This window comes from Dyadobacter sp. SG02 (assembly GCF_900109045.1).
Classification (GTDB): domain Bacteria; phylum Bacteroidota; class Bacteroidia; order Cytophagales; family Spirosomataceae; genus Dyadobacter.
Genome location: NZ_FNYL01000003.1, coordinates 1 through 57,671 on the forward strand (window position 1 = coordinate 1; position 57,671 = coordinate 57,671).

Here is a 57,671-nt window from a genome sequence, read left to right on the forward strand (position 1 = left end):
GTTGTAGACTACGACGTTGATAGGCTGCAGGTATACGTGTCGAAATACACTCAGCTGAGCAGTACTAATTACCCAACAGCTTGCACAATCATTCTTTATCCTTCATCTCTTCTACTTCCAATATGACATGAAATCAATGACCGAATGTGACAATGACCGAATAAAGTATTATTCAATCATTCAAAATTCAATCATTCAATCATTGATAACTCAAAGAGCTTGTTGGTGACTATTGGCCGGGTGTTCACCTCTTCCCATCCCGAACAGAGAAGTTAAGCCCCGGACCGCCGATGATACTTGGTTCAAACCTGGTAAAGTAGGTAGTCGCCACAATTATTAAACTAAAAGCCTCCCCGCAAAGGAGGCTTTTTTGCGTTTTAGGCGGGTACCGGCCGATGTTATCACGGTTAAACCTCAATCCTTCCCAATACCCTTCCTCCGCGTGGACTCCCGCACAATTAGCTCCGTGGGCAAGGAAATCTCCTGTGTAGGATAGCTTTGCTTCTGAATATGCCTGATAAGCACTTCGCAGCTTTTTCGTCCGATTCCGTAGGCCGGCTCAGCAATGGTGGAGAGCGAAGGGGAAATGATTTTTGAAGTCGGGTCATTGGTAAAGCCTATTACACCGACTTCTTCTCCAACCCGAATACCGTGCTCCCGCAGCCACAAAATCACACCGAATGCTTTACGATCATTAACAGAGAAGATCGCATCCGGTTTTGAGGAGCTGTTGAACAACGCAGCCATGTCCTCCCGACCGTTTTCATCACTGAATCCGGAGTGAATGACGCCGTATGATTCGAGATTGTGCTTTTTTAATGTATCGAGATAGCCTTGAAGCCTTTGCTGGGTGAGGTTTAAGCCGCGAGGACCCGCGAGGTGGGCAATCTTAGAATAACCCTGAGCAATCAAATGCTCGGTGGCCGTGCAGGCACCGGTATAATCGTCCTGGACCACGACAGAAGTTCTGACAGATTCCGGAACACGGTCAAAAAACACCAATGGCATATCAGCTTCCACCAGTTCTTCAAAATGGCTGAAATCGGTAGTTTCGTAAGTAATGCAGGCAAGCAGGCCGTCGACACTGCTTAGGGAAAGTTCGCGAACCACTTTTGTTTCCCAATATGCCGAATCGTTCGTCAGATAAAGCATTACCTGATAGTTTTGTTCTAACGCATATTCCTGAATGCCCGTGATGACGGTCGAGAAGTAATAATTCGTTATTGCAGGAATGATGACGGCAATTTTGTGTGTTCCGCTTCTGACCAACCCCGTAGCATTGAAATTGGGGCGGTAATTCATTTTTGCCGCGGTATCGAGCACCATTTTCCTTGTTTCCGCACTTACATCATAAGTGTCACGCATCGCGCGCGAGACCGTTGCCACCGATATTCCGAGCGCTTTCGCTATGTCTTTGATCGTAGTTAATCTTTTTGTCATTGAACTAACCTATTCATGGCATGGCATGAAATTCTGGTTTCGATAACGTTCTCGCTACTATTTAAAGTAAATATCTGGAATGCCGCTATAAAACATTGTAAAATTGTACGATTGCAAACGTTTTTTTGGATTATACTCTTACTCAAAGCAGATGAAAAAGCGGGAATTTTTGAAAATGGCCGGTTTAGGCACGTTTGGAATGGTGGGCACCAACGTAAAGGTCGTCGGAGAGCCAGGTATTGCTGTTCCAAATGTCAAAAAGCAGCTCTTCAACATGAGTGGTTATGCTGCGCCGAAAATGGATGTTGTGCGTATAGGCTATATCGGTATGGGTAACCGTGGTGGGGGTGCTATTAAACGCATTGTGCACCTTGCGAGTGTGCAGGTGAAAGGCGTTGCCGACATCGTGCCTGAAAAAGCGAATAATGCCCGGAAATTTCTGACGGATGCCGGACATTCACCCGATGCTTATTCAGGCTCGGCAGATGCCTGGAAAAAAATGTGTGAGCGGGACGACGTCGACCTGATCTACATTTGCACACCCTGGAACCTGCACACGCCCATGGCATTGTACGCAATGGAGCATGGTAAGCACGTCGCGACGGAAATTCCGGCTGCAACGACCGTCGCGGATTGCTGGAAGCTGGTGGAAACATCCGAGCGCACTAAAAAGCATTGCATGATGCTGGAAAACTGCTGCTATGACTTTTTCGAACTACTCACATTGAATATGGCCCGGCAAGGCTATTTTGGTGAAATCGTGCACGTCGAAGGCGCTTATATCCACGATATTTTCGAATCACTCTTTCAAAAGGATAAGCGTTTCGAACTCTGGCGCTTGAAGGAAAACCAGCGGAATGGGAACTTGTACCCGATGCACGGACTGGGCCCGATAGCCCAGGTGCTGGACATTAACCGCGGCGACAAAATGGATTACCTGGTCTCCATGAGCAGCAACGATTATATGTTGCAGGCCAAAGCCAACGAGCTGGCCGCCAAAGACCCCGATTTTAAACAATTTGCCGGGAAATCGTATCGTGGTAATATGAATACCTCGGTCATCAAAACGAATAAGGGGAAAACGATCATGTTGCAACACGACGTATCTTCTCCCCGACCGTATTCACGTTTGCACCTGATCAGCGGTACCAAAGGTGCTGCCCAAAAGTATCCGTTACCGGATGATAGCACGCAGGGCCGCATTTCGCATGGACATGAATGGATCAAACCCGAAGAATTTAAAAAACTCGAACAGCAATATCAGCCCGAAATCGTGAAACGAGTGGGAGAACTGGCGAAAAAAGTAGGTGGGCACGGCGGAATGGATTTCCTGATGGACTGGCGGTTGATCGATTGCCTGCGTAACGGACTTCCGTTGGATCAGGACGTATATGATGCCGCGTCATGGAGTGTGATATCTCCTTTAACCGAATGGTCGGTGGCGAACAGGTCCAATTCCATAGATGTTCCGGACTTTACCAATGGTTCATGGAAGAAAAACAAGCCGGTCGACATTGCATTGAAGGAGGGCGGTACTACGGAGGTTAAATCATAAATAGTATGAAAGTTATTATTTCGGACACAAAAGAGGAGCTGGGACAGAGCGCCGGCGCATATGCGGCCATGATTATCAGGGATACAATCACCAGTCAGGGCTATGCGAATATTATCCTGGCTACGGGGACGAGCCAGTTTGAAACATTGAACCAATTGATTTTAGAAAAAGACATCGATTGGTCGAAAGTTACGATGTTTCATTTGGATGAATATATTGGCCTGCCGGTCACGCATCCGGCGAGTTTCCGGAAGTATTTGGTCGAACGTTTTTTATCGAAAGTACCTTCTTTGCTTGCGTCATACCTGATCAACGGCGAAGGTAATCTTGAAGAAGAGCTGGAATATCTGGCCAAAAATATCCAGGAGCATCCGATTGACGTGGCATTGGTAGGTATTGGCGAAAATGGCCATTTGGCTTTCAACGATCCGCCGGCTGATTTTGATACCGATTCTCCGTATCTGGTGGTAAATCTCGACGAGCCTTGCCGCCGCCAGCAAATGGGAGAGGGATGGTTTGGGTCGTTGGAAGAAGTGCCGTTGCAGGCGATCAGCATGTCGGTGCGGCAGATCATGAAATCTGCGCATATTATTTGCTCGGTTCCTGACGAACGGAAAGCAATAGCAGTTAAAAACAGCCTGGAAAACGAAATAAGCAATGCATTTCCGGCGAGTATTTTGCAGCTTCACCCGCATTGCACATTCTTTCTGGACAAGGAGTCGGCCAGCTTGCTGACGGCCATTGAAATTGCGGACAGAAACAATTGAAACGCCCAATATCACGCCTGGAGACGGGTAAAAAGTGGTGATATAGTAACTTCTATTCCAAATAGTTATCCTAAACCTATGGAAGCACCGTCTATTGTCGTTCCAAAAGAAGTGAAGCAATCCAATGCACCGGGCCGGCTGGCGTCGATTGATGCATTGAGGGGTTTCGATATGCTGATGATTGCCGGAGGCGGGCAGTTTATTGCCACGTTGGGCGGGAAAACGGGTATTCCGTTGATAGATGCTGTCGCGGCGCAGTTCGAGCATCCGGGCTGGAATGGTTTTACATTTTACGATTTTATATTTCCCCTGTTCCTGTTTTTGGCCGGTACCTCTCTTGCTTTCAGCATTACGGGCGGTTTAGCGAAAGGCATTCCTCCGTCAGTGATCCGAAACAAGGTATTCAAGCGAATGCTGATCCTGATCGCATTGGGTATCCTCGATAAGAATGCTCCGATGGATATTTTCGATCCCGCACACATACGCTACGGAAGCGTGCTCGGGCGGATTGGGCTCGCGACGTTCATTTCTGCTATTTTGTATATGAAATTCGGCACGAACCAGCGGTTGTACATTGCCGTGGGTATTCTCGTTGCCTACTATCTGACATTAATATTGATCCCTGTACCCGGTTTCGGCTCGGGCGACCTTTCTTTCGAAGGTAACCTCGTCGGCTGGGTCGACCGCAATTTTATGCCGGGCATATTGAAACAAGGTACTTATGACGAATTGGCGCTTCTGACGCAGTTTCCTGCGATATGCCTGACTATTTTCGGTACAGTGGCCGGTGATGTCTTATTGAAGGAAAACAATACGGGTGCAAAGCTTTGGAAGCTCTTTACACTCGCTTTGGCTGGTATTGTCATCGGGTTAGCCTGGGATTTTGTGTTTCCCGTTAACAAACATCTCTGGTCGAGCTCTTTCATTATGCTCACTTCCGGAATGGCCTTCGCGATGCTCGCATTGTTCTACTGGGTTATCGATGTAAAAAGTCACCACAATTGGGCGTTTTTCTTCCGCGTCATCGGGCTGAATTCACTGGTGATTTACCTCGCGGTGCGGTTTGTGGATTTCAATGAATCGTCGCGGTTGCTTTTTGCTGGCATTTATAAACATGCTCCCGAAAACTGGCACGAGGTTTACAATGCGCTCGGTGGATTTGTGTTGGTGTGGCTGTTCCTTTACTTTTTGTATCGCCAGAAAATATTTGTCAAAGTATAACTTATGAAAACTGTCGACGCGGATCGCCATGCCGGTGAAATATCAAGAAGATCTTTTATAAAAAACACCGCGGGTACGGTCGCGTTGTCAATGGCTGGTGGTGTTTCGGTAACCGCAGCGACGCCTGTTTTTAATCCTGATAATATCCATTCCTTTTCTATGGCATCAGAAAAAAGCCTTATCGGCGCTTATGGCCCCTGGGCGGCCTCATTGCTTCCCGCACAGCCTCCCCTTTCTTTTCGTAATAAGAAGTGGGATAGTATCGATGCCTGGCGAAAGGAGGCTCTGGACAAAACGAAAGAGCTCGTGTCGGCTCCGGCAAAACCGGGTTTGCCGAAGGTTACTGTCAAGAAAAAATATACCTACGACGGGCTGGAAATAGAAGAACTTTCGTGGCAATTGCCTTATGGTAGACCTACCGAAGCGGTTTTATTGAAACCAGCAGGCAGTACCAAGCCATTGCCGGGCATTCTGGGGCTGCACGACCATGCGGGAATGAAGTATTTCGGGTTGAGAAAAATTGTCAAAACTTCTGACGACCAACATCCGATATTAAAAGAACATCAGGAAACGGATTACGGCGGCCGGGCCTGGGCCAATGAGATCGCGAAGCAGGGCCATGTGGTGCTGGTGCACGATACCTACGCATTCGGCAGCCGAAGGGTTTATTATGAAGATACAAAAGGGCTGAACTGGGGTGCGGTGAGTACCGAAGGTAAATCGGATGCCGATCCTGAAAAGGCTGAGAATATCAGGACTTACAATGCTTGGTCGTCCGAGCATGAGCATGTGATGTCCAAATCGCTGTTTTCGGCGGGGACTACCTGGCCGGGCGTTTTTCTCATGGAGGATCAGGTGGCACTGGATATTCTGGCTGCCCGGAAAGAAGTAGATCCTAACCGCCTTGGTTGCGGCGGATTGTCGGGTGGCGGATTGCGTACGGTATACCTGGCCGGCCTCGATCCACGCATTAAATGTGCCGTTTGCGTTGGCTTTATGACAACCTGGAAGGATTTGATTTTGAATAAATCATTCAACCATACCTGGATGACCTATACGCCGCTGCTACCTAAATACCTCGATTTCCCGGAAATTCTTGGCCTCAGGGTGCCATTGCCCACATTGGTTTTGAACAACAACCAGGACGAGCTCTACACGCTTGCGGAAATGAAAAATGCGGACGTTATTCTGACCGAAGTTTTCAAAAAAGCCGGTGCTTCCGACAAATACAAGGCCGGTTTCTACGACGGCCCGCACAAGTTCGACGCCGATATGCAGAAAGAAGCCTTTGAATGGTTTAAGAAGTGGCTTTGAGGTAAATCTCCGCCCAGCGAAGGTCTTCGGGAGTGGTGATTTTAATATTTTCGTAAGCACCGTCGATAAGGCGGATATGATAACCCCACGCTTCGAGCACGCTCGCACAATCCGTGAACGATTCGTGGTAATCGGCAGTGAATGCAGCCCGCATCCAGCTTGACCTGAATGTCTGGGGCGTCTGGATCAGCCGGAACAATGTACGGTCCATGGCTTTGTTCCCCTCGTTCTGGCCCACAATCCGTATCGAATCTTTCAACGGCACGCTTACTACCGCAGCGCCGTGCGAAGCGGCGGTAGTGAAGCTTTCTGCAATGATTTCGCGGGAAATCACCGGTCTTACCCCGTCGTGAACGGCCACAAGGAATTCTTCTTTCTCCACAATACAGTTCAACCCGTTTTTGACCGAGTGAAAACGGGTTTCACCGCCTGCTACCAGTTGATGCGGGATAGCGAAACTATGTTTTTTACACAATTCTTCCCAAAAGCCAAACTGCTCCGATGGCAGTACCACGATAATGCGCAGGTTTGGCGAATATTCTGCAAATGCGCGGATCGTGTGCATCAGTACCGGCAGGCCATTAACCACCAGAAACTGCTTCGGGATATCGCTTTTCATGCGGCTTCCGCTGCCGCCGGCCACGATGATGACGTATTCTTGCATTGGATTTAGTGTAATAAAAAAATGGTCATTTACGGCTCAGGGACAATGCGTCGCTGATCATAAATGACCATTGGATTTCAGGGTTGTATATTAAATGATCAGCATCGCGTCGCCGTAGGTGAAGAATTTATATTTCTCCTTGATGGCGATGTCGTAAGCTTTCATCACCAGATCAAAACCTCCGAAAGCGCATGCGGCCATCAAAAGGATCGATTCCGGCAATTGGAAATTCGATAGTAATGCATTAGCGATCTTGAAATCGTACGGAGGGAAGACGAATTTGTCTGTCCAGCCTTCTACCGGCTTCAAATGTCCGCTCGCCGATACCGAAGATTCGATAGCCCGCAACGAAGTGGTACCCACCGCGCAAATGCGTTTTTTTCCGTCGATCGCCTTGTTTACGATTTCGGAAGTACTTTGCGTAATGCGGTAGTTTTCCGAATCCGTTTTGTGTTTGGTCAAATCTTCCACGTCTACCGTACGGAATGTACCAAGACCTACGTGCAGCGTAACCGGGGCGAAGCTAACTCCTTTGATTTCAAGGCGCTTCATAATGGCTTTGGTAAAGTGCATACCCGCAGTAGGAGCGGCTACGGCACCTACGTGTTCCGCAAAAATGGTTTGAAAGCGCTCACGGTCGGCGCTCTCTACCTTGCGGCGTGAGATAATTTCGGGAGGAAGCGGCGTTTCGCCCAACTCGTCGACCAGCTTCATGAACGCGTCGTTATCACCATCATAAAGGAAACGGATCGTGCGGCCGCGGGAAGTGGTGTTGTCGATTACCTCGGCTACCAGGTCGCTGTCGCCGAAGTACAACTTGTTACCCACACGAATTTTACGTGCAGGGTCAACCAAAACGTCCCAGAGACGCATTTCACGGTTCAGTTCGCGTAATAGGAACACTTCGATCTTCGCGCCGGTTTTTTCTTTCTGGCCATAAAGGCGGGCAGGAAACACCTTCGTGTCGTTGATAGCCATTACGTCACCGTCATCAAAATAATTGATCACGTCGGCGAATGTTTTATGTTCAATTTCTCCTGTTTTCCGGTGAACGACCATCAGGCGGGACTCTCCGCGGTCGGAAGGATGAAGTGCGATTAAACTCTGGGGAAGATCAAACTTAAATTCGGATAGCTTCATAGCTGGATATTCTGTGAATTTCTTTGGTCGTAGATAATGTCAGGGAAAAGGGTAAATCCCGCTTTCCGCCGGATTCCGGCACTTGTGCAACTGAATTATACCAATTAATAACTGAAAAGCATTCTTCATTCAAAGAAAATTTGATGTCGGGAATACTTGCAGGCATTTCAAATTGCCAAAAAATTTGTATAATCAGCCCTTATCTAAAATAAGACCGCAAAAGTAGGAATTTTTTTAAAAAATTTCAAGAAATGCGCCGCTTTTAATGTGCTGCGAAGCGGCGCGCTTTCCATTTCGATGCGTTTGCGTACACTTCCTCATTCTGAACAGGTTTGCTTTCCGGTGAAGTGTCTTTCATCAGCACGGAGATCAGCGCTGCGAGGCCCGCGACTTCGCTATCGGTTTTTGTACTTAACACATCCGGGTCGAAATGCCGTCCCACGAAATTGGTATCGAAGCTGCCATTGACAAATGCCTCGTGCAGCATCACAAACCGGCAGAACGGAAGGGTTGTCTGTACACCGCTGATGTGGTACTCGTCGATCGCCCTGACCATCTTGCGAATCGCAGTTTCGCGGTCGTCGCCATAAGTGATCAGTTTGGCGATCATCGGGTCGTAATAGATCGGGATTTCCATGCCCTGTTCAAAACCATCGTCCACGCGGACACCATTTCCGTCGGGCTTCACGTACGTGTGCAATGTGCCTATGTCGGGCAGGAAATGGTTTGCCGCATCTTCCGCATACACCCTGATTTCAACCGCATGGCCGCGGATTTGCAAATCTTCCTGGGCAATCGCGAGCGGCTGGCCCTCCGCGATCCTGATCATTTCCTTCACCAGATCCACGCCGGTGATCATTTCAGTCACCGGATGCTCCACCTGCAAGCGGGTATTCATTTCCAGGAAGTAGAAATTCCGGTTTTCGTCCATGATAAACTCCACGGTCCCCGCACCATAATAGTTGCAGGAGCGAGCCACATCCACCGCGGATCGCCCCATTTCTTCCCGTATTTCGGGGGTAATGGAGATCGACGGCGCTTCTTCGACCACCTTCTGGTGCCGCCGCTGAATGGAGCATTCTCTCTCGAAAAGATGAATAATGTTGCCATGATGGTCGCCCAACACCTGGATTTCGATGTGTTTGGGCGAGGTAATGTATTTTTCGATAAAAACGGAGCCGTCGCCGAATGCCGATTGTGCTTCACTTACCGCCCGGTCCATTTGTTCGTCGAATTCCGCTTCGTTTTCAACAACGCGCATTCCTTTCCCGCCGCCGCCGGCACTGGCTTTGATCAGAATGGGGTAACCAATGTTATTGGCAATGCGTTTGGCCTCGTCGCGATCGTCGATCGCGTCCGGCGTGCCAGGTACCATCGGGATATTGTATTTGGAAGCCGCCTGCTTAGCAGCCAGTTTGCTACCCATTACCTCGATCGATTCCGGGGAAGGACCAATGAAGATGAGGCCTGCTTCTTTTACTTTTTTTGCAAAAGCTGCATTCTCCGAAAGGAACCCGTAGCCCGGATGGATCGCATCTACACCCAGATCCGCGCAGACTTTCAGGATTTTATCAATATTTAAATAGGACTCCGAGGACGGCGCTGCGCCTATGCACACGGCCTCGTCGGCATAGCGTACGTGCGGGGATGTGCGATCCGCCTCGCTGAACACCGCGACCGTCGCGATACCCATTTCCCGCGCGGTACGCATGATTCTCAATGCAATCTCGCCCCGGTTGGCGACTAGGATTTTTCGGATTTGGGGCATAAAAATGGTGGTAAGGTCTGGAATACGACGTGCCGATTAAAGGCACAGTTTTTATTAATTTACTAACTTACCATAGGTTGCGATGACAACGGTCTTTTTTAAGTTAAATGTAAATTTTTTATTTTTGCATTTATCTAACATTTAAATCATCAGTTACCCACATAAAAAAAGAGAGAGTGGATATTTTCGAGAAATTGCGCAACAACTCAGGTCCGATCGGAACACCGGCCAAAATGCTGAACAGCCACCATTATTTTTCGTTTCCGATGCTGGAAGGAGAGCTTGGGCCGCGCATGAGGTTTATGGGACGGGAAGTGCTGAACTGGAGTCTTAACAATTACCTGGGTCTGGCGAATCACCCGGAAGTCCGCAAAGCGGATGCCGACGCCGCTGCCAAATGGGGCCTCGCGTACCCGATGGGCGCCCGCATGATGTCAGGAAACTCCGTCCTGCATGAGACTTTTGAAAAGGAGCTCGCGCACTTTGTCGGTAAAACAGATGCATTCCTTCTTAATTATGGTTACCAGGGCGTCATGTCCGCGATCGAATGTCTTTGCGACCATCGTGATGTGATCGTGTACGACGCCGAATCACACGCCTGTCTGATCGACGGTATCCGTCTGCACAAGGCCAAGCTGGGCGAATATTACAAGTTCAACCATAACGACATGGTCAGCCTTGAAAAGAACCTGATCCGCGCTACCAAACTTGCAGAAGAGAAAGGCGGCGGCGTGTTGGTGATCACCGAAGGCGTTTTTGGTATGTCGGGCAAAGTAGGCGATTTGAAGGCCATTGCCGAACTGAAAAAGAAATACAACTTCCGTTTGCTCGTAGACGATGCACACGGCTTTGGAACCATGGGTGAAACCGGCGCCGGAGTAGGCGAGTTGCTGGGTGTTCAGGACGAAATTGACCTGTACTTCTCGACATTCGCGAAGTCCATGGCGGCTATCGGCGCATTCATCGCTTCGAGCGACCCCGAGATCATCATGTTCCTGAAATACAATATGCGTTCTCAAACCTACGCGAAGGCGCTTCCGATGCCTTACGTCGAAGGTTGCCGCAAACGTCTTGAGATGATCAAGCAAATGCCGGAACTGCGGACGAAGCTTTGGGAAAATGTGAAAGCCATGCAGGATGGGCTGCGCAGCCGCGGGTTCAATATCGGTGAAACCGAGTCGCCTGTAACCCCCGTGTTCCTTCACAGCGAAGGTGGCGTGCCCGAGGTTACCCGCATGGTGCGTGACCTGCGCGAGAACATGGGTGTTTTCTGCTCGATCGTAGTTTACCCGGTTGTACCGAAGGGCCAGATCATGCTTCGCATCATCCCGACCGCGTCGCATACACTCGAAGATGTTGAATATACGCTGAATGCATTCACGACGCTCGCCGAGAAACTCAAGAACAGAGTTTACCAGAGCGACGACGTGCAGGAGGTCGTGGAATAGTTATAAAACCGCTTTTTTTGCGTACAGAGGGCTTTTTTTCGAAGAGCCCTCTTTTTTATTTACGACCAGACAATAAAACTTTATTAATGTAACTTGTTGTTATTGAGATTGTTATGGTGATTGAGGGATTTAATTGCATTTTAGAAGTGTTTTTTTTTGTTTTTTGGGTTGCTTAAATGGTTTTAATTATTAAATTTCGGTCAAAACATGCGTTTTTAGCGTGTGAGAGGCATTTTTTAAAACTAAAAAACAAAGAAAACATGGCAAGATTCGATGAAGTAAAGGACTTGATTCTTTCACTGGAAGGCGATTTCGATAAGTTCTATAACAAGGGCAACCAGGCTGCCGGAACCCGTGTACGTAAAGGCATGCAGGATCTGAAAACGTTGGCTCAGGATATTCGCGCGGAAGTTCAGAACAAGAAGAACGAAGGCGAAAAATAACGAAGCACACGGAAGATTTTTCGAAGCCCCGGCGATCATCGCCGGGGCTTTTCCTTTTTTAGAATTTCTCCTCGTTCACCATCGTGGCAATGCCGCGGACGGTGATTTTTTTGGTGGTTGCATCGTAAATCTCGGTAGAGATTTCAGCGATATGCTTGGCGGGATTAATGGATACGATTTTGAAAACGGCGCGGTACTCCGTGTCGACGAACATTGGGCGCAGATATTCCACGGTTTGTTTCAGGTAAATGGAGCCGAAACCCGGGAATTGGGTACCCAGTACTTTCGTGAAAACCGTAATGCCCAGCATTCCGTGAATGATCGGTTTCTTGAACTGCGTCGTGGCCGCATATTCGGCATCGAGGTGGACGGGGTTGTTATCGCCGGTCAGATCGGCGAACGCCTGCACCTGCTCCTGGGTGAATTTGAAAAGATGGTCGAATGTGGAATCGACAACTGCTTCTATTTGCATAAATGGGTCATTTGCTGAATGGAATTTCAAAAATACATCTAAAACGCAAAAAGCCGCCTGGCGGTAGGCGGCTTCTTGCGTCAAGTTAAATCTGGCCTATTCCTCGATGTCCTCGGCCAGCACGACTACTCCGTTGTCTTCGGAGAGTCCGTCAAGGCTTTTCGGAGCCCTGGCATTGTTCCTTTTATTTTTAAATTTTTTAACCTGCATTTTCAGGGTATCTATTGCTAAATCCGTTGCTTCTTCAAAGGTGGTTCCCTGCTCCCTCACAAACATCGTCCCGCCGGGCACATAGAGCTTCACTTCAAGGAGTTTGGTATGCAACTTGGTATTATCATTCCTGTCGAGCTTAAGGAATACCTCTCCACTGGTGATCCGGTCATAGAACGTATCCAGTTTATCCAATTTTTGCTGAATGAAAGTCAGTAACTTGGGATCGGCATCAAAGTGAATTGCTTGCATCTGCAGTCTCATAAGCACACATCATTTTAAAGTAAAACATATTTCCAACCGCTTTCCAGATTGTCGGACCGGAGGTTTATTCATCTTCGGATAGTTATAAAAAACCATACTATCCGGGCTGATCTCCTGGTTAAATCTGCCTTAACGGTAGATTAAATAAAAGGAAATATTAAGTTAATGTCAAGTAATAACCGTGGTTTTTAAGGTACATTTATTTATCCCCAAAAACAGGTCGGAAGGCCTCAGGCCTCTTCCAGAAGTGTCCTGAAAGAAACATATTGTCCGTTAAAAAGCTCGTGGTGACGCTCCTGAAAGGTGGGTTGAAAATGGGTTTGATAGGCCAGGAAATCCTCCATCGTCCTGAATGTAAACTGGGTAGTGTAGGTCGAGCCCTCGTTCTCGATCTCGGTCAGGAGCCTGAGCAGCTTGCAATCCAGCGGCAGTTCCGTGGCATTGATTTCCGGGATATACACCGATTTCATATAATGCAGCCAATCTTTTTCGGCCTGATAGCTGATATTGACTGTGATGTTATAGACGATCATTTTATAAAAATTTATGTTTGCGAGTTACATTTGCATGCATATACTTATTCACCGTAACCAGTATTAACATGAATATTCTTCTACACGCCCATTCGGGCCTCCGTTATGTGGTGTTAGGACTTTTAATTGCAGCGGTTTTCACGGCATATTCCAAGTGGCAGCAAGGAAGCCAGGACGGTAGCAAGCTGTACCTTTTTACCCTCATTGCCACCCACACACAACTTCTCATCGGCCTGGTGCTGTATTTCATGAGCCCCAAAGTTAACTTCGATCTGATCAGCGAGAAAGTATTTCGTTTTTATTCGATAGAACACGTGTTTATGATGCTAATCGCCATCGTGCTCATTACGGTGGGAAGAGTACGGTCGAAAAAGCTCACCGGGCCGGATAAGCACCGGACGGTTCTTTACTTCTACGCTTTGGCGTTGATTATAATTTTGGCGGCTATTCCGTGGCCTTTCCGGAATCTGGGATCGGGCTGGTTCTGATATGACGGCCTACCGCCGATTGCATGTGTACGCACAAGTGATCGGCGGTAGGCCGTGGATCACCCAAACAGCTCACTCGACAAGTACCGGTCGCCGCGATCGCAGATGATGAAGACGATTACGCCTTCTTCCAGTTCCTTCGCCAGTTCTATGGCGGCCCAGGCAGCGCCTCCGCTGCTCATTCCGGCAAAAATAGCTTCTTCGTTGGCCAGGCGGCGGGTAGTGAGTGTGGCATCGTCCTGCGACACTTCGATCACGCGGTCTACGCGTTCTTTTTCAAATATTTTGGGAAGATATTCCACCGGCCATTTGCGGATGCCGGGGATGCTCGAACCGTCGTTAGGCTGGCAGCCGACGATCTGAATATTGCTGTTTTGTCCTTTCAAATAGCGCGAAACGCCCATAATTGTACCGGTAGTACCCATCGATGATACGAAATGGGTGATCTGCCGGTCGGTATCGCGGTAAATTTCGGGGCCGGTGGTGCGGTAATGCGCCTTCCAGTTATCGGGGTTTGCAAACTGGTTGAGCATGAAATAGTCGCCTGCGGTGGCCTTTTCTTCCGCCAGGTCGCGGGCGCTTTCCATGGTTTCGGTAAGGATCACCTTTGCGCCGAATGCTTCCATTGTGAGCACGCGCTCGCGGGTGGAGCTCTGCGGCATCAGCAGCTCTATTTCAAGGTCAAAAAGCCGCGCGATCATCGCGAGTGCGATGCCCGTATTGCCGCTCGTAGCTTCCACGAGCTTCATGCCGGGCTTAATTTCGCCGCGTTCGAGGGCGCCTTTGATCATGCTGTACGCCGCGCGGTCTTTCACGCTGCCGCCGGGATTGTTGCCTTCCAGCTTGCCGAATATGCGGACTTTGGGATTGGGATTAACTCTTCGTAATTCAACCAGGGGTGTATTGCCTACCAGATCCAGTAATGATGACATGGTGTAGATTCGTGATGTTGTGATTCAAAAAAGGTACGTGAATGAGAATTTACCGACCATGCGGATTCCTCTTAAATGCGTAAATCAACAACATCGAACGGCCCGAAAGAATGCCCGCCCGGTAGAAAATGTAGAAAACTTGACAGTTAAAAGCATATTTACCCTATGAAACTAATGGGATGCAAATATACCTGAATATTTACAGAGTCTCGGCAAAAAATGCCTGCGTACCCAGCAGGAACGGCAAGATCGAGCTGCTATGCGTACCGTCGTTAACTTTGATAAACGTCACATTGGTGGCGCCCAGCTTTTGCATGGCATTGTAAGCATTTTCGGAATTGAAGAAAAATACCAGCGGATCTTTCGTGCCGTGATAGAGCTGCGTAGGGGTTTTGGGCTTGAAATTGTAAACGTCGTTATCACCGATAGCGTCAATGAAACCTTTATCCGTCCCGTCGTTAAGCGCTTTTTTGAACGAGTCGTTCAATGCAAGATGGAAGCTTTCGGCGATGGAGACATTTCGGCCTGACGCAGCGATTTTCGAAGCATATTTTTCTGTGAAATAATAGGAAGCAGGTTTGTTGAGCTTGTAAATGCTGTCGTAGGTAAGCAACACCCAGAGATAAAGGGAATTATACCCTGCAACACCGTCGGTTTTTTCATTGATAATATGCTTCATGAATGCCGTCTTATCATAAGCCCCGGCCCCGCAGCTCGATGCCCGCAGGTTAAATTCCGACGAAGCTTCTTCTTCGATCTTCCGTTGCAGCGACATCGTCGCAAACCCGCCTTCCGAGTATCCTGCCACATATAGTTTTTCGTTCCATTTGACCTCCGTTTGTCCCCTCAGGTACTCTTTCGCAGCCCGCAGCATGTCCAGCGATGCCGACGCGAGGCTCGCGCGGTGCTCGTACGGGTGCGGGAGATTGTCGGAAGCCCCGTAACCAATGTAATCGGGATAAGCGATAATGTAGCCCATCGAACCAAATAGCGACCCGAAAGAGGAGCCCTCGGACCCGTCTTTGAAAAGAGACGGCGCCTGGCCGGGGTCGGTAATGGTGCCGTGCTGCACGCTGATCATCGAAACAGGACCGGCCACGACCGGTATAACCAACGCACCGGAAGCGGTAATTTCCGCCCCATCCGTGTTTTTGGTTTTATAGGTGATTTTATAAACCTTGACATCATTCTTGACATAAGGCGATACGAAAGGCGACAGCGTGCCTGCCTTCTGGATAATCTGCTCCTTGTTGAGCGAGACAATGGGGGAGCTTTCCTTTAAATAAACATTCTCCTCGGTAGGCGGTACGAGCTTGGTGTCATCATCCTTACAGGCGTTGAGGATCAGCAGGCTCCAAATGAGCAGGAAGCCAAGGTATCGAAATGAAAGGGCAGGGATAGATTTTTGCATAGCTAAAAGATAAACAGGCCATTAGTATATCATGGGTAACGCATAATGGCCTGTTTTTGATGATGATTTTGCTTTTAAATTTTGCTCATATACCAATTGATCATCCTCGCCGTCGCATCGGGGCGCTCCACCATGCCCATATGACCTGCTTCGGCGAAGATCAGCGGATAGCTTTTTTTCGGGTATTCGGCGAGTTCGATCACACTTTCGAAGGGTATCAGCTTATCCTGCATTCCAATAATGAATAAAACCGGGAACGGCAAGTCGGCCAATACTGCGGTGCGATCGGGGCGATTACGCATCGCCGTGATCCCGGCGATCAGCGCCTCGGCGGGAAGTTTGCCGAAATAGGCGATATGCTCTTTGATACGCTCGGGGTAAAGCTCTTTATAGCGGTCACCGAAAAGGTTTGCGGCGGTACTTTTGACAAACGACTCGGTTCCATAATTCCGTAACAGGTCGATCATCTGACCGCGCTGGTGCTTTTTTGAGTCGTCGTCGGCGTAGGCGGTGGAATGGAAAAGCCCGAATCCTTCGAGCATATCCACGTATTTCTCGGCGAATGCAAGTGAAATATAGCCACCCATCGAATGGCCGATCAGCGTGCATTTCTGGATGTTGGCGTTGGTCAGGAAGCGATGCAGCTCGTCGGCATATTCCTCTACCGACTGGCAGGAAGTGAACAACGAAATGTTCGGTCTCACTACCGTGTAAGTGTCATTGATCGCAGCGTCGAGGCTGTCCCAAATCGTGTCATCTATGCCATGACCATGTAGTAGTACCAAAGTTTTCCGGTGTAGATTCATATAGATTTGCATTCAAGGTTGAGAACTTGTTTGCCTAAATATACTAAACCTTCGCCCGTTTGCGGCCCTAGTGGCTAACTTTCGCCATTTCTTCTTCGCGCAATGCGCGTCGGAGGATCTTGCCGACATTGGTTTTCGGAAGCTCTTTCCGAAACTCGATCTGTCGCGGGCATTTGTAGCCGGTGAGGTTTTCTTTACAGAATGCTTTTACCTTTTCCTCAGTCAGTTCCGGATCTTTTTTGACGACAAATATCTTCACCATTTCGCCCGATTTCTCGTCGGGAATGCCCACACAGGCAACTTCCGCGACGCCGGGGCACTGGGCTACCACATCTTCTATTTCATTGGGGTATACATTAAAACCCGAAACGAGGATCATATCTTTTTTCCGGTCGACAATCTTGAAGAAGCCGTCCGGGTCTTCGATGCCAATGTCGCCTGTTCTAAACCAGCGGCCACTTTCGTCTTCCAGGATCACTTTGGCAGTTTCGTCGGGACGGTTGTAGTAGCCTAGCATGATCTGCGGTCCTTTCGCGCAGATTTCACCGCGTTCGCCGACCGGCAACCATTTGTCGTCCTCGCTCAGGATGCGCATTTCTGTACTCGGGAATGGCAGGCCGATGGTCCCTTGCTTGTGTTTGCCGTTCAACGGGTTCACCGAGAGTACCGGGGACGTCTCAGAAAGTCCGTACCCTTCCACCAGCGGGCAACCGGTAGCTTTTTCCCAACGCTCCGCCACAATCTTTTGCAGCGCCATTCCGCCAGCAATCGTGATTTTGAGGTTCGAAAAGTCAACCGAAGCAAATTCCGGATTATTCAGCAAACCATTGAATAGCGTATTCAGGCCCGGGAAAATATGGAAAGTGTTTTTCTTCAATTCTTTGATAAATGCAGGAATGTCCTTTGGATTGGTGATCAGGACATTCAATGCGCCCCATTTGATTCCGCATAAGCCATTGATAGTCATTGCAAACACGTGGTACAGCGGCAATGCGCCAATGAGCGTGAGCTGTCCGGTCGTTTCCGAGTTTCGCATCTTGGACATCAGCCATTCGTTAATACCTTCTACATTGGCTATCAGGTTCCTGTGCGTGAGCATGGCACCTTTGGATACGCCCGTAGTGCCGCCGGTATACTGGATAAATGCGAGGTCGAGCCCTGAAACGTTCGGTTTTTGATAGGTGATCCCCGAGCCGACGGACAATGCATGAGCAAGCGTTACCGTGTTTTTCAGATGATTGGCGGGTACCATTTTCTTCACATATTTCACCACCGCATTGACGATCAGCTTTTTGGGGAAGCCCAGCATATCGCCTATTTCGGTAATAATCACGTGCTCGATATTCGTATTGGCAATGATTTTTTCAAGGTTAACTGCGAAATTGGCCAGTATCACGATCGCTTTTGCCCCGGAGTCTTTGAACTGGTGCTGCATTTCGCGGGGCGTATAAAGCGGGTTTGTGTTCACGATCGTGAGACCCGCACGCAGCGAACCCATCATCACCACCGGATATTGCAGCAGGTTTGGCATTTGCAATGCAATGCGGTCGCCCTGTTTCAGGCCGATGCTTTGCAGGTACGCCGCGAAATTCTGGGAAAGTTCATCCAGTTGCCCGAAAGTCAGCTTCTTATCCATATTCGTGAAAGCTGCCTTGTCGGCATTTTCCCGGAAACTCGCCTCCATCAGTTCAAGCAGCGACGAATACGCATCCGGATTTATTTCATAGGGAATGCCCTCCGGGTAGTTTTTAAGCCATGGATAGGTATCCTTCGATATCGAGACCATAATTTCAGAGCAAAGGGTAAGAATGACTATTTGTGAATTAAGGTAATCAATTAAGCCAAAAAAATATCGAACCAATCCAATTTATTTTTGGCCTTAAAAACCTGCGAATTTGTATCAAATCGCAGACATTATGATTACCGGCGGCTAATTTCCCAACGCCAGAGCAGCCCTTCATCGGGGTCGTTGATATCCTCGGTCTGGGCAAAACCCAGCTTTTCCAGAATGTGCCCGGAAGCATTCTCTTCCGCCAGCGTGTGCGCGATCACCTTGCGCACGGAGGGATGCTGAAACGCATGATCCAGTAATCCTTTGGCTGTTTCGGTGCCCAGCCCTTTCTCGCGATAGGACGGAATGACCTCATAACCAATCTCTACCATTCCATCCGAATCGGGCTCCCCTTTGTAGCCGCAGGAGCCGATCAGCATGTTATCCTGGACGTGTATAATGAGGTAAACCCACCAGTCGCGCAGCGGCGGGTGGGCTTTCCAGCGGTGATAAGATGGTGTGAAAGTATCTCGGAATTCCGTCCACTTTTTAGGGACGTTTACGCCCATTACGCGGGCTAAGGTATTGTTTCCCATGCGGATAGCATCATAAAGTGTATCGTCGCACGAGATAATTCTTAAATGGGGGGTCAGAATCATAATAAAGGAAATGAGCCCCCCAATTTAAGAAACTATGAATTGTTTTCGTCAAAGCGGTCGGTAATTGCCTTGCGGATGGCCTGGTGCGGGCGCATTCCCGTGCTACGCGTACGAGGGACGGCGCGATCGGCCGAAGCATTCGATTTGGCGCGCAATGCGAGGTTCGAAACGGTCATATGGCTGTTGCGCCAGGCGTCGTATTCCTCTTCGTTCATTACATCCCGGGTTACCTGCCCGTGGGCATAACCATCGCCGAACGACTGCACACGGCTATCCGTCAATGCGGTTTTCCGCTCGTTTTCAAGTGTTTCAATTTCCGCTCTGATCTTCGCTTCCTCCGCTTTCAGCTCTTCCAGTTTAGGTAAAAGCTCGATGTCGTTTTCCAAAACGGTTTTCTGGGTCATATGCTGTGTTACCAGCAGTTGAAGTGGCTCCATCTGTTTCAGAATACGCTTTCTTCTTCTGCGTAGCCGCCATAGTTTGGGGTCGATTTGCAACCAACGGTACCAGAACCCTTGCAGCACCGGCAGCGCCATACCCAGCGACACCGCCCCCGCAATCGCGAACAGCACACCGCTCAGTACAAACGATAGCAATGCCCACGGGCTGTTTACAAGGTCGAGGTTGAGTTGGTCGGAGTTTTGAAGTGCCTGCTCGATTTTTTTAGTTAATGCAGGACTATCCACCGGCGCGCCCGTCAATGGGTCTACCGCATTCAGTTGCAGATTTTTAACCGATTTGTTAATCGCTTCTTTCAGCTTGTCGGTGCGGTAGGCTTCGTAACGGAACCAGCCGAGTACGATCAGCGTCACAATCGCGAAAATCGATAGCACGAGTTTAAAACCCGCGTACCGTGATCTCGCTTTCGGAGTTTCGTTTTTATGGTATGGTTCCTCCACCAAACGATCATACGCCGGTTTTAACAGCACAGAAAGCATCGCCAAGCCGATCGCAAATGCCCAGGCCTCGTTCGAGTTCCTGATATTCAATGCATAAGCCACGATTTCGTGGGAAATGATCAGGTCACCGGCAATGAATGAAATACCGGCGGCCAGGAAGATCAAACCGGCAATCAGCGAATAGGAAGGCGCCTTTTCGGCACGTTTCTCCCTCAACTCTTCGGTCTGTGCGTCGATTTCGTTGATCGAGCGCTCCATATCCTTCATTTGCGTAGCCGCATTGTTGAGGCCCATTACCTCATTTTGCAACCTGCCATATGCAGTTTTGTGCTCTGCCAGCGCCTGCTGGTTCCTTCCCCTTGTTTCGGAAAGCTCCTGTTTCTTCTCGCTGAGCCTGTCCTCTAACCAGCCGTGGTTTACATTGCTGGACAAATAATTTTCATATACTTCACGGTCGATACCTTCCATTCCACGCGTGTAGCCGTGTTGGTAATCTCCGTTTTCATTTGGATTTTGCTCGTTCATGATCCTATTTAGGGTTGATCGAATATCAATTGAGGTAAAAAATCGCGCCATCGGCGCATTTCCTGATCATTTTTTCGCCACTATTTGCCCTTCTGGATCAGGTTGAGCTGCCGGGTAGTGAGCTCATTTTTCATGCGGCGCGCGAGGTAGAATTCGCTCTCAAAAAGCTTGATTAGCATGTCTCTCTTGGCAAAAAGGCGGTCGCGTTCGGTCTCGGCGTGGCTCTGTTCGCGGAGTATTTGCCATTTCTTTACACGCAGGTCGTCTATCTCCTCCTGCAACGTCTGGCATTCCGACTCCCAGTTGTAGTTATTTTCAACAAAATCCTGGCGGTCGCGACGCATATTTAACCAAACTTGAAGGTCATTGCGCAGCACGGTAATGTTACTGAGCAGCAGTTTTCCAGCAAAAAGGAAGAGGAAAAAGACGAATACAAACAGCGCAAATGCCTGCCACCAGGTTTGATAAGTAATCACATTGGCAAACACGAACAATGCAGCCGCGAACGGCAGCCCTATTTCTTCCAGGAGCGATTTCCACGTCACTTTCGAATCGGTGTCATGGAAAAGCGAAATGCGGCCGAACAAACTGAACATCCCGGCGAGGAACACGCCCAGCGCGATCCACGAATTATCCGCAAATGCCGGTTTCAGCGACTCGCGGATTAAAAAGAAGTTGCCTACGCACATAGCCGCGCACAGCGTGATGCCTATGAGCGTGCGCGGTAGGTGGTGCTCGCCTTCCGTGCGTGCGCCCGGGGTTTTCAACCGTTCCTGCAATTCATCGATGCGGTTTTGTTTCTGACCGATGAAAAGGTTCAGCTCCTGAATGCGCTCATTATGTTCCTCGATACTGGCCATATGCGAGGCGGTCAGGTTCGAGAAGTATTTGTGGATAATATCGGTCTTCTCGTGCGGGTCCGATTCCGAAAGCCCGAATAGCACGCCTTCGTCGCGTAAGGTATCTTCGTCTTCGAGCCAGTACGGAATCTGAACTTCTACTTTGGGTAATTCCTGCGCTTCGGCTTGGAATTGCGGAAGTGCTGGCTGCGGTGGAGCGGGTTGGGGCGCTGTCGGCCGAGGTACTACCGGCTGAGCCGCTGCCTGCTGCGGTGCGGCAATTTGATACTGTGGCGCAGCAGCCATTAGGGGTTGCCTGGTGTCGGCAACAGGTGTCTGATTGATCGGTTTTTGTTCCACTGATTGGGGAGGGGTGTCGTTCGCCTGAATCGGCTCGTCATCGTAAAAATCGTTTTCGTCGCTCTCTCTCGGACGAAACCAGCCGGCAATTATTTCAGTCAGTTTGGCCATAGTTTTTCATGGGTTAGCCTGCGATTATCCATGAAAACAAACAAAATCACTATAATATTGTGATGACCGGCTACTAAAAAAGGTAAGGTGCTGGGGATTAGGACATTTCGAACATCTTCTGTAACGCTTGCCAGAGTTTTTTCTTAAGGTTCCGGTCCGCTTCGATCACGACTAACGGGTCAACCAGCAGGAACCAGATCCCTTCCACGTTTTTGGGCGTGTAAGGCACCAGCAGCAAGTCGAGGTGAAGCTTGATCAGCGGCACGCCAAAGGAGATAAAGAAGTTGGTTTTTTTGCCCGAAAGCACGGTACGCGCATCTTGTCCGGGCATAAAACTGAAATTCACGACATCGCTCGTTTCCAGGGAATGGCCCACCGCTTTGAGGATATTGTCGAGGAACAATGCCTCCGACATGAGCATTTCCTTTTGCTTCGGCTCGTCGGTGAGGACAAGTACCTTGTGTTTTAATGCCGGGAATGCTGGCGCAGGCGCCGAGGCAGGAATGTTTACAGGTGGTGTGGCTACTGCCGGCGTTTGAGGCAATGCGGGCGGAGTTACCACGGCTGGCGCAGGTGGCTGGGCGGAAACCGCCGGTGTCGTGGGTAATGTAGGCACGGGTGCCTGCACATGAGCGGGTTCGGGTACAGGCGGCTCGGGTTGCGCTTCCGCGGCGGCGGGGCGTTCGGTTAGCACATGATCTTCCAGCTGAAATAAAGTCTCATTCTGATAAAGGATCTGGAAAAGTGCTACCGACGAGTGCTCCATTGATTATTACAAATGCCCGAGTTCCATTCCGGGCTGGGTCCAGATGCCTAGTTTCTGTTTGTTAGCGGCTATTTCGAGTTTGGCATATTCCTGGTCGTGCGAATACTTTTTGAAATGCACGGCCAGTCCTTTTTTAACCAGTTCTTTATTCAAAACTTTACCATCGGGCAGCACTACTTCGCCAAGCAGACGGCCATATTTGTCAAATTCGCCTTTGTGACGGATGTTGACGATCTTCCGGAAGCATTTTTCGCTTGTAAACTGCTTCGCATTGTTGTAAAAAGGCATACCGCGCTCGGGGCAGTTGATATGCAAAAATCGTATCCGCACATTCTTGCCCATTCTGCGTCCTGCTTTTTTACCTGAATAGATAAATTTCAGTTCGATCGTATCTCCATCTTGGATGCCAATCACTTCGGCTTTGAGTGGATTGGGTAAATCGCTGTTGCTGCGTAGTTGCTGGCCTTCTTCCGATGTCAGCGCGCACGAGGCGAGCATGGTCGGGGCACTTGTGAGAACGAGGAACAGCAGACTGGAAAATGCAAATCGGGAAATCAGGAAACGGAAATCAGGCACGCGGATCATTCAATAAAGTTGGAATGCCAAAGATAGGTATTGTTTCCGATCAGTTCTGATCCAGTTTGTACCACTTGATGTCCTTCAATGGTGCTCTCCTTGCCACTGAGGCAGTTGGCGAATAATTTTTTTCGAGATAATCGAGTACCGGTTTCTCCGCATCGCCCAGCTCCCAAAGGTTATGGTTGGCCTGCATCCAGCGGATCTTCTGCTTCCAGCCATCACGTGTGAACCGGTTGGCGCTGATCAGCTTGGTAGAATGGCAGTTGGTGCATTGCGCTTTCACCATATACAGGTTTTCATCCACGATAAGGCCCGTTTCGGGGTCTTTTTTCGTGGTGTCGGCGGTTGCCGCTTTTACATTGTTATAGGTAGCCGTTGTTTCGGGCAGGGTTTGGAATACAATTCCTGCGCCGAGCATGGCAATCAAAAAGATCTTCATAAAATATCAGATTTACCCGGAAACATGATGGTGCGTTACCCTATTTTGACGGCGATTCTTTCGCAGGCATTGTTCAAATATCCGCCCGGGTTCCAGGCCGGTGTCAGCATCGGCTGTGCATTGCCTTTATCGTCGGTGGCTTTGACCCAAATCTCATAGTAACCATTCACAGGGAATTTAATATTGGTATTCCAATGCTGCCAGGCCAGACGGTTCACGGGAGCTTCGAGTTTGCATTCCTTCCAGGTAGCCCCGAAATCGATCGAAACCTCTACTTTTTTAACCGAATGGTCTCCCGCCCACGCATGTCCGCGCAATGCGAGCTCTTTACCCGGATCGAGCATTGCACCGGTTTTCGGATAGGTAATGAGCGATTTCACCGGCATGGATTCGATGATTTTGTAGTATTCGTCAGTTGCCGGAATCTCGGTACCAGGCGCTACCGGGTTACGGGGCAGTTTGTAGCTGTGCCCTTCCATTTTGGAGCCGTCGTGTACCTTGTTCCGTACCGAAATGCCGCTCAGCCATTTCCCCGAAACCGAAGCAGGCCAGCCGCCGATCACGAGCCGGAGCGGGTATCCGTGGAATTCGGGAATGTCTTTGCCATTCATTTGCCAGGCGATTAGCGTCTCGTCCTCCATAGCCTTGGCGATGGGTACACCGCGTGAAATGGATTCTTTCTTGGGATCACGGCTCAGGTGGAGGTCTTTGCCGTGGTAACCTATATATACGGCATCGTTTTTAATGCCCACATCATTCAGAATGTCTTTCAGCCGCACGCCCGTCCATTGCGCACAATGCACCGCGCCCTGGCCCCATTGGTTACCCGATGCCTGTGGTTGGTAACCCGAACGGCCGTTTCCGCCGCATTCAAGCACCAATTGGTAAGTATATTGTTTGAATTTCTTTTTGAGATCGGCCAATGTATAGGTTTTGGGCGCTTTCACCGACTCGCCGTCGATGGTCAGCGTCCAGTTGGCGAGATCTATTTTTTCAGGAATGAGGCCGTTGTTGCGGATAAACATGTTTTCAACGGGTGTCACACGGTCGTCGAGCAGGTGTACGGGCGTTTCCACATTCCAGGGTTTGTCGCCTTGCACGATCATTTCAGTGGCTTTACCTTTCAACGCATCCTTTTCATCGAGGAAAATGGGTCGGTAACCTTCGGGCATCCGGTTCGCGAAAACGATCTGGCTGCCCATAGCGGTGGCCAGCGCCGTGAGGCTTCCTTGACGGAGAAAATCTCTTCTGTTTAATTCGGAATTCATCAACTGGTTCAGGAAAACTGGTAAAACATTATTTCCAAATTTACATAAACCGGGCGGCTTAAACCATTATATCGCGCCAAATCGGGCATTTTACCCACAAAAAAGAGGCTACCGTTGCTGGTAACCTCCTGATTCATAATAGTGTGTAGCCTGGCACTTTGGGCGTTGCCCGTTAAAAAGTGCATGTATATGCCCAACAGGGAAAGTTTACGTTAATGGGTGCTGTTATTTTTTAATAAACGGCCCGGCAATAGCCAGTACCGCTTCTTTGGTCAAAGGCTCATCGAATGCTTCGGTAATGGCCGCGTCGGATTTGGAAGCGAGGCCTTTCAGGTCTTTGCCGCCTTGTGTCATATTGTCTTCACCTGCGTAAATGGCCGGTACCGCACCTTCTTTGCCGGTAATCCAGCCTTTCATGGAAGCATTACCGAGCAATGTAGCCGCGAGCCTGCGCGCCACAGCCGCGTGGCGAGCCTCCACGGAATGCACCTGCAATGCATATTCGAGGATCTGCGGATCGGCGATCAATGCGCCGGCCTGTCCCTTGTATGCGCGTACGCCAGTGTCTTCGAGCGCGCTCGAAACGGTAACGAAGGTTTTGTAATTGGTAAATACATCCCCGAATGCGCCGCCGTATTTGAAATCGAAAGTTGGCTTGGGGATGGCTTTGGTACCTAATGCTTTCACAAGAAATGCCACGTGCTGCGTCTCGTGCTTACCGATCTGCGTGAAAATGGCTTTATCGGATGCCGGAATCAGGTTCGCAGCCGCATTACCTGCTTTGTAGAATTCGTCTTCGAGGTATTCGAGCGTCAAAGCGTAGTTAAGTACCTCGACCGCTGTCGCCGATTGTGCAAATGCCTTGTTCACGATCGCTGCAAATGCGGTAGGGATCGCGGCCGAGGCCAGTTTGCTTCCTATTTTGTTCATGAAATGACGGCGCGTGGCGTATTCGAGTCTGCCAGCGGCATCACCGTCAATCTGTTGAAACTTATCTATGATTTTGAAAATATCCATTGTGTCTGATCCTGTTAGTGTGAATGATTACTTACCTACGCTGGCACCGGTGATAGTGTCCTTCACGTAACCCTTAACGGCCGCCAGAATGTCGGCAGGCGCAACGGCCTTGTCCATTCCGTTGGCGTCGATAATGTCGTCGCCGGCAAAATCGGCCGATTTAGGATTGATCAGGTCGCGGATAACCGCAGCATGGCGCGCTTCCACAGAAACGATCTTTCCTGCAAGCAACAGGTAATTCGGATCTTTGATCAGCTTCCCGGCGCCATTGTAGGCGGCGACGCCGGTGTCTTCGAATAATTTGGCTGCGCCGAGGACAGCTTCCTTCTTGGTGAAGTCGATGGCGGCGAAGTTAGGGGTCAGTCCTTTGATGGCTTTGTCGCCCAATGCGGCCTTGAAGAATTCGCGGTGAACGATTTCGTGATCGCGAATGTCGGTCAGGACCGCTTTCTCAGCGTCGGTAATGCCGGCGTAGGGCGTCTGCACGACTTGTGTGTAAAATGCGGCTTCGAGTTGTTCCAAAGCGTATGCATAGTTGAGGACACCAATGTCTCCCGAGCCGAGATCGACGGTGTCACCTGTGCCGGGGATCATCGGGTCGTCGTCGTCGTCGTTACAGCCGGCGGCGATCACGATCGTTCCCAATGATGTGGCTAATCCGGCCGAGCGTAAAAACAGACGTCTGTTCACAACCGACGTGATTTCCCCTGCTCCCTGTCCGGCGTTGTTCTTCGTTTTCGTGTGTTTGTTCATAGCAATTAAAGGTTATTGAGCTACTCTCCGTGTATCGAAAGAGTTTTAACAGACCTACGCGGACTGGATTGCTTTAGATCAAACGACGGGAAAAGGAGGAAGGGAGAGAGGAGGAATGGATGGATGGAAGAAGGGTGGGCTAAAACACAAAAAGAGTCCCGGATTGGGACTCTCGATGCTTTCAGACTAACCGATTGTATTCTTAAATAACGTTGAGTAAATAATGCCTGAGATATAATTCAATATATGAATGTATAGCGTTAAGTCTCTAGCGGTGTGTAGTAGTTGTGCTACTTTTTAACTGTAAACAATTTCTACGCAAATATAAGCGAATATGTTCCTAACCAAACAATAATTATTTAAAAAATTTTGAATTTTTTTTAGTTTGGGTAATAACATACGGGTACATGGGCAAAATGGTTATCAAATTTCACATAACTGGTGTGAAATTCCACAACCTGCGGCATAGCTCCCGTTCCTTCCGGTTACACAGTTGTGAATTAAAATTGGTTAATATCTGATTATCAACTTTTTTTGTAGCATATTCCCACTGGCACGAATATCTCTTTCAGTTTATATTAAAAATTAAATGCCCGATCCATCATGCGAATAACCCCGATAGCCATTGCCCTCCTGCTGGCAGCAGTCACGCCGGATGCTGAAGCGTTCGTACAATCTTCTACAAACGCGACCGTTATTGCCGAACAAAGCAAAGTAGCCGTAAGGCCGGAGGATCTTCCGGAGGCGGTCAAAAGTACCTTGTCAGGCTCTTATGCCGAATGGAAAGTAACAAGTGCTTACCTGGTTACGCGGGACGATAATTCTCAGTACTACGAAATCAATATTAAACGGTCGGAAGAGACATCTACACTCAATCTGGACAAGTACGGAAAGAAGATCGATTAGTGTATCGTCGTTCCCGGTGTCTGACAGGCTGATAATGAAAAGCCGGAGACTTCTCCGGCTTTTTGGTGTTTGTTTTTTGTACTTTTACATAAAACCCACTCGTTTAACAATAATTTATTTTTAAGAAATAGTATCACCCATGGCTCATCTGCTCCTCGTTGAAGACGATTCTACATTTTCAAAGTTGCTCACCAATTTTCTCGGCAAGCATGGTCATCAGGTAAAGGCTTGTACAAACATAAAAGAGGCGAGGGAAGCGCTCGGGAAGAACAACCCCGACGGCCCGTTTGAAGTGCTGATGCTCGATTACCGTCTGCCAGATGGTAACTCTGTGGATTTTCTTAAAACGCTCAGAAGCGAAGGCAATCGTACCCCGGCATTTATCATGACAAGCTTTCATGACGTTAGAACCGCGGTTACTGCCATGCAAATAGGGGCTTTCGACTATATCACTAAGCCGGTGAACCCGGAAGAATTGCTTATGGTACTGAGAGAGGCGCTGAATAAGGGAGAGGTAACGAGCGTGAAGACTGCGCCGAAGGCTAAAAGCAATTCGAAAGCAGATAAACAATCGCTCGATTATATCGAAGGAAGAAGCAAGGTCGCCAAGCAGCTTTTCGAATATGTGCGGCTGGTGGCACCTACGGATATGTCTGTGATCATCCAGGGCGAAAGTGGTACGGGTAAGGAGCATGTGGCGAAATCGATACACCGCCTTAGCAAGCGCGCCGACGGTCCGTTTGTGGCGATCGACTGCGGTTCGTTATCTAAAGATCTGGCTGCCAGCGAGTTGTTCGGGCATAAAAAAGGTGCATTTACAGGTGCATTGCAGGATAAAATAGGTCAGTTCGAAGCGGCCGACGGTGGTACGCTGTTCCTGGATGAGATCGGAAACCTGAGCTACGATGTGCAGATCAAGTTGCTTCGTGCATTGCAGGAGCGCATTATCGTACCCATTGGCAGTACCCAGCAGGTAAAAGTGGATGTGCGCCTTATCGCAGCGACCAACGAAGATCTGATTGCCAACGCAGCATCGGGCGATTTCCGCGAAGACCTCTACCACCGATTGAACGAGTTCAAAATCGAAGTACCCGCATTACGCAAGCGTGGCGAGGACCTGCCGATTTTTGTGCAGCATTTTGTAGATAAAGCCAATGAAGAACTCGAACGCAATGTGCGTGAGCTTTCGAAAGAGGTAATGGATGTATTCCAGAAATACGACTGGCCGGGTAACCTGCGCGAGCTGAACAATGTAATCAAACGCCTGGTATTGTTATCCAAAGAAGAAGTGGCTACGCTGGGCGCATTGCCGTCGGAAATGATTACAGCTATGGAAGATCAGCAAAAACCTGCTCCCGGCTCCGATTTGAAGGCATTACAGGAAACACACGAGAAAGAAATGATCGAAAAGGTGTTGCAGGAAGTGCGCTACAATAAAAGCAAAGCAGCCAAGTTATTGAACATCGACCGCAAGACTTTGTATTACAAGATCGAAAAATATCATATCGAGTAGGAGAGCGCTTTGTCCTCCACTTGCTCAATCACTGACGCAGCGTCATCTACGACCTGCGTCATTTCTTTTTCCGACACTTCTGCTGCGTTTTCCCGCAATGCAATTTCCAGGTTCCTGAACCGTGCCGACAAGTCGCGGGCGCCTATCTGCCCGGTGCGGCCGGCCATGCGGTGCATGAGTTCCTGCGCGTGGTCGGGCTCGTTGGCGGCAATATGGTGCCGAAGCGAATCGATATCGGCACGGGAATCTTTCACAAACTGGTCGAGGATTTCACGGAGCAGGCTTTCGTCGCCGAAAGTCATTTCGGTGAGCATAGAGAAGTCGAAATCCAGATTATGGGCCGTAGTGTTGTTTTCCGTCTTGTCCGTCGATAAAACAGCAAGTTGGGTGATTTCCGGTGCCGAGGACGATTCAAGCAATTCCAGCAGGTCCTTGGAATGAAACGGTTTCATCAGGTAGCCGTCGAAGCCCATGCCGAGCAGCTTTTTACGTTCTTCGGGCAATGCCTGAGCGGTGAGAACGAAGAACTTAACGTCGTCGGGCGCGGACTTACGCAGGCGCTTCACGAGCTCGGCCCCATTCATGCCCGACATGCGCATGTCCGTGAGTACAAATTTGACCTGATCATTCCAAGGCCGGCTCAGTACTTCCTCGGCCGAGGAAAATGCCGCGTGCGGAATGCCGTTCATTTCGAGAACGGACGAGCACCATTTGAGAATGAAGGCGTCATCATCTACCAGCCAGACTTTGCCATTGATATGATAGCTTCGTTCCGGCGCTTCCTCTGCCAATTCTAGTGTGTCTGCCTTTTTCATACTGGTGGTGACAAAAAAAGTCGTGCCTTCACCTTGCTTGCTGGTAACATGGACGCTGCCCGACATGCCTTCTACCAATGCTTTTACAATGCTGAGCCCGAGCCCCGTACCGCCATAACGGCGTTGAATGGACGGGTCAGCCTGCTCAAACTGGTTGAAAATGCGTTCTGCCTGCTCTTGGGACAACCCGATACCCGTATCCGAAATCTGGTATTCGATTTTGGCAAGATTACCACTTTCCTGGCCCGCTACTTTGAGAATGACTTCACCGTTCTCAGTGAATTTGATTGCATTAGTCAGCAAATTGTACAGAACCTGCCGCAGTCGGAAAGGGTCGCCGTGGAGGTAAAGGTTTGGTTTAAGGGAGTTTTCGAGCCTTAGTACCAATCCTTTGGACAATGCAGTGGGGCGCAGTACCTGTATGACTTCATTGAGGAGCGGATTAATGGAAAACACCCTATCCTCGAATGTAAACCGGTCGGAAATGATGCGGCTGTAATCGAGCACTTCATTGACGAGGTACAACAAATGCTCCGAGGCCGAATGAAGCGTTTCGAGGTCCTGTTTCCGCGGTTTTTCATCGTTTTTCAATGCTTCCGCATAACCAATGATCGATTGCAGCGGGGTGCGGATCTCATGGCTCATATTGGCCAGGAACCGCTGCTTGGCCATGCTGTGGTATTCTGCTTCCTCTTTTGCTTCTTCGAGCTGCTCCCGGTAGTCGTTGCTTTTGGTAATGTCGGTGAAAATGAAGTAGGCCATCACGGCTGTCATGAAAAAGAAGCCGAGCATAATCCATTCGAGGTAATCCACGCTTCCTTCCACCATACCTTTGGCCTTCGCATTGTTCTTGTCGGAATCCAGCACGACGTCGCGCTGGACATCCTGCATAACGCTGAGGAGTTGCTTCACCAGCGAGTTACCGGCCGTTGCGAGCTCCTGCTCGCGGTCGACGAAGGTTACCGCCCGTTTTTTCTGCGATTTTTCAATGGCATGGACGGCCTCGCCTACCTTTTCAATGGTACTGTCCTTTTTAGCGACGCGGATCGTGTCGACTTCCACATTAACCTCCTGTTTCTGTACGCGCTTGGTGGGTTCGGGAGCAGGTTGTTTGTTGTTCTTCTTATTCCCGAAAACCCTGCCGAAGAAGCCCTTTTTCGCACTCGCTTTCTGGCTGGTGTCGGGCACTTCGGTATAAACTGTGGTAGTAGTGGTCCGTTTTTCGGTCTTGACAACTGTGCTGTCGGGTTGTTTGACTTTGGTGGTGGTGATCAGCCCCGAAATTGATTTTACTTCATCCTCCAAAGCCTTGTTACTCACGAGCTTGGTGCGGACTTTGACATAATCACCATATATTTTTTCCCGCTCTTTCAGGATTTTTTTCATCGAATCGATCCGGATTACCTGCATGGGATCTTCGATGCTTAAAATACTGAGCGTGTCGAGCGTGGCGATGAGTTCCACCGATTGGGCGAGCACCTCGTCATTCAATTCTTCCCCTTTCAGTTTTCGTTCGTTCTGAAGGTGGTCGAGGGTGAGTATGTCCTGGAATATCTTATTGACCAGCCGCATCTTGTCATCCGGGGTCGAGAGCGTATCCAGCGTGGTGAGCATATTGTCAAATGCCAGTTTGCTGGTTACCCAGGATGCTGCAAGGGCGAGAGAGGCTATGAAAAAGCCCACAACGACTTTTCCTTTTACCGATTTCAAGAAAGACGGGCCACGCAGAGTAAACATAGTTTTGGGTCACATTCAATACTAACTAACGCATTTTCAAGGTCAAAACGTGCGATTTGTAATGCATTAGTGCGGTTCGTAATGTGAATATAATGCATTAAAACGTATTCTGAATGGGCTGACGTTCAACTAAAAAGGCTGCCTCCGGGATGGAAGCAGCCTTTTTAAGATATCTTACGGAGTATGTCCGGCAGAATGCAATTATTTCGCAAGTGAATTGATCCACGCCGCGATTTTAGCAGCTTCCGCCTTAGGTACCTGAGGCATAGGCGCCATTGGCGTTGCGTAGTCAGGCCAGTTTTCAGGCTTCGGTGCGTAAATCAGTTCTACGATCTTCTCGTTGCTGTATTTGCGTTTTGCAACGTCGGCATAAGAAGGACCTACCACTTTCTTGTCGGGCGCGTGGCATGCAAGGCAAGTGTTTTTCGCGAGCAATGGCTTCACTTCTTCCCAGGTTGGCGCCTTGGCTGCCGCTCCGGCTTTCGCAGGAGTTGCTTTGCCTTTACCGTCCGGAGAAACGTGCTCTTTCGCAGGCTCAGCTGAAACAGATGCCTGTGCCTTGCCTGAACGTGTTGTTTTCAGGTCGGTAACCTTCAATCTTTCGCCGTCAGGAATGTTGTTCAGCGTGTAATATGCATCCGGGTGCACGAGCGACCAGCTGTTTGAAGCCGAGCGAACGCCTTCCAGCGAGATTTTGTGAACATAATATTGTTTCATTCCGTCAAGAACGATGCGCACTTTCTTATTGTCGTCGGATACTTTCACACCTGCGATTTTCACATCTTCCAGGTTGATCTGCGGACTACCGTAAACAGGGTAATGCTTGTAGAGGTAGCTGCTCACTTTGTAAGAATCCAGGTCTTCCGCCGATTTGCGGTCAACAGGCATCGTGAACTCGATTTCAAAACCGTCTGGCTGTGCTTTCACGGTATACATTTCGAAAGGCATTTTGCCGTTCCATACCAGACGCTGTAATCCTTGATTAGCATCACCGGCAGATCCCCAACCGCGGTTGGTTTCGCCTACGAACATCGACCCGTCTTTGTCAAATGCCATACGCAATACACCCGACTGGAATCCGCTGCGGAAACCAATGCTGGCGCCCTGGTATTCGCCTTTCACTTTTTCCAGAACAATACGCATGATATTGCTTTGTCCCTGGTCACCCACGAAAACCTGGCCTGTGAATGGTCCGAAGTTGCCTTGCGTATTATCCAAAATCAGTTCAGAAGTAGAAACACCGTGCACACCGTAAGGCAACCATACCGCCGGAAGCTGTACCATATCGTATTTCTGTTTCAATTGGTACAAGAACTGTGGTTCTTCTCCCAATGTGTTTTCTGGCTTGATCGCGCGGTCTTGTGCATTGCGGTGCTGGCGGTTGTCGCGCTCAGCGAAGAATTGCTTTTCGGTCAGTTTCACAGGCGAGTTAGGCAATCCTGCCCATTTCAAACCTGCGGGGTGGCCCATGAAGCCGCCTTTTTTAACCTGGAAGATCGCACCGGTACCCATCCAGTCGCCCTGGTTGTCGGTGTAGAAGAGCTCGCCGTTCAACATGCTGATACCCGCAGGGGAGCGCACGCCGGTTGCGTAGGGTTCGTATTTACCGTCGTTGGTGATGTGGAAAATCCAGCCACGGCCTGGTACACGACTTTCGCCTCTCCACCATTCTTCGTCACCGAATGCTACGTTACCACTCACGAAGAAGCTGCCATCCGGAGCCAGTTTAGGACCGAACGAGTATTCGTGATAGTGACCTGAAAGTGGCCATGCGTACACCGTTTCGTAAACGTCGGCTTTACCGTCGCCATTTTTATCGACCAATTTGGTCAATTCACCGCGCTGTGCGCAGTACAATGCACCTTCTTTGTAAGCCAGACCGAGGATTTCGTGCAAACCGGTCGCGAACTTGCGGAAATACGGCGTGCGGCTGGTAGGGTTGTCTACAATCCAAACTTCACCGCGGCGGGTTGAAATCGCCAGCGAACCGTTCGGCAGGGTGGTCAGACCACCTACTTCGAGGATAATGCCCTCGGGGATCGGCGGCGTAACGATTTTGTAGAAATCTTCTTCTTTTGGAGACTCCTGCGCTTTCAGCGTAGAGAGGGAGGCCAAAAGAGCGAATGCTATATGAGCAAGTTTTTTCATTGTCAATCAGAAATAATAAGGTTAAAATCAGAACAGGATAGAATACTTCACTTCGCCATTGGTTACAGGCACGATGAGTTCCTGCTGCCCTGCGGCTCCTCTGATTTCTGGTTTCAATTTTTTGTCGGCCAGCTGTATGTAGTACGATTTGTCGTTCACGGCGTAAAGTCCTTCCGAGATTTTTTCAATGGAAGCACCGTCTGCCAGGCGTGCTACAAGGTCTTTTGCAGGGTTGTTAACCTTCAGAATGCGCTCGAAATACTGGTTGTTCACGACAGAAATGTAGTCGGTGATGTTAGAACCGTATGCCTGGTACTGGAATGTAGGTACATCCGAGTCATCCAATACATAGCCTTTCGGGCGGTATCCGCTGCCGGTTGTATCTGCTTCCCATTTGGATTTACCTGATTTACCCAGGAACATATCGTCGCCGAGCAACGTCACGCTGCCGCGCGGGCGGGAAGAACCGTCGCCGCGGTCGTGCCACATTGGAGTAGCATCAAGGAATTCGCCACGCCAAACTTGCAGGATCGCGCCTTTGTCGAGGTCGTAAGTATAATGCAGGCTTGCGGGGCTACCTACTGAAACCGCGTGTACTACGCGAGTTCTTTTCGCTTTTTCGTCCTTCCGGAAATCCATGAAAGAGCGGGTAATGGTATTGGTAGCTGCGGCGATCAGGATCGGATCGTTGGAGCCGCCGCCCATTGCCGAGCTTTTGGAATGGAAAGCGATTTCACGGAAGCCTGGTCCGCTGATCCAGAGGCCCAGTACCGGGCGCATCCAGCCATCTTTCTTGTTATTGAAAAATTCGAACTTATGGTCGCCGGCAGTCAGGTTTACTTTGCCCACGCGGAATTCGTTGTTCGATTTCCACTCCGGCTTGATCACATCTTTACCGTCGATTTTCAGGTATGCATTACCCGAAGCCTGGAGGCGGAAAGTGTATTCACCTTCGCTGGCTGCATTGAAACGGCCATTGTAAACGAAAGAGTAGTTATTGTTTTCTTTCAAAATCTCCCAGTTCAGCGATTCCGATTTGCCGGTTTCAGCGGGAGTAAGTTTTGAAAGGTCTTCCGTTTCTGCCAAACCACCGTAATAGGTTTTGTAAGTCAGATCGGAAAGGGTCGCTGGTTTTTTGTCAAAATTGTTCACGACGATATTGCGGATCGCCAGTGAACCGTGGTCGCCCTGGATACGGATCGGGCCCATCGGCACGTCCTCAGCTGTGAGTGAGCCACGGGTAGGACCGCTTACTTCTACGTTTTCGTGGATTGTCACGCCATTCAACACCACCGAAAGGAATACCGCATTAGCGATTTTCTTGCCATTAGCGTCGAAACGGGGAGCCTGGTAAGAGATTTTGATGTGCTGCCACAGGCCCGGCGCTTTCGCGACGTTGAAACGGGGCGCATATCCTTCGTAGCCTTTTTCGCCTTCGGGCTTGGAGTCGTTCCAGCGCTCGTAGATACCACCGGCATCGTTGTATTTAGCGCCTTTTTTACCCCAGCTGTCGAAAAGCTGTACTTCGTAGTTGCCTTGCAGATAGATCCCTGAGTTGGAACCTTTGCTCATCATGAAGTCCAGTTCAATGTCGAGATCGCCGTGTTTGAAGTTGGAAATCAGTTCGTAGTCGCTGCCGTACTTGCCTTTTTCGTGAAGACATGCCAGCACGCCTTTACCCGGGCTGGTTACCAGCGCGTTTTCTTTCGTGAGGTCGGCCGATGCATTACCGACGATTTTCCAGTCACTGGATTTGGTCGTAAAAGCACTGAGGTCGTTGAGAGGAATGGGCTGCTGGGCGTAGGCGGTGTGCATGGCAAAAGCAGCTACCCCAGAGGCGATTAATTGAAAAAGTGAACGGTTGGTTTTAAACATACTTGCGGTAAGCTTAGTCGGTTTTAGATTAGCAATCCAGGCCACGAATGCCTTTAGCCCTGCAAATTACGTGATAAGAATCGGGAAAATTACATTTCTATAGATGAGAATCCTTTTTGTTGGTGCTTTTTACTTAATGTTGTGTTTTGATACGATATCAAAGACTTATTAGACTAAAACTGTTACCTTTCAAATGAAAAAATTGATGCTTACCGCGTTCAGCATGGCTGCTGCCTTTGCCGCACACGCGCAATTGCAGCCTGCGAAGCAAACTCCTGAGTCCAGCGAATTGTGGAACCCCGTTCCCCGTGTGGTAACGCCCGGTAAAGGTTCTTCGGCGGTTTCAGGCTTCACAGCCCCTTCCGACGCAATCGTCCTGTTCGATGGTAAGAACCTCGATCAGTGGGTTTCAGGAAAAGATGGTAAATCAGCTGCTCCCTGGACCGTGGGTGATGGCGCAATGACCGTTGCTCCCAAATCAGGCGACATTCAGACCAAGCAAACATTCGGCGATTACCAGCTGCATATCGAGTGGAGAACCCCCGCGAAAGTGGAAGGTAATAGCCAGGGTCGTGGCAACAGCGGTATCTTTATGCAGGGAATCTACGAATTGCAGGTACTCGACAGCTACAACAACCCGACTTACTCGAACGGTCAGGCTGGTTCGATCTACAAACAAACAATGCCCCTCGTCAACGCGGCGGTAGGCCCGGGCGAATGGCAGACTTACGATGTGGTCTATACCGCACCGCATTTCAACAAAGACGGCCAGATGAGCATCCCGCCGTACATTACCGTGATCCACAATGGTGTATTGGTGCAGAACCATACTGCCATCCAGGGGACGACGCCGTACATCGGTCAACCGACGATTGAGCCGCATGGAAAAGGGCCTATCAAATTGCAGGACCACAACAATACAACCAGCTTCCGTAACGTCTGGATCCGGGAGTTGTAAGATTTTAAGATATTGAAATGCCAAAACGGGCTGCTTCAAATGAGGCAGCCCGTTTTGTGTTTATAATCCACTAGCGTTGTTAAGAGTGTGGAGGCATTGTGCAGGCCGGTCGGAGACCGGCACCCGCTCCGACGTAGTCACAGACTACGCCGAACTGTCTCGCTTTGTTGGGCGTAGACTATGACTACGTCCGGGCGTTCGCTGGTCTCCGACCAGCGAAATTATCGATATCGCACAATTCCGGTTGGTTGGGCGTAGTTTATGACTACGTCCGGGCGTCCGCTGGTCTCCGACCAGCTAAATTATCGATATCGCACAATTCCGGTTGGTTGGGCGTAGACTATGACTACGGCCAGGCGTCCGCTGGTCTCTGACCAGCTAAATTATCGATATCGCACAATTCCGGTTGGTTGGGCGTAGTTTATGACTACGTCCGGGTGGCCGCTGGTCTCTGACCAGCTAAATTATCGATATCGCACAATTCCGGTTGGTTGGGCGTAGACTATGACTACGTCCGGGCGCCCGCTGGTCTCTGACCAGCTTAGTCATCGAATAAGCTTCGCCTTACCTAAAACTTGATCGTCAGATTCGCGGAGAAATTCCTCGGCATTTGCGGCGTGAGCACACCCTGTCCGGCGAAATATCTCTTATCCAGCATATTATCAAGTTTCAAGCCAATGCGCCAGGCCTTTGTATTATAAAAAACAGTCGAATTTAACACCGTGTAGGACGGAATCGTAAAAATCCCGGTTACCGCCGAATTCGCCGTCAAATGCTCGCTGATATAGTTCCCGCCGATACCGGCTCCAAGTCCTTTAAACTTCCCAAACGGCAGATTATAGCTGATCCACGCATTCGCCAGATCCGCCGGTCCTGCGTTGGCCGGGCGGCGACCTTCCAGTGCTACCGTAGATTTCGTCAGCTTGCTATCGTTATGGCTGTAACCGGCCACAAGGTTCAAACCGGTAATGGGGTTGGCGATGATCTCCACCTCGATGCCGCGGCTGTATTGCGTGCCGTCCTGCACGGTAATGTTGTAATTCTTGCCCTCGCGCACCAACACGTCCGTACGCGTGGTGTTGTCGACTTTGATATCATAGTAGCTGACAGTCATATTCAGCTTGCCCTGGTAGCTTTCCAGTTTGATACCGCCTTCGAGCTGGTTGGCTTGTTGGGGTTTGAAAACGCCCGAAATATCCGGTAAAGGTTGCGTTACGGGGGCTACATTGAAGAAGCCGTTCATATAGTTACCAAAAACCGAAAGGCGGTCTTTGATGATTTGGTACACAAGTCCGAACTTCGGCGAAACGGCCGTTTGCTTGAACTTCGTATTGGCGACGTAGGTGCGTGTAGCGTGGTTTAATGTGCCGCTGTTTTCAAAACGGTCGACGCGCAGGCTGATCATCGCGAGCAGGCGGTCGGTAACGTTGAGGACATCGGAAAAATAGGCGCTGTACACATTGCCCGAGTTGTAGTTACGCGCGGGCGCGTCGTTGCTCGCGGCCAGGCGCGCTTCCACGGACGTGCGGTTGATTTTGAGGTAATTCGGATCATTATGAATGCCGCTTACATTATCGAACACAATGTAAGGCGAGTTGTTGTTATGCGCCGTGCGGTTCAGGTAATCGAGGCCGACTACCACGCGGTTGCGCAATGCACCGATCTTGAAATCGCCGATGAAGTTCTGCTGAATGTCGATCGCATTGTTGGTGGTGTTTTGCAGCGAAATATTGCGTTCGAGCAAAGTGTCGGCTACTGTGCCGCGGATGAATTGGTATTGGTAAAAGCCCTCGGATTTGCGGATGTTGCTTGAAAACGCGGTCTGCGAAGTCCAGTTGTTGGAAAGTTTGTATTTCAACTGACCATATACATTAATGGTCGGCGTTTTCATCGTCAGGTCGTTGCTGGTATAGGACTTATCCCAGTCAAAACCCAGCTCCTGGGGCGTGTGGGCTACAAATTGTCTTGTCCGGTTAAGGAAAATGGCCGAAGGGCTTGTCATTTCGCCCTGATAAATACCTGCATTAAAAAGCACGGTCATTCTCTCATTCACACGGTATTCCAGCGACGGCGCGATCACCAGCGTTCTCCGAAAACCGGCATCCTGGAAGCTCCCCTGGTATTGATAAGCCGCATTAACCCTTAATAGAAGGTTTTTAGAAGCATTAATAGGAGAATAGATATCAGCCGTCAGGCGGTTTAATCCAAAACTTCCGGTCGTGTAGCCGATCTCGCCGCCTGCTATTTCAACCGGCTTTTTGGTCACAATATTCATCAACCCGCCAAACGAGGTCACCGAGCTGCCGAACAGCGTCGCCGAAGGCCCTTTGATTACCTCCACTTTCTCCACATTGACCGGGTCGAATTCGCCGTTGGTTTGTACCGGTAGCCCATCCACCACTGAGAGTTCGGTGCGGAAACCGCGCAATGCGTAGAATGTAGCGCCATCCGAGTTGATGCCCCGATTGGCCTGGATTTTATAAACTCCCGGCGCATTCTTGACGATGTTCGAGAAGTCGGTAATGAGCTGTTCCGTAAACAGTGTTTTGGATAATGCGCTGTAAACCTGCGGGTTTTCCATATTGCTCACAGGCAGCTTTGCCACATATTCACTTTCTTTTTTGGAAAACTTATTAATATCCCCGCTGATCACGACTTCCTGCAATGCCTTACTGTCTTCGTTGAGGAATATCGGTTCGAATGTGACGGTCTCGTCGGCTTCGATGGTAACCGGGCGCTCGATAGGCTCGTAGCCAAGAAGCTGGATCACTACTTTATGCTCGCCTGCGGGAATGTTGCGGATGATGAAGTCGCCATTCAGGTCGCTTTGGGCGCCTTTTCCGGTACCTTTCACGGTAATGTTCACAAATTCGGCGGGTTTGCCGTCCGAAGTTTTCAACGTCCCGCGCAATGTGCCGCGACCTTCGCTGGCTTCGATCGTGATTATATTCTCCTGCACGTGCAGCTCTTTCAATGCAGAGCCCACTACCCGGTGCAATGCGTCTTTCATAGGTACATTGGCCAGATTGGCATTCACCTTTTTCGCTACGTTCAACTGTGTGCTGCTATATGAAATCGAAGTACCTGTCTGGTCTCCGATCTGGGCGAGTGCGTCGGCGAGGCGGACGTCATGTAATTTCAGGGTAACGGCTTTGGCGAGAACGGGTGCCTGGGCGCGGGTGTGGTACGAAACGAGCATAGCAATAGCGCATAGCACGGCTGCCGCGCCATTTCGGAGGAGGTAACAAGAGATTTTGGCACCCATGTTGGGCGAAGTATAATGGAGCTGCATATTTTTGTTTAAATGTTGATTGATCTGCGATTGATTGGCATTCGACCCGATGTAAAGTTTGGCGACAGCGCATCGGGTTTTTCCATGCTCACAGGCTAGGGTGATTTATTCATGAAATGGATGGGGTTACTTTTCATATAAACTGATGGATTCTCCTTTGACTTCGTACCGGAAGCCGACCGCAATGCTCAAACTGCCCAGCACGGCATTCAGCGAAGGATTTTTGAATTTGCCCGTGTAGCGCTCGCCTTTCAATGCTTCGTCACGAATTTGAATAGGGACATTGTAGCGCCTTTCTAGCTCCCGCGCTACCTGCGTAAGCGGTGCGTCGTCGAACCGCAATGCATTGTTCAACCAGGAAACCTGTGCTTCCGCACCCGAAACAGCGCGAACCGATAGCCGTTTACCTTCAATCAGGCCCGACATGCCGGCAGTCACCAGCTCCGATTGGGTTGAAATTTTATGGGCAAACCTTACTTTCCCTTCCGTAACCAGCAATGCCGTGTAACCTTCGCCCGGGTATTCCTTTACATCGAAAACCGTCCCGAGCACGCGTGTCCGCGCCGCGGCGGTTTCAACGATGAATGGCTGGTCCGGATTCTTTTTAACCGAAAACTGCGCTTCACCGATCAGTACCACACGGCGGACCGAATCACTGAATGTAGCCGGGTAACGGAGCTCGCTGTCGTAGCTGAGCATGACCACCGAGCCGTCGGGCAATGTAATCTGCCGGGTTTCGCCTTTTTGTGTGCGGATAGTCTGAACGGCCGCTACGCTAACAGGTTCCTGACCTTTTTTGTATTGGAATAAATACCATACAACACCGCTTGCCAGCAAAAGCATGGCGGCTATTCCGGACAGGTAATGCCGGTAACGCGCCCAAAGCGGCTGCACATCACGCGCCTGCAAGCGCTCCCATACACGTGCGCCCGCCTCGTTCCGGGCTTCATCGGGGATTTCGTTGATGGCGTCGGTACCAGCTTCGGGATCGTCGAGCCATTGTTCCACAGCCTGCATTTCGGCAGGGGTGCATTGTCCCGCATTGTAACGCTTTAAAAGTTCAGGTGTAATGTTCATGGAGCATTGGTTCGCGAGACAGAGCGTCTCCTGTCATATTGTTGCGTAGCCGGAAGGTTACCCTGGCGAAAGGTGAAAATTTTTAATGCTGGTATTCGGCGAGATGTTTGCCGAGGAAGCGCAATGCGCGGGTGAGGTGGTATTCTACCGTTTTTTCGGAGAGCACGAGCGATGCGGCAATGGCTTTGTTCGACATTCCTTTCTGCCGACTCATTACGAAAACCTCCTTGCAGGGATGCGGAAGATCGGCCACCAGCTCGCTCACGCGCTCGGAAAGCAGGTGATAGTCGACCTGGCGCTGGGTTGTATCCTCCGAACCTGCTTTTTTATCAACTACCTGATCGAAAATGTTCCGCCGGTTGGTCGAATCGCGGTGGTGGGCCATGAGTTTCAGCTTCGCGGCCCGCACGAGGTAATGCGCTGCCGGGCCTTGTACCCGAAGCTCACCACGCCGTTCCCAGAGCGACTGGAAGATTTCATGCGTCAAATCTTCCGCCTGTTCGAGGTTGCGGGTGCCCTGGTAGCATACGGCCAACATCTTTTCCCAATGCAAATGGTAGAGTTCTTCAAACGACTTGTCGGTTTGAATCAGCAAAGGGACGGTATTTTCGTATAAATCTGCCAATGGGGTGGGGAACGGGCTCCACCACAAAGCTACAATACTATTTATATTAAGTCCAAATAATGAATTCGTCGATACAACAGTTTTCCGGCCTTAAATGATTGGTAACATCGTTTACGTCTATGCTGTTTTCATTTATATTCGCTATCAATGTCAGTCCAAAACCGTTGCCATGCAGGAAATAGAGCCGTATTACAATTGGGAAAAACATTATGTGGCCAGCCACGACGAGCGCTCGCCGTTTTATGGCCGCACTTATAATCTGGATTATTATGAAAATGCGATCTACGGCTACTATATCCACCCGCTCTGGGACGATATCGGGTCGGAGACGCTGTATGTGAAAATCCTGTTTGCGGATTACAATAAGCGTTTCGTGATTATCGAGATGTTCGGGGAATGGAACGACGCGCTGCATAACGACATCATGTTCTTCAAAAGGCAGGTGATCGACCCGCTGGTTGGCCAGGGCATTAATCAGTTCATATTACTGGGAGAAAATGTCCTCGATTTTCACGGCGGCAATGAGGACGATTACTATGCCGAATGGTTCGATGATGTTGAGGACGGATGGATCGTCGCCGTCAATTTCCGCGAGCATGTAGAGGAGCAGTGGAAGAAATACAGGCTCGATTATTATATCAATTTCGGTGGTACGCTGCACCTCAACAACTGGCGTACATTGCAGCCGGAGCCGTTTTATGAGCTGGTTAAAAATTTGATGGTTAGAAGGTTAACCTAGCATAAAGCTGCCTGCATTGCTTGCAACCTTGGTAACTCCTTTGTAGCTTACGCATTCATCGTATCAACCGTTCTTACCTTAAAACCTCATTTCCCATGGCCGAGAATACCGAACCCACACCAGAAGATGCAAAAGAATCGCTGGAAAATAAAGTTGAAGAACTCAAAACCTCTACCACCGAAGCCAAAGACGAGATCGTGGAAGAGGTGCTGGGAATTACGGACGAGGCGAAAGAAGTGGTGAAAGAGGAGGCGACGGAGACGGCGGACGGCATTAAAACCGAAGTCTACGAAACGCTCGACGACCTGAAAGCGCAGGCGGAAACCAAGGCTACGGCAGCCGAAGAGGAATTGGAAGAGATCAAAGAGGAGGCCGGGGCTAAGGCAGAGGCTGTAAAAGAGGAAGTTGCGGAGAAGGTTGAAGAGGCCGAATCCGGCTTCGCGGCGAAACTGGCCGGCCTGACGGAGGCGGCAACCGAGAAGTTCGAGGACCTGAAAGAGGCTGCGACGGAAAAGTTTGACGATATTAAGGAGGTTGCTGCCGAGAAATTTGAGGATATTAAAGTAGCCGCAGCCGATAAATATGAGGATATTAAGGAGGACGCTGCCGAAGCATTGGCAGACGCGAAAGAAACTGCTTCGGAAAAACTGGCCGAAGCGCAGGCCAAAGCCGCGGAGCTGAAAGCGAAGGCAACAGAGGAAATAGCCGAATTGAAAGAAGAAGCCTCGGAGAAAGTCGGTGAGACGAAAACCAAGGCGAAGGGATTCTGGGCGCGGCTTTTTGGCAAATAGGCGCTTACCGAGAAACACATGGACCCGGCCCTTTTCGATAGGCCGGGTTTTTTATGCAGTCTTTTTGTTTTACCAAAATTGCTTCTGATGTCACAACAAACTTTCACTCTTCCTTACCAACACCCGTTTGTCGCGGATAACCAATACAAAAAATCAGTCGCCTACTTTTCGATGGAATTCGCCGTCGACCAGGCGTTGAAAATCTACTCCGGCGGATTGGGTTTCCTCGCGGGCTCGCACATGCGTAGCGTGTACGCGCTCAAACAGAACCTGATCGGCATCGGAATGCTGTGGAAATACGGCTATTACGACCAGGGCCGCAAGAAGGACGGCAGTATGGAGCCGGAGTTCCGGGAAAAAATGTATTCCTATCTTGTCGACACCCAAATCCGCTTTGAAATACCCATTATGGGCAAAAAAGTCTGGGTAGCAGCCTATTACCTCGATCCGGAAACATTTGGCTCGGCGCCCTTATTCCTGCTCACGACCGATACCGACGGCAACGACGAATCGACGCGGGCGATCAGCTATTCGCTGTACGATTCCGACGTTACCTATAAAGTAGCGCAATGCATGGTGCTGGGCATCGGCGGCGCACGGCTGCTGGAAGCATTGCAGTACGAGCCGGAAGTATATCATTTGAATGAAGCGCATGCGGTTTCCGCACTATTTCATTTGTACAAAAAATATAAAAAAGCCGCTGAGGTTCAGAAAAAGGTCGTTTTCACGACGCATACGCCAGAAGAAGCCGGTAATGAAAAGCACGATATTCATTTTTTGGAAAAACTGGGATTCTTCTCCGGCCTCGATCTGGAAACGGTCCGGAAAATCAGCGGTATCCGCGACGGCGTGTTCAATCACTCGTTGGCGGCGTTGAGTCTGAGCCATAAAGCCAATGGCGTTTCCAAATTGCATGGGGAAGTTTCGCGAAAAATGTGGAAAGCACATCCCAAAATTGCGCCGATCGGCCACATTACCAATGCGCAGAACAACGCCTACTGGGTAGATCCGGTTTTGGAAAAAGCGCGGATCGGAAAGGATATCGATGCGATTGTCGCGCGTAAGAAGGAGTTGAAAAAAGCCTTGTTCGAAACCGTCGCCGATCAGAGTGGAAAGCTATTCGACCCTGATGTGCTCACGATCGTCTGGGCGCGGAGGTTTGCGGCTTACAAGCGCCCGGATATGCTCGTCTGGGACCTGGAAAGGTTCAAACGGATCATGAGCAACACCGAACAGAAGGTACAGGTGATCTGGGCAGGAAAGCCTTACCCGAAAGACGAGGGAGCAGTAGCGACCTTTAACCACCTGTTTTATTTAAGCCATTTGTTCCCCAATATGGCAGTACTAACCGGCTACGAGCTCGCATTGTCCAAACTCCTTAAAGACGGCGCCGACGTCTGGCTCAATACGCCCGTCGTGACGCGCGAGGCCTCCGGTACGAGCGGAATGACGGCCGCCATGAATGCCGCATTGAACCTTTCCACATTCGACGGATGGATCTGCGAATTCGCGAAGGACCGGCATAATGCATTCCTTCTGCCGGTTGCGAAAGGGGAGGATATCAATAAGCAGGATTGTGATAACCTGATGGAGGCCCTGGAACGCACCGTCATCCCGACCTACTACAATGCGCCCGAGAAATGGCAGGAAATGACTTTGAATAGTATGAACGACGTTTCCGAGCCATTCAACTCCGACAGGATGGCTCGGGAGTATTATGAGTTGTTGTATAATTAAAAATTCACCCGCACGATAGCGACGGCCGGCAGTTGGTACTTTGAGTCAGTTATATGAAAAGTGACTGCTGGCCGCCGTCCGGCCTTCGAAGCAAAATCGTTATCTTTGATTTACATTATTGAAAGACTTCCAAAGACATCGTTAAGTTATGGACACGCCTGTTACATTCATTGTAGGAGATATCATGAGCGAAGACGAATTCTTCCGTTTTTGCCAGATGAATGATACGCTAAACTTGGAGCGTGACAGCGAAGGCAACATTATCTTTATGTCACCATCGGGAGGTTTATCTGATAATCTTAGTTCCAAAATTCTTATTGCGCTCGGTTTATGGCTGGATCAGCACGACAATCCGGGTACAATATTCGGCTCGTCGGCTGGTTTTACACTTCCGAACGGAGCTGTCCGATCACCAGACGTATCGTGGGTAAACAGTGAGAGCTGGGACGCGTTATCGGAATCTGATCAGGAGCGATTCGCGCATGTTTGTCCCGATTTCGTAGTAGAAGTGCGTTCGAAAACGGATAGCATCATCTACTTGCAAAACAAAATGCAGGAGTATATGGCCAACGGCTCCCGCTTAGGCTGGCTGATCGACAAATATGCCGGAAAGGTATTCGTGTATGAACCCGGTAAAACAATTGTTGAGCATCCAAGTTTGAATATTCGACTTTCAGGAGAGCCTGTCTTCCCCGGATTTGAATTGGATCTCGCTAAAACGGTGCGAAAATAGAAAATGCCACGAAGGCACGAAGGTTCACGAATACGCTTCGTGAACCTTTGTGCCTTCGTGGCATTAAAAACCTAAATCTGCGAAGCCAAAATCGCAATCCCTTCCCGAAACGAATGCGGCTCATACCCGAGCACATTCCGTGATTTCGTCAGATTGAACCCAGTCCGCGGAGGTCTGCGCGCAGGCTGCGTGAATGTGGATGCGTCGGTAGGAGAGATCAGTGAAGCGTCCAGCTTGAAGTAGTCGGCGGCGGCCAGGGCCATTTCATAGGGCGTCAGGAAATCCTTGCCGGAAATGTGGTAAATGCCTTTCGCCTCCTGGTCGGCGATGAGGAAGCAGCCTAATGCCAGGTCTTCGGCCAAAGTCGGAGTGCGGAACTGGTCGGTAACGACTTTGATAGCCTTGCCTTCCTCTAATGATTTTTTTACCCAGAGAATAATATTACTCCGGCTCATGTCATGCGCGATCCCGTACACGAGCACGGTGCGCGCGATGGCCCATTCGATGTCCGAGGACTTGACTACCTTTTCAGCCGCAAATTTACTCCACCCGTAAAAGCTGATTGGATTAGGGATATCTTCTTCGCGATAAGGGCCGGATGCGCCGTCGAATACGAAATCGGTCGAGACGTGTTCGAGGAAGATGTCGTATTTGGCGCAGGCCGCGACCAGCGTTTCGGTTGCGGTTACATTCAGCTTCCAGCACGCATCCTTCTCCATTTCGCATTGATCCACGTTCGTCATCGCGGCTGTATGGATCAGCACGTCGGGGCGTTCGGCGTCGAGTACCTGATCCACGGATTCCGGATTGGTAATGTCCATTTCCACATACCGGTAGCCCTTGCTGAATGGCAACCGGTTTTCGCCCCTGGCCGTGGCGATGGTTTCGATATGCGCTTTTGTAACCAGCAGCTCGACAAGCTTTTGACCCAGCAACCCGTTGGAGCCGGTGATCAGGATTCTTTTCTTTTCCAATTTAAGCTTCGTATTTCCAGCCGTACTTGCGGGTAATCTTCTTCTTTTTCATCTTTTTGACGGACACCTTCATCGAAACGTCCTTCTCGGGGCGGTCGCGCTCGTCTTTGTCTACCGAAGCGATCTTATCGATTACATCCATGCCGTCGATCACCTGTCCGAAAACGGTATACGCTCCGTCGAGGTGAGGCGTACCGCCGATGGTCTCATACACTTTTTTTTGATCCTCGGTCAGTTTGCGCGCCGCACGTGCCGATTGTTTTTCGAGGTCGGCTTTGCTCCATTTCCGGCCTTCTACAATGTAAAACTGGCATCCGCTGGATTCCTTCGCGGGATTGTTGTCGCGTGCCGCCGCCAATGCGCCTTTCTGATGGAACAGTTTGCCATTGAATTCCGCCGGTACTTTGTAGCCATTATCACCGCGACCTAGCATTGCATCCGGCTTCGCATTACGCGATTCGGGATCGCCGCCCTGGATCATGAAATCGTCGATGATACGGTGGAAAAGGAGCCCGTCATAGAATTTATCCTTGGCAAGTTTGATGAAATTGGCTTTGTGCTTCGGTGTTTCGTCAAAAAGGATGAAACGCATCGTGCCCTTGGTGGTAGCGATGGTGATTACCTCGTCTTTTTTGGACGGTTTTTGGGCGAAGACATTCAGGGCAATCAGGCACAATGTGCCCAGGAGAATCGATTTTTTGGTTTTCATAGGTGTTATTTGGCGGCCAGAACGTTTTTGTCGGCCGGGAAGAATTGAAATTTCAGGCCATAGTCTTTCCCTTCCGAAACATCCTCCATAGCCACCCGGATCGTCTTGTTGTTCCAGGTGATCTTTTTGGTTTCTTCTTTCGGGGAAGCATAAGCTTCGCTAAAATACTGCTTGCTGGCATTCCAGAGCTGCTTGGTAGCTTCCGGACTGTTCAGGTAAACGTCGATCGTGATCTTGTTCACCTTTTTTTCAGGTGTCAGAAAGTATTGCACGTCGATGGTTTCCAACTGCGCGGTTTCGGAGGTATAACCCAGGTGGTCGGGTGTTTCTTCAAACATCTCGAACGTTTCGGTGGCTTTAACCTTGGCGAGGGCATCACCGAAAGCAATACCTCTCAGGACCACGCCCGCAGGATTTTGCTCGGCAGGGCCCAGGATCGTTTTCAGTAGTGCCGACTGGTCGCTGTTCAAATCAGCGGGGGCAGTCTCATGCAGAACCACCGAGTCAGCCGCCGCCTCGGTTTTTTCGTTTGTTTTAGTGTCGCAAGCCGCCGCAAGTAATGCCATAGCGAGCAATGCGATTCCGTTTTTCAGCGTGTTCATAAGCGTAGAGGTTGTGTCATGCGGTTAAAATAAAGTTGAGAAATTATCGTGCCTTATAACTAATTCGACTGCCCATCCATTGCAATTTATACATATTTGGTTCTCGGGATACCCATTTAAAACTCTCTTGCAAGGTTAAAAAAGAACCGCCGTTCGCCCAAACCGTTCAGTGTAACATTGAACCGCGCGACGATATTGTAGAACGTCACCACGTCCAGTCCCGCCCCGGCGCCAAACAGCGTGGAATTGCCTAACCGGGTGTTGCTGAACTCGGGATAGCTGTTTTTTACATAGCCCGCGTCTGCAAACGTATTAATGTAAGCCGCGAGGGGAATGGTATTGAACTGCCGGACCGGAATGAACGACAAATGCTTCTGGATCGAGAAAAGCCTGTATTTCAATTCGTTTTTAATCAATGCATAATCCTGCCCATCGATCACATAAAGCTCGTACCCGCGCACGAGGTCGTTGCGGTAGCCCAGCCCGACGGTTTGCACGTAAGGCTGGCGCTTCGGAAATGAAACCCGTCCGCGGACATTGGTATTGAAAAACCACTTCTTGCCAAGCGGGATGAATTTGCGGTAAGAGCCGTACAGGTAGAGCGTGTTGACGTCGTCGGAAGGCAATAGCCCGGTTTTGGAAATTTGTAACCCGCCGGTTTGACCCTGCAAGGCGTATTGCACGTTGTCGCGCTTGTCGTAGCTGTAAGTGTAGGTCAATTGGAAATAACGTTGCCGTTTATCCCCATTCAGCAGGTAATTGGGATTGAGCTTCGCTACCGTGTCCGAAATCGTGAGGTAACTCCACCGGAGGTCGACGGAATGGAAGGTGTAGTACTTGTTGCGGCGCGTCAGGCTCACGTAAGTAAAGAACCGCTCCCGGTTGATCTCCTCGCTGCTCAGGTATTGCAGCTTGTCACGCCAGGTCCTGAATGCGGTGTTTTTATTAATGGAATAAGAAGCCCCGACGGTAATCCCTGTTTTTTGCGCCTTATCGATGTAGGGCAACGTATAGGCTAGTTCGAACTTGGGGATGAAGCCGAACTCGGCCAGGAAACGGAGCTTGTCGGCGCGGCCCGTCACATTACCGTAGCTGAGATATACGCCGTAGGTCGTCCGCGAGAGGTCCCGCTTTCGTTCGTACCACCATTCGTTGAAATTCCGGTCGGCCAGCTGAAAAACGGGCAGCATAATAAAGTACCAGCGTTCCTTCACCACAATACGGATATCGGTGTGGACAGAGTCCGGATTAGGTTTCGTAAGCAGGTCGACGGTGACGAACAGGTTGGTATTAATCACCTTCCTGCGGTCGATTTCGAGTTTTTCTTTGAGCGTTTCGGTCGTTAATGTATCATCCCTGCGGATGGCCATCTCCCGCATGATGATGCCCGTACGGGTACGATGGTTCCCTTCCACCGTAATATCGCCCACGATCAAGCTGCCGGAACTATCGGCAACGACCGTCTGCGCAGCGGCAATAGGGGAAATCAACAGTAAAAAAAGCAGAAAGTAAATCTCCTGACAGCACTTCTTAGGGTTCATTCTTCACGGTCCGTGTTTCGGTATTGAAACGATACTTCCTGTTAATATGATAAAATTTTAACAAAAATAGGGGTTCGTGAAGAATGGGTAGCAATTAGTTGATGGAAATAGCCTGTATCGCGTACTGCTTATGGTGATGGAATTGAAATCGGGGCGCGGCAAGCGCCCCGATCGGATCAGAACTTGATAGTTACCGAGCCTACCAGCTGGCGGAGCGGTTGTGGCAATCCCCAGTTGGAAAAGGTAGCCTCGTTGGCGAGGTTGTTGCCTTTGAGCGTCACGCGCCATTTGGGCTGATCGTAAAAGAGCGAGGCATTGATCAACGTGTAACCCGGGATGGTGATGACGTTGGCCGCTTCGAAATAGCAATCTGACACGTAGTTACCGCCGAACCCGAGGCCAAAGTTGCGCAGCGTCTTGCCGGTGAATTTGTAGCTTACCCAAAGGTTGGCATAGTCCGTCGGGACTTGCGCCACGTAGTTGCCTTCGAATGCGGCAGCTTTCACCACCTTGTTGTCGTTTTTGGCATAACCGGCCACGATATTCAGGCCCGGCACCGGGTTTGCGACGAGTTCGAACTCATAACCCTTACTTTTCTGCTGGCCGTCCTGGATCGTAAAACTGTTTTCGATGCGGGTCGCATTGTTGATCGAAATATCATAGTAGCTAACGGTACCCGTGAGTTTACGGTTAAAAGCCTCTGCTTTCAGACCAAATTCCCACTGGTTGGCATTCAAAGGCTTGAAGGCGGAGGTAGTACCATCGGGCTGGACAACCGGTGCAACATTCTGGAAACCATTCATATAGTTACCAAATATCGAAAGCTGCTCGGGAGCCACCTGGTACACAAAACCGAATTTGGGCGAAACGGCGGTTTGCTTGTAGTCGTTGGTGCCTTTGATACCGTTGGTAATGGTCGCAATGTTTACGAAACGGTCGATGCGCACGCTCAGCATTACAATCAGTCGTTCCGTAAGGTTGATCACGTCCGAAGCATAGGCGCTGTAAGTACTCAGGCGCGTCTGGTTATTGGAATTCGTTTTGGTTGCCAGGATGTCGTTCACCTTGTCGAGGTTAATGCCCGGGATCGGCTTGTTGGTATTCACGACATCATAAGTTCCGACATCGGTGTACCGTAGCTGGCTGGTAAACGTGTACACGTCCAGGCCCACGAGCAAGCGGTTACGCAGGCGACCGAGGTTGAAATTGCCGGTAAAGTTTTGCTGCGCATTGATAGACGTAAAAATGCGCGGTCCGTAGTTCGAAATGTTGCGGTTAAAAGTCGTGTCACTGGTCCAGTTGGGATAAATCTGGTTGCTGTGCTCGATGCGGTTGTTGCCGATCGTCACGTTCGTCTGGGAAGTCCATTTGGAATTAATGGCATACCTGGCGCCGACCGCGTAATTGAGTGCGGTGAGATCGGCGTCGATATTTTCGCCACCCAGCGATGTCTTGCTGGCAACCGGAATATCCTTGAAATTCGTGTAGGAGGTTTTGTTCATATTCTGGTAGTAGGCTACGGTCGAGCGATTGGTCGCATTCAGCTCGGCGTCGAAGGTGAGCGTCAGACGGTCGTCGACTTTGTAGAGCAGGCTTGGGGTGGCGGTGTAGCGGCGGTTATGGCCGAACGTCTGCCAGGTACCTTCCGAGTGTGCGGCCGCATTCACGCGCAGGAGCAATGTCTTATCTGCATTAAGCGGCGTGTTGACGTCCGCGGTAAAACGGCTGAGCTCGTAGCTGCCTGTGGTATACGAAACTTCCCCTTTGAATGTCTCGAAAGGCTTTTTGGTAACCTGGTTGATCAACCCGCCAAAGCTCACCAGGCTCGACCCGAACAGGGTGCCCGACGGCCCCTTGATCACCTCCACGCGTTCCAGATTGATCGGGTCGGACTGGTATATCTGGACGGCCATGCCGTTCCGCACGGTGGTGGTAGCTGAAAAGCCACGAATCGTAGCACCGGTACCGCCCGCCGGGTTGTTGACAGGCGCTACCCCGGCCACATTCCGCAATGCGTCCTTGAAATCGGTTATGACCTGTTCGTTGATCAGGTCCTTGTTGACTGCGCTGTAAACCTGCGGGTTTTCGAGATTTTTCAGCGGAAGCCGGGCCACGTAATCCGTTTCCTTGTCGGCAAAACGGTTGACATTACCTTTTACCTGTACTTCTTCGAGTTGGTTGGAGTTCTCTTTGAGGTTTACGACAGGTACCGTGATCGTTTCTTCGGCTACGACATCGACGGGTATTTCGACAGCAGTGTAACCTACAAGCTGTACGACGAGAATCTGGCTGCCCTCGGCTACATTCCGGATGATATACTCGCCCTGTTCGTTGGTGATTGAACCTTTGGAAGAGCCTTTAATGGATACATTGACAAAACCGGCCGGCTGGCCGTCAGAGGTTTGCACGAGCCCGCGTACATGGCCGCGGCCCTTTTCAGGAGTGAGCGCGAAGGCGCATTGGAATGAGATCAGTAAGGCAATAGCCAGATGGACTACACGCGTGATGGCGCCAGCGCGGTGCAGGTAATGATTTTTCATATTATTTATAAATGATCTAAATAAAAATACAAACATATGACCCATTTCTGTTTCCGCCAACAAAACCTGAAAAATTTGCGGGTTATCCGCTTCGGGAAAAAGGAGCGGTGCATTGAGAAAAATCCGTGTTGCCGGAGTAGTCTGTTCTCGAAGTTTGCGAGTATCCTTGTCGCATACCAAAACCAACTAACACCATGTCATTCTCCCGGGCTGAAATATTGATTAACAAGCTAATCAGCAATAAGATATCCGAGGACGAACTGGCGGAATTGCTCGCGGGAATTTCCGATGATGAAAGAGGTAGAACATACTCAGACGCCCTCGAAATTTATTTCAACCGTTTGTTACGAGAAAGCCGGCCGAACGGTGAAGCCGGGCCGAAAGATGCATAGCAGATTACAGATATTACAAATACTCACCCTCCTCTATCAATTGTTTGTTCAGAAATTAAAAAAGCCAGATCCGACCGAATAGCCCAAACGACACCATCCCCAGTAATGTGAGCAGGATTTCATGAAGTTTTTTTCCGGGAGCAACCCTTCCGGGAGGCGATCCGCTACTCACTCTGATACCAAATGTTATGAATACCGCTGACACGGATTATATAGGTCTGTCGTGCCTTACATTTTTTAACATAAAGCTCTATTTCTCAGTATCATGAACAGTGCCCATCACCTTAAATACAAAAACTATGGACCCAAATTTTACTGCTAGCCTGCGAAGGTTGCTCTTATGCACTTTCGTGGCCGTTTTTCTCGTCAGTCCGGCATTTGCGGGGAAAAATTTCGATAAGACGATCAAGGGAAAAGTCACTTCCAAAATAGACGGCGCAGCATTGCCCGGCGTCAGCATCATTGTGAAAGGCAGCCAGGTTGGTACATCCACGGACGCCACCGGTGATTATTCCATCAATGTTAACGAGGCTTCCAAACCCGTGCTTGTTTTCTCCTATATCGGGCATGAAACCCAGGAAGTTGTTGTAGGAAACCAGTCGGTGATCGACGTGGTGCTCGTCGAAGGGGTCGAAACGCTGAACGAAACCGTCGTAACGGCATTAGGCCTTTCGCGTGAGAAGCGCTCGCTGGGTTATGCGGTGGGCGAAGTAAGTGGCAAGGATATCAGCCGCGTAGCACAGGAAAATGTACTGAATTCGCTAGCCGGCAGGGTACCGGGCGTGAGTATCAGCTCCACGGGTGGTACGGGGTCGTCGGTGAGCATGATCATCCGCGGTGCCACATCCCTCAGTAGCGATAACCAGCCGCTCTTCGTGGTCGACGGGGTGCCCATCGCCAATACGCTGAACAATGTAAGCCAGATTGGTAACGACAACCGCGTCGATTACGGGAATGCGATTTCAAGTCTTAACCCCGACGACATCGAGAGCGTTTCGATCCTCAAAGGACCGAACGCGGCGGCGCTTTACGGTTCTCGCGCAGGCCGCGGGGTCGTGCTGATTACCACGAAAAGCGGTGCCAAGTCGAAAAAAATGACGGTATCAATCAATTCCAACACCGTTTTTGACAAACCTTACAAATACCTGAACATGCACAGCAAGTTCGCAACGGGTATTCTTCCTTTTACACCGGACAACAATCCGTATCCGGGCGGTGTGCTGGAGATCGACGAAGGCTCGGCCGGTGGTGTAGGTCCGGAGCTCGACAAAGGCTACAAGGCTATTCAATGGAACAGCCCTAAAGACGCCAACGGCAACCCGATTCCTACCGACCTCGTTTCGCATCCGGATAATGTGAAGAATTTCGTGCGTACCGGCATTACAACTACTAATGGTGTTGCCATCTCGAACAGCAACGACCTGGTAACTTACCGCCTGTCGTATTCGAATATGACCAACCGGGGCATTATCCCTAATTCAGATTTGTTCCGTAATTCATTAAATATCAATTCGTCGGTGAAGCTTGCAAAGAAACTGACGTTGAGCACGAATGTTGACATTAGCCGCAACAACTCCAATAACCGCCCTGCTACCAACCGCGGAACCAACCCGTTGCAATGGGCCTATGCCGTGTCCCCGCACATCGATATCCGCGATCTGCGCAATTACTGGGTACCCGGTCAGGAGGGATTGCAGCAACTCTCGCAAGGTCCCGGCGATTATAACAACCCCTGGTTCCTTGCCTACGAAGTCAACAACAGCTTTGTCCGCGACCGTGTTTTCGGAAACGTCAAGGCCGACTGGCAAATTACGCCGCATTTGAGCCTGATGGGCCGCTACGCGCTCGATACGTACCGTGAGGAGCGCCAGACGAAGATCGGCAACAGCTACACCAACGACAGCCGCGGAGGTTACGGGGTGATCAACCTCACCCGGTTCGAGCGCAACGCTGATTTCTTGCTTAGCTACAAACGCGATGTCAACAATTTCAGTTTCTCGGTGTCGGGCGGTGGAAATACCCGTTACCAGAAGAATATGGATGTCAACAATGCGAGCGGAAACGGTACGGGGCTGGTGATTCCGGGACTCTATACCCTGTCGAACATCGCGCCGGCCAACATCCGGTATTCCAGCTACTTATCGGAAAGAGCAGTTTTCAGCGTCTACGGATTGGCCAATATTGGTTTCAAAGACATGATTTACCTCGATCTGACAGCACGCAACGACTGGTCGAGTACATTGCCGAAGGCTAACCGATCGTATTTCTATCCGTCGGCGTCATTGAGCGTACTGCTGAACGAGGTGTTCCGGATGCCCAATCAGATCAGTTTGCTGAAAGCAAGAGGCAGCTGGGCACAGGTGGGTAACGATACCCAGCCATACAATTTGCTGGCGACGTTGGGTAATTCAGGTGCCTGGGATGGTATTACCCGTTTGTCGAAATCGGGATCGATACTGCTTCCCGACCTCAAACCGGAGATCGCAACATCCTACGAATATGGTCTCGACCTGAACCTTTATCAAAACAAGGTTCGCCTGACCGCCACTTATTATCAGGTAGAAAATCGCAACCAGATTATCCCGACCAAACTTCCGGGATCGAGTGGTTTTGGTTCGAAAAACATCAATGCGGGCTTGCTCGTGAGCAAAGGACTTGAATTTACATTGGGCGGAACCCCGATCGATAAAAATGGCTGGCGCTGGGATATTAATGCGAACTGGTCGAGAAACCGCACGACGATCAAATCGCTGTCGGATGGTCTTGAATTCTACACCCTCTGGACCGACGCGAAAGGCGGAGCCTGGACTTACGTAGGCGATAAGATCGGGGACATTTACGATAATGAGCTCGTGACTGTTACGGACAAGAGCTCGCCTTACTACGGCTATCCTATTCTGGATGAAAACGGTTCGTGGCAGTCGATTGCCGCTTCCAAAACCCGCAACAAGATCGGTAACTTCAACCCTGACTTCCTGATGGGTTTGCAAACATCTCTTTCATACAAAGGTTTCACCCTGAATATGTCGTTCGACTGGCGCCAGGGAGGTAATTTTGTATCTCAAACCTACCGTTACGGCGAGTCCGACCTGAAATCGCAACGCTTTTTGGATAACCTGATCAATCCGAACGGTATGACGGGCGACCAGTTGCGTAATTACCTGGTCAACAACAATAAAGTGGTCGTTACCGGTAACCAGTTCAATATCGTCGGTGGGCCTACCAAAGAATATGGCGGCTTCCCGTTTGAGTACGGCGGCAATACTTACGACTATGCGGTGTTCAACCCGGGTGTAATTGCACAGTATAATGAAGCCGGAGAAATCACCGGTTATACCGAAAACCTGGGCGGCAAGGATACGAAATACATTCCGTATGGCGACAACTATCCGTGGGATTTCACCCGTGCCGCTACATTCGACGCCTCGTTCATCAAACTGCGTGAAGTGTCCCTGGGCTACGACTTGCCTGCCACTTTCGTAAAACGTCTTGGCTTGCAAAGCGCCAATGTCGCCGTTTACAGCCGCAACATCATCCTTTGGACCAAAGCTAAAATCGGTATTGATCCGGAACAAGCATTCCAGCAGGAGTCCAGCCCGCAGGCGGGTACCCAGTTCAAGCAGGGTATCGAGCGTTACAATGTAACGCCGTGGGTGATACCCGTTGGTTTTAAACTTGGTTTAACTTTCTGATATAGAATCATATAGTCTATTTAATATAAATAAACTCATGAAAAAGCTTCATAACAAGTTCGTCATCATACCGCTGCTGCTGGCATGCATGGTCTTTTCCTGTAAAGACCTGACGGAGCTCAATGAAAACCCGAACGGCGTAGCGCCGGAGTCGGTGAACCCGAACCTCGTATTGCCTACCGTATTGACCGAGGCTGCGAAACTGTATGTAAACCTGGGCTATCAGGATATTGCGGGCGTCGTGCAGCATACGCAGAAAGATGCGTGGTCGAGCGGGCATAACGATTACGATTGGGGCGGCGATCAGAGCTGGAACGCCTATTACGACGTGCTCCGCAACAACGATCTCGTGTATCAACGGGCAGTTGCATCGAATTTCGAGTTTCACCAGGGTGTCACGCTGGTCATGAAATCGTTCATGTTCGGCCTCATCACCGATCTCTGGGGCGATGCGCCTTATACCAATGCATTGAAAGGCGAAGCAGGTGCGGTAACAGACATTCTGCCGACATTCGATAGCCAGGATGTGATTTATGCGGGAATTATCGCCGACCTCGAAAAAGCGAATACATTGCTCTCCAAACCGAAAGCCGATTACGAAGGGATTGTCGATAACGTGGACGTTTTTTACGGTGGTGACCCCGCGAAATGGCGCAAAATGGCCAATTCACTCTTGCTGCGGTACTATATGCGTATTTCAAGCAAACAACCCGACATTGCCAAGGCAGGTATCGAGAAAATCGTAGCCAATGCTGCGAATTATCCTATTATCACATCCAATGCGGATGATGCTACCATGGGCTTTCCCGGCAACAGCGATGCCGATTCATGGCCTGCCAACAGCGTGATCGACGCCAGCGGAAGCAACTATCGCCGCATTAAAATGTGCGCGACACTGGTGGAAAAATTGCAGACATTGAAAGACCCGCGCCTCGGAATCTGGGCGAACAAAGTTGAAATTCCATTGGTAGTAGACCCGACGCAGCCAGCCGGAACCGACAAAATCGTAGACGGCAAGCGCATTCTTTCGCCGGACAAGGTTAAGAATACACAAGTTGACACCGATCCTGAATATGTGGGTTTGCCGCCTAGCTTCTCGGCATTACCGTCGGCCTACAACCTGAACCCGACTCCGGGCCAGACGTCGTTCAACCCGCACGTATCTTTCCTGAATAACATTTACAAGGCCGCGAAAGGCCCGTTGCTCCGCGCGCGGCTGATCTCGGCTGCGGAGGTGAATTTCATCCTCGCCGAGGCTGCATTGAAAGGTTGGGCTGCCGGTACGGCGAAAGAACGCTACGAAGCAGGTGTCAAGGCGTCTATGGAAACCTGGACCGTGGGCGACAAATATGCCGCTTACCTCGCTACCCCGGGCGTGGCGTTCGACAATACCGCAAAACAGGTTCTCGAACA

At 50.0% G+C, this 57,671-nt stretch carries 48 protein-coding genes and 2 rRNA genes (1 of these 50 running past the window's edge); 19 read left to right on the forward strand and 31 right to left on the reverse strand.

Annotated features, from left to right (window positions below):
* Positions 1-88: ribosomal RNA gene (locus BMW93_RS07085) — 23S ribosomal RNA — on the forward strand; the annotation flags it as partial.
* Positions 89-221: 133 nt separating this feature from the next.
* Positions 222-333 (forward strand): 5S ribosomal RNA (gene rrf / locus BMW93_RS07090).
* An 81-nt stretch (positions 334-414) separates the two neighbouring features.
* Here the strand turns inward: rrf and BMW93_RS07095 are convergent.
* The gene (locus BMW93_RS07095) at positions 415-1,440 is read right to left on the reverse strand and encodes a LacI family DNA-binding transcriptional regulator (RefSeq protein ID WP_090374539.1); all 1,026 of its coding nucleotides are present in this window, start codon (positions 1,438-1,440) and stop codon (positions 415-417) included.
* A gap of 151 nt (positions 1,441-1,591) precedes the next feature.
* On the opposite strand from BMW93_RS07095, the gene BMW93_RS07100 reads away from it, so the two are divergent.
* From BMW93_RS07100 to BMW93_RS07115, 4 genes are all read left to right on the forward strand, one after another.
* Positions 1,592-2,995, forward strand: a complete 1,404-nt coding sequence (locus tag BMW93_RS07100) for a Gfo/Idh/MocA family protein (protein WP_090374540.1) — start codon at positions 1,592-1,594, stop codon at positions 2,993-2,995.
* Positions 2,996-3,000: 5 nt separating this feature from the next.
* Positions 3,001-3,762 (forward strand): glucosamine-6-phosphate deaminase, encoded by a 762-nt coding sequence (locus BMW93_RS07105; protein WP_090374541.1) that lies wholly within the window; start codon positions 3,001-3,003, stop codon positions 3,760-3,762.
* Positions 3,763-3,840: 78 nt separating this feature from the next.
* Entirely contained in the window at positions 3,841-4,983 is a 1,143-nt protein-coding gene (locus tag BMW93_RS07110) for an acyltransferase family protein (RefSeq protein WP_090374542.1), read from the forward strand.
* Between the two features lie 3 nt (positions 4,984-4,986).
* Positions 4,987-6,297, forward strand: coding sequence for a hypothetical protein (locus BMW93_RS07115; protein WP_090374543.1), 1,311 nt, complete (start codon positions 4,987-4,989; stop codon positions 6,295-6,297).
* Here BMW93_RS07115 and BMW93_RS07120 read toward each other — a convergent pair.
* The 3 genes from BMW93_RS07120 to accC all read right to left on the reverse strand — a co-directional run bounded on the left by BMW93_RS07120 (position 6,281) and on the right by accC (position 9,869).
* Entirely contained in the window at positions 6,281-6,961 is a 681-nt protein-coding gene (locus BMW93_RS07120) for a 2-C-methyl-D-erythritol 4-phosphate cytidylyltransferase (protein WP_090374544.1), read from the reverse strand. The genes BMW93_RS07115 and BMW93_RS07120 overlap by 17 nt on opposite strands.
* Before the next feature lie 90 nt (positions 6,962-7,051).
* Positions 7,052-8,101: a tRNA preQ1(34) S-adenosylmethionine ribosyltransferase-isomerase QueA gene (gene queA, locus BMW93_RS07125; protein WP_090374545.1), complete on the reverse strand. Its 1,050-nt coding sequence runs from the start codon at positions 8,099-8,101 to the stop codon at positions 7,052-7,054.
* A 262-nt stretch (positions 8,102-8,363) separates the two neighbouring features.
* Positions 8,364-9,869: an acetyl-CoA carboxylase biotin carboxylase subunit gene (gene accC, locus BMW93_RS07130; RefSeq protein WP_090374546.1), complete on the reverse strand. Its 1,506-nt coding sequence runs from the start codon at positions 9,867-9,869 to the stop codon at positions 8,364-8,366.
* Positions 9,870-10,045: 176 nt separating this feature from the next.
* Here accC and BMW93_RS07135 point away from each other — a divergent pair, with 176 nt between their 5' ends.
* Both BMW93_RS07135 and BMW93_RS07140 read left to right on the forward strand, forming a co-directional pair.
* Positions 10,046-11,317, forward strand: a complete 1,272-nt coding sequence (locus BMW93_RS07135) for an aminotransferase class I/II-fold pyridoxal phosphate-dependent enzyme (protein WP_090374547.1) — start codon at positions 10,046-10,048, stop codon at positions 11,315-11,317.
* A gap of 260 nt (positions 11,318-11,577) precedes the next feature.
* Positions 11,578-11,760: a histone H1 gene (locus BMW93_RS07140; protein WP_090374548.1), complete on the forward strand. Its 183-nt coding sequence runs from the start codon at positions 11,578-11,580 to the stop codon at positions 11,758-11,760.
* Between the two features lie 58 nt (positions 11,761-11,818).
* Here the strand turns inward: BMW93_RS07140 and BMW93_RS07145 are convergent, their stop codons facing one another.
* From BMW93_RS07145 to BMW93_RS07155, 3 genes are all read right to left on the reverse strand, one after another.
* Positions 11,819-12,232, reverse strand: coding sequence for a MaoC family dehydratase (locus BMW93_RS07145; protein WP_090375055.1), 414 nt, complete (start codon positions 12,230-12,232; stop codon positions 11,819-11,821).
* 96 nt (positions 12,233-12,328) lie between these two features.
* Positions 12,329-12,706, reverse strand: coding sequence for a ribosome hibernation-promoting factor, HPF/YfiA family (gene hpf / locus BMW93_RS07150; RefSeq protein ID WP_090374549.1), 378 nt, complete (start codon positions 12,704-12,706; stop codon positions 12,329-12,331).
* Between the two features lie 230 nt (positions 12,707-12,936).
* Positions 12,937-13,239 (reverse strand): DUF4286 family protein, encoded by a 303-nt coding sequence (locus BMW93_RS07155; protein ID WP_090374550.1) that lies wholly within the window; start codon positions 13,237-13,239, stop codon positions 12,937-12,939.
* A 68-nt stretch (positions 13,240-13,307) separates the two neighbouring features.
* Between BMW93_RS07155 and BMW93_RS07160 the strand changes: the two genes are divergently transcribed.
* Positions 13,308-13,727, forward strand: a complete 420-nt coding sequence (locus tag BMW93_RS07160; protein WP_090374551.1) for a cytochrome B — start codon at positions 13,308-13,310, stop codon at positions 13,725-13,727.
* 59 nt (positions 13,728-13,786) lie between these two features.
* Here BMW93_RS07160 and cysM read toward each other — a convergent pair whose 3' ends face one another.
* The 13 genes from cysM to BMW93_RS07225 form a co-directional block, all read right to left on the reverse strand.
* Positions 13,787-14,659: a cysteine synthase CysM gene (gene cysM, locus BMW93_RS07165; protein WP_090374552.1), complete on the reverse strand. Its 873-nt coding sequence runs from the start codon at positions 14,657-14,659 to the stop codon at positions 13,787-13,789.
* Between the two features lie 199 nt (positions 14,660-14,858).
* Positions 14,859-16,070, reverse strand: coding sequence for a S9 family peptidase (locus BMW93_RS07170; RefSeq protein ID WP_090374553.1), 1,212 nt, complete (start codon positions 16,068-16,070; stop codon positions 14,859-14,861).
* Positions 16,071-16,144: 74 nt separating this feature from the next.
* Positions 16,145-16,876, reverse strand: coding sequence for an alpha/beta fold hydrolase (locus tag BMW93_RS07175; RefSeq protein ID WP_229240245.1), 732 nt, complete (start codon positions 16,874-16,876; stop codon positions 16,145-16,147).
* A 67-nt stretch (positions 16,877-16,943) separates the two neighbouring features.
* Positions 16,944-18,662 (reverse strand): AMP-binding protein, encoded by a 1,719-nt coding sequence (locus BMW93_RS07180; protein WP_090374555.1) that lies wholly within the window; start codon positions 18,660-18,662, stop codon positions 16,944-16,946.
* 134 nt (positions 18,663-18,796) lie between these two features.
* Positions 18,797-19,243, reverse strand: coding sequence for a GNAT family N-acetyltransferase (locus BMW93_RS07185; protein WP_229240247.1), 447 nt, complete (start codon positions 19,241-19,243; stop codon positions 18,797-18,799).
* A 95-nt stretch (positions 19,244-19,338) separates the two neighbouring features.
* Positions 19,339-20,730, reverse strand: coding sequence for a hypothetical protein (locus BMW93_RS07190; protein ID WP_090374557.1), 1,392 nt, complete (start codon positions 20,728-20,730; stop codon positions 19,339-19,341).
* Positions 20,731-20,810: 80 nt separating this feature from the next.
* On the reverse strand, positions 20,811-22,040 hold the full coding sequence (locus BMW93_RS07195; RefSeq protein ID WP_090374558.1) for a hypothetical protein: 1,230 nt from the start codon (positions 22,038-22,040) through the stop codon (positions 20,811-20,813).
* Positions 22,041-22,137: 97 nt separating this feature from the next.
* Complete coding sequence (locus BMW93_RS07200) at positions 22,138-22,806, reverse strand: hypothetical protein (RefSeq protein ID WP_090374559.1); 669 nt, start codon at positions 22,804-22,806, stop codon at positions 22,138-22,140.
* Between the two features lie 6 nt (positions 22,807-22,812).
* Positions 22,813-23,391: a thermonuclease family protein gene (locus BMW93_RS07205; RefSeq protein WP_229240249.1), complete on the reverse strand. Its 579-nt coding sequence runs from the start codon at positions 23,389-23,391 to the stop codon at positions 22,813-22,815.
* Positions 23,392-23,431: 40 nt separating this feature from the next.
* On the reverse strand, positions 23,432-23,824 hold the full coding sequence (locus tag BMW93_RS07210) for a hypothetical protein (protein WP_090374560.1): 393 nt from the start codon (positions 23,822-23,824) through the stop codon (positions 23,432-23,434).
* A gap of 35 nt (positions 23,825-23,859) precedes the next feature.
* Positions 23,860-25,092 (reverse strand): sulfite oxidase, encoded by a 1,233-nt coding sequence (locus BMW93_RS07215; RefSeq protein ID WP_090374561.1) that lies wholly within the window; start codon positions 25,090-25,092, stop codon positions 23,860-23,862.
* 225 nt (positions 25,093-25,317) lie between these two features.
* Entirely contained in the window at positions 25,318-26,109 is a 792-nt protein-coding gene (locus tag BMW93_RS07220; RefSeq protein WP_090374562.1) for a ferritin-like domain-containing protein, read from the reverse strand.
* Positions 26,110-26,136: 27 nt separating this feature from the next.
* Positions 26,137-26,862, reverse strand: coding sequence for a ferritin-like domain-containing protein (locus tag BMW93_RS07225; protein WP_090374563.1), 726 nt, complete (start codon positions 26,860-26,862; stop codon positions 26,137-26,139).
* 603 nt (positions 26,863-27,465) lie between these two features.
* On the opposite strand from BMW93_RS07225, the gene BMW93_RS07230 reads away from it, so the two are divergent.
* On the forward strand, positions 27,466-27,768 hold the full coding sequence (locus BMW93_RS07230) for a hypothetical protein (protein WP_090374564.1): 303 nt from the start codon (positions 27,466-27,468) through the stop codon (positions 27,766-27,768).
* Between the two features lie 139 nt (positions 27,769-27,907).
* Positions 27,908-29,281 carry a sigma-54 dependent transcriptional regulator gene (locus BMW93_RS07235; protein ID WP_090374565.1) on the forward strand — a complete coding sequence of 458 codons (1,374 nt, stop codon included), beginning with the start codon at positions 27,908-27,910 and terminating at the stop codon, positions 29,279-29,281.
* Here the strand turns inward: BMW93_RS07235 and BMW93_RS07240 are convergent.
* The 3 genes from BMW93_RS07240 to BMW93_RS07250 all read right to left on the reverse strand — a co-directional run bounded on the left by BMW93_RS07240 (position 29,269) and on the right by BMW93_RS07250 (position 35,856).
* The gene (locus tag BMW93_RS07240; RefSeq protein ID WP_090374566.1) at positions 29,269-31,833 is read right to left on the reverse strand and encodes a hybrid sensor histidine kinase/response regulator; all 2,565 of its coding nucleotides are present in this window, start codon (positions 31,831-31,833) and stop codon (positions 29,269-29,271) included. The genes BMW93_RS07235 and BMW93_RS07240 overlap by 13 nt on opposite strands.
* 201 nt (positions 31,834-32,034) lie before the next feature.
* A complete protein-coding gene (locus BMW93_RS07245; RefSeq protein ID WP_090374567.1) occupies positions 32,035-33,981 on the reverse strand; it encodes a c-type cytochrome in 1,947 nt (648 codons plus the stop codon).
* Positions 33,982-34,008: 27 nt separating this feature from the next.
* Positions 34,009-35,856, reverse strand: coding sequence for a family 16 glycoside hydrolase (locus BMW93_RS07250; RefSeq protein WP_229240251.1), 1,848 nt, complete (start codon positions 35,854-35,856; stop codon positions 34,009-34,011).
* Positions 35,857-36,049: 193 nt separating this feature from the next.
* Here BMW93_RS07250 and BMW93_RS07255 point away from each other — a divergent pair, with 193 nt between their 5' ends.
* On the forward strand, positions 36,050-36,814 hold the full coding sequence (locus BMW93_RS07255) for a DUF1080 domain-containing protein (protein WP_090374568.1): 765 nt from the start codon (positions 36,050-36,052) through the stop codon (positions 36,812-36,814).
* 568 nt (positions 36,815-37,382) lie between these two features.
* Here BMW93_RS07255 and BMW93_RS07260 read toward each other — a convergent pair.
* From BMW93_RS07260 to BMW93_RS07270, 3 genes are all read right to left on the reverse strand, one after another.
* Complete coding sequence (locus BMW93_RS07260; protein WP_090374569.1) at positions 37,383-40,106, reverse strand: TonB-dependent receptor; 2,724 nt, start codon at positions 40,104-40,106, stop codon at positions 37,383-37,385.
* Positions 40,107-40,232: 126 nt separating this feature from the next.
* The gene (locus BMW93_RS07265; RefSeq protein WP_090374570.1) at positions 40,233-41,183 is read right to left on the reverse strand and encodes a FecR family protein; all 951 of its coding nucleotides are present in this window, start codon (positions 41,181-41,183) and stop codon (positions 40,233-40,235) included.
* 82 nt (positions 41,184-41,265) lie between these two features.
* Positions 41,266-41,778 (reverse strand): sigma-70 family RNA polymerase sigma factor, encoded by a 513-nt coding sequence (locus BMW93_RS07270; RefSeq protein ID WP_229240253.1) that lies wholly within the window; start codon positions 41,776-41,778, stop codon positions 41,266-41,268.
* Positions 41,779-41,977: 199 nt separating this feature from the next.
* Between BMW93_RS07270 and BMW93_RS07275 the strand changes: the two genes are divergently transcribed.
* The 4 genes from BMW93_RS07275 to BMW93_RS07290 all read left to right on the forward strand — a co-directional run bounded on the left by BMW93_RS07275 (position 41,978) and on the right by BMW93_RS07290 (position 45,808).
* Positions 41,978-42,547, forward strand: a complete 570-nt coding sequence (locus BMW93_RS07275) for a hypothetical protein (protein ID WP_090375059.1) — start codon at positions 41,978-41,980, stop codon at positions 42,545-42,547.
* Positions 42,548-42,642: 95 nt separating this feature from the next.
* Positions 42,643-43,338: a hypothetical protein gene (locus BMW93_RS07280; protein ID WP_090374571.1), complete on the forward strand. Its 696-nt coding sequence runs from the start codon at positions 42,643-42,645 to the stop codon at positions 43,336-43,338.
* An 87-nt stretch (positions 43,339-43,425) separates the two neighbouring features.
* Positions 43,426-45,075 carry an alpha-glucan family phosphorylase gene (gene glgP / locus BMW93_RS07285; protein ID WP_090374572.1) on the forward strand — a complete coding sequence of 550 codons (1,650 nt, stop codon included), beginning with the start codon at positions 43,426-43,428 and terminating at the stop codon, positions 45,073-45,075.
* Positions 45,076-45,223: 148 nt separating this feature from the next.
* Positions 45,224-45,808, forward strand: coding sequence for a Uma2 family endonuclease (locus BMW93_RS07290; protein WP_090374573.1), 585 nt, complete (start codon positions 45,224-45,226; stop codon positions 45,806-45,808).
* Positions 45,809-45,879: 71 nt separating this feature from the next.
* Here BMW93_RS07290 and rfbD read toward each other — a convergent pair whose 3' ends face one another.
* The 5 genes from rfbD to BMW93_RS07315 all read right to left on the reverse strand — a co-directional run bounded on the left by rfbD (position 45,880) and on the right by BMW93_RS07315 (position 52,174).
* Positions 45,880-46,782 carry a dTDP-4-dehydrorhamnose reductase gene (gene rfbD / locus BMW93_RS07295; RefSeq protein WP_090374574.1) on the reverse strand — a complete coding sequence of 301 codons (903 nt, stop codon included), beginning with the start codon at positions 46,780-46,782 and terminating at the stop codon, positions 45,880-45,882.
* 1 nt (position 46,783) lies between these two features.
* Entirely contained in the window at positions 46,784-47,491 is a 708-nt protein-coding gene (locus BMW93_RS07300; RefSeq protein ID WP_090374575.1) for a peptidylprolyl isomerase, read from the reverse strand.
* Between the two features lie 5 nt (positions 47,492-47,496).
* The gene (locus BMW93_RS07305) at positions 47,497-48,093 is read right to left on the reverse strand and encodes a hypothetical protein (RefSeq protein WP_090374576.1); all 597 of its coding nucleotides are present in this window, start codon (positions 48,091-48,093) and stop codon (positions 47,497-47,499) included.
* A 116-nt stretch (positions 48,094-48,209) separates the two neighbouring features.
* Complete coding sequence (locus BMW93_RS07310) at positions 48,210-49,634, reverse strand: BamA/TamA family outer membrane protein (protein WP_090374577.1); 1,425 nt, start codon at positions 49,632-49,634, stop codon at positions 48,210-48,212.
* Positions 49,635-49,810: 176 nt separating this feature from the next.
* Positions 49,811-52,174, reverse strand: a complete 2,364-nt coding sequence (locus BMW93_RS07315; RefSeq protein WP_177194040.1) for a TonB-dependent receptor — start codon at positions 52,172-52,174, stop codon at positions 49,811-49,813.
* Between the two features lie 194 nt (positions 52,175-52,368).
* On the opposite strand from BMW93_RS07315, the gene BMW93_RS07320 reads away from it, so the two are divergent.
* The 3 genes from BMW93_RS07320 to BMW93_RS07330 all read left to right on the forward strand — a co-directional run.
* Complete coding sequence (locus BMW93_RS07320; protein ID WP_090374579.1) at positions 52,369-52,566, forward strand: hypothetical protein; 198 nt, start codon at positions 52,369-52,371, stop codon at positions 52,564-52,566.
* Positions 52,567-52,865: 299 nt separating this feature from the next.
* Entirely contained in the window at positions 52,866-56,258 is a 3,393-nt protein-coding gene (locus tag BMW93_RS07325; RefSeq protein WP_090374580.1) for a SusC/RagA family TonB-linked outer membrane protein, read from the forward strand.
* Positions 56,259-56,295: 37 nt separating this feature from the next.
* Positions 56,296-57,671 carry the 5' portion of a SusD/RagB family nutrient-binding outer membrane lipoprotein gene (locus BMW93_RS07330; RefSeq protein WP_090374581.1) on the forward strand. 268 nt of this gene lie beyond the right edge of the window, so the window shows 1,376 of its 1,644 coding nt (coding positions 1-1,376); the start codon lies at positions 56,296-56,298; its stop codon lies off the right edge, out of view.

Excerpts from the sequence above, each read along its gene's own strand:
- cysM (WP_090374552.1), bottom strand. The coding sequence starts at position 14,659 with ATGTCATCATTACTGGATCTGGTAGGCAATACACCCCTGGTTGAATTA.
- BMW93_RS07145 (WP_090375055.1), bottom strand. The coding sequence starts at position 12,232 with ATGCAAATAGAAGCAGTTGTCGATTCCACATTCGACCATCTTTTCAAA.
- BMW93_RS07210 (WP_090374560.1), bottom strand. The coding sequence starts at position 23,824 with ATGAAGATCTTTTTGATTGCCATGCTCGGCGCAGGAATTGTATTCCAA.
- accC (WP_090374546.1), bottom strand. The coding sequence starts at position 9,869 with ATGCCCCAAATCCGAAAAATCCTAGTCGCCAACCGGGGCGAGATTGCA.
- BMW93_RS07140 (WP_090374548.1), top strand. The coding sequence starts at position 11,578 with ATGGCAAGATTCGATGAAGTAAAGGACTTGATTCTTTCACTGGAAGGC.
- BMW93_RS07220 (WP_090374562.1), bottom strand. The coding sequence starts at position 26,109 with ATGGATATTTTCAAAATCATAGATAAGTTTCAACAGATTGACGGTGAT.
- BMW93_RS07325 (WP_090374580.1), top strand. The coding sequence starts at position 52,866 with ATGGACCCAAATTTTACTGCTAGCCTGCGAAGGTTGCTCTTATGCACT.
- BMW93_RS07245 (WP_090374567.1), bottom strand. The coding sequence starts at position 33,981 with ATGAAAAAACTTGCTCATATAGCATTCGCTCTTTTGGCCTCCCTCTCT.
- BMW93_RS07280 (WP_090374571.1), top strand. The coding sequence starts at position 42,643 with ATGGCCGAGAATACCGAACCCACACCAGAAGATGCAAAAGAATCGCTG.
- BMW93_RS07195 (WP_090374558.1), bottom strand. The coding sequence starts at position 22,040 with ATGGCCAAACTGACTGAAATAATTGCCGGCTGGTTTCGTCCGAGAGAG.
- BMW93_RS07205 (WP_229240249.1), bottom strand. The coding sequence starts at position 23,391 with ATGATCCGCGTGCCTGATTTCCGTTTCCTGATTTCCCGATTTGCATTT.
- BMW93_RS07305 (WP_090374576.1), bottom strand. The coding sequence starts at position 48,093 with ATGAACACGCTGAAAAACGGAATCGCATTGCTCGCTATGGCATTACTT.
- BMW93_RS07255 (WP_090374568.1), top strand. The coding sequence starts at position 36,050 with ATGAAAAAATTGATGCTTACCGCGTTCAGCATGGCTGCTGCCTTTGCC.
- BMW93_RS07310 (WP_090374577.1), bottom strand. The coding sequence starts at position 49,634 with ATGAACCCTAAGAAGTGCTGTCAGGAGATTTACTTTCTGCTTTTTTTA.
- BMW93_RS07185 (WP_229240247.1), bottom strand. The coding sequence starts at position 19,243 with ATGGGAAACAATACCTTAGCCCGCGTAATGGGCGTAAACGTCCCTAAA.
- BMW93_RS07110 (WP_090374542.1), top strand. The coding sequence starts at position 3,841 with ATGGAAGCACCGTCTATTGTCGTTCCAAAAGAAGTGAAGCAATCCAAT.
- BMW93_RS07105 (WP_090374541.1), top strand. The coding sequence starts at position 3,001 with ATGAAAGTTATTATTTCGGACACAAAAGAGGAGCTGGGACAGAGCGCC.
- BMW93_RS07170 (WP_090374553.1), bottom strand. The coding sequence starts at position 16,070 with ATGCAAAAATCTATCCCTGCCCTTTCATTTCGATACCTTGGCTTCCTG.
- BMW93_RS07190 (WP_090374557.1), bottom strand. The coding sequence starts at position 20,730 with ATGAACGAGCAAAATCCAAATGAAAACGGAGATTACCAACACGGCTAC.
- glgP (WP_090374572.1), top strand. The coding sequence starts at position 43,426 with ATGTCACAACAAACTTTCACTCTTCCTTACCAACACCCGTTTGTCGCG.
- queA (WP_090374545.1), bottom strand. The coding sequence starts at position 8,101 with ATGAAGCTATCCGAATTTAAGTTTGATCTTCCCCAGAGTTTAATCGCA.
- BMW93_RS07180 (WP_090374555.1), bottom strand. The coding sequence starts at position 18,662 with ATGGTCTCGATATCGAAGGATACCTATCCATGGCTTAAAAACTACCCG.
- BMW93_RS07315 (WP_177194040.1), bottom strand. The coding sequence starts at position 52,174 with ATGAAAAATCATTACCTGCACCGCGCTGGCGCCATCACGCGTGTAGTC.
- BMW93_RS07175 (WP_229240245.1), bottom strand. The coding sequence starts at position 16,876 with ATGAATCTACACCGGAAAACTTTGGTACTACTACATGGTCATGGCATA.
- BMW93_RS07160 (WP_090374551.1), top strand. The coding sequence starts at position 13,308 with ATGAATATTCTTCTACACGCCCATTCGGGCCTCCGTTATGTGGTGTTA.
- BMW93_RS07320 (WP_090374579.1), top strand. The coding sequence starts at position 52,369 with ATGTCATTCTCCCGGGCTGAAATATTGATTAACAAGCTAATCAGCAAT.
- hpf (WP_090374549.1), bottom strand. The coding sequence starts at position 12,706 with ATGAGACTGCAGATGCAAGCAATTCACTTTGATGCCGATCCCAAGTTA.
- BMW93_RS07115 (WP_090374543.1), top strand. The coding sequence starts at position 4,987 with ATGAAAACTGTCGACGCGGATCGCCATGCCGGTGAAATATCAAGAAGA.
- BMW93_RS07290 (WP_090374573.1), top strand. The coding sequence starts at position 45,224 with ATGGACACGCCTGTTACATTCATTGTAGGAGATATCATGAGCGAAGAC.
- BMW93_RS07240 (WP_090374566.1), bottom strand. The coding sequence starts at position 31,833 with ATGTTTACTCTGCGTGGCCCGTCTTTCTTGAAATCGGTAAAAGGAAAA.
- BMW93_RS07100 (WP_090374540.1), top strand. The coding sequence starts at position 1,592 with ATGAAAAAGCGGGAATTTTTGAAAATGGCCGGTTTAGGCACGTTTGGA.
- BMW93_RS07300 (WP_090374575.1), bottom strand. The coding sequence starts at position 47,491 with ATGAAAACCAAAAAATCGATTCTCCTGGGCACATTGTGCCTGATTGCC.
- BMW93_RS07225 (WP_090374563.1), bottom strand. The coding sequence starts at position 26,862 with ATGAACAAACACACGAAAACGAAGAACAACGCCGGACAGGGAGCAGGG.
- BMW93_RS07260 (WP_090374569.1), bottom strand. The coding sequence starts at position 40,106 with ATGCAGCTCCATTATACTTCGCCCAACATGGGTGCCAAAATCTCTTGT.
- BMW93_RS07265 (WP_090374570.1), bottom strand. The coding sequence starts at position 41,183 with ATGAACATTACACCTGAACTTTTAAAGCGTTACAATGCGGGACAATGC.
- BMW93_RS07155 (WP_090374550.1), bottom strand. The coding sequence starts at position 13,239 with ATGATCGTCTATAACATCACAGTCAATATCAGCTATCAGGCCGAAAAA.
- BMW93_RS07215 (WP_090374561.1), bottom strand. The coding sequence starts at position 25,092 with ATGAATTCCGAATTAAACAGAAGAGATTTTCTCCGTCAAGGAAGCCTC.
- BMW93_RS07250 (WP_229240251.1), bottom strand. The coding sequence starts at position 35,856 with ATGTTTAAAACCAACCGTTCACTTTTTCAATTAATCGCCTCTGGGGTA.
- BMW93_RS07235 (WP_090374565.1), top strand. The coding sequence starts at position 27,908 with ATGGCTCATCTGCTCCTCGTTGAAGACGATTCTACATTTTCAAAGTTG.
- BMW93_RS07095 (WP_090374539.1), bottom strand. The coding sequence starts at position 1,440 with ATGACAAAAAGATTAACTACGATCAAAGACATAGCGAAAGCGCTCGGA.
- BMW93_RS07200 (WP_090374559.1), bottom strand. The coding sequence starts at position 22,806 with ATGGAGCACTCGTCGGTAGCACTTTTCCAGATCCTTTATCAGAATGAG.
- BMW93_RS07120 (WP_090374544.1), bottom strand. The coding sequence starts at position 6,961 with ATGCAAGAATACGTCATCATCGTGGCCGGCGGCAGCGGAAGCCGCATG.
- BMW93_RS07275 (WP_090375059.1), top strand. The coding sequence starts at position 41,978 with ATGCAGGAAATAGAGCCGTATTACAATTGGGAAAAACATTATGTGGCC.
- BMW93_RS07230 (WP_090374564.1), top strand. The coding sequence starts at position 27,466 with ATGCGAATAACCCCGATAGCCATTGCCCTCCTGCTGGCAGCAGTCACG.